The 57671-nt window shown below is 70.6% G+C and carries 45 protein-coding genes and 1 pseudogene (1 of these 46 running past the window's edge); 24 read left to right on the forward strand and 22 right to left on the reverse strand.

Features of this window, described 5'->3' with window-relative positions:
• Positions 1-95: 95 nt before the first annotated feature.
• Positions 96-719, reverse strand: a complete 624-nt coding sequence (locus ACI79D_RS09695) for a hypothetical protein (protein ID WP_456918163.1) — start codon at positions 717-719, stop codon at positions 96-98.
• A 71-nt stretch (positions 720-790) separates the two neighbouring features.
• Positions 791-1840, reverse strand: coding sequence for a transglycosylase domain-containing protein (locus ACI79D_RS09700; RefSeq protein WP_456918164.1), 1050 nt, complete (start codon positions 1838-1840; stop codon positions 791-793).
• A 100-nt stretch (positions 1841-1940) separates the two neighbouring features.
• On the opposite strand from ACI79D_RS09700, the gene ACI79D_RS09705 reads away from it, so the two are divergent.
• The gene (locus ACI79D_RS09705; RefSeq protein ID WP_456918165.1) at positions 1941-2513 is read left to right on the forward strand and encodes a TIGR03086 family metal-binding protein; all 573 of its coding nucleotides are present in this window, start codon (positions 1941-1943) and stop codon (positions 2511-2513) included.
• 27 nt (positions 2514-2540) lie between these two features.
• Here the strand turns inward: ACI79D_RS09705 and ACI79D_RS09710 are convergent, their stop codons facing one another.
• Both ACI79D_RS09710 and ACI79D_RS09715 read right to left on the reverse strand, forming a co-directional pair.
• Positions 2541-4124 carry a Na+/H+ antiporter gene (locus ACI79D_RS09710; RefSeq protein WP_456918166.1) on the reverse strand — a complete coding sequence of 528 codons (1584 nt, stop codon included), beginning with the start codon at positions 4122-4124 and terminating at the stop codon, positions 2541-2543.
• 71 nt (positions 4125-4195) lie between these two features.
• Complete coding sequence (locus ACI79D_RS09715; protein ID WP_456918167.1) at positions 4196-4933, reverse strand: DUF7662 domain-containing protein; 738 nt, start codon at positions 4931-4933, stop codon at positions 4196-4198.
• A 91-nt stretch (positions 4934-5024) separates the two neighbouring features.
• On the opposite strand from ACI79D_RS09715, the gene ACI79D_RS09720 reads away from it, so the two are divergent.
• Both ACI79D_RS09720 and ACI79D_RS09725 read left to right on the forward strand, forming a co-directional pair.
• Positions 5025-6110, forward strand: a complete 1086-nt coding sequence (locus tag ACI79D_RS09720) for an endonuclease NucS domain-containing protein (RefSeq protein WP_456918168.1) — start codon at positions 5025-5027, stop codon at positions 6108-6110.
• Between the two features lie 974 nt (positions 6111-7084).
• Complete coding sequence (locus ACI79D_RS09725) at positions 7085-7402, forward strand: DUF3303 domain-containing protein (RefSeq protein WP_456918169.1); 318 nt, start codon at positions 7085-7087, stop codon at positions 7400-7402.
• Between the two features lie 6 nt (positions 7403-7408).
• On the opposite strand, the gene ACI79D_RS09730 is transcribed toward ACI79D_RS09725, so the two are convergent.
• Positions 7409-8452 carry a hypothetical protein gene (locus ACI79D_RS09730; RefSeq protein WP_456918170.1) on the reverse strand — a complete coding sequence of 348 codons (1044 nt, stop codon included), beginning with the start codon at positions 8450-8452 and terminating at the stop codon, positions 7409-7411.
• A 180-nt stretch (positions 8453-8632) separates the two neighbouring features.
• Here ACI79D_RS09730 and ACI79D_RS09735 point away from each other — a divergent pair, with 180 nt between their 5' ends.
• Together ACI79D_RS09735 and ACI79D_RS09740 are read left to right on the forward strand one after the other, a co-directional pair.
• Positions 8633-10030 (forward strand): DUF4407 domain-containing protein, encoded by a 1398-nt coding sequence (locus ACI79D_RS09735; RefSeq protein ID WP_456918171.1) that lies wholly within the window; start codon positions 8633-8635, stop codon positions 10028-10030.
• Positions 10031-10123: 93 nt separating this feature from the next.
• Positions 10124-10882 carry an enoyl-CoA hydratase/isomerase family protein gene (locus ACI79D_RS09740; protein ID WP_456918172.1) on the forward strand — a complete coding sequence of 253 codons (759 nt, stop codon included), beginning with the start codon at positions 10124-10126 and terminating at the stop codon, positions 10880-10882.
• Between the two features lie 9 nt (positions 10883-10891).
• Here the strand turns inward: ACI79D_RS09740 and ACI79D_RS09745 are convergent, their stop codons facing one another.
• The 5 genes from ACI79D_RS09745 to ACI79D_RS09765 form a co-directional block, all read right to left on the reverse strand.
• Positions 10892-11377, reverse strand: a complete 486-nt coding sequence (locus ACI79D_RS09745) for a hypothetical protein (protein WP_456918173.1) — start codon at positions 11375-11377, stop codon at positions 10892-10894.
• A 124-nt stretch (positions 11378-11501) separates the two neighbouring features.
• Positions 11502-12635, reverse strand: coding sequence for a DUF2332 domain-containing protein (locus ACI79D_RS09750; protein WP_456918174.1), 1134 nt, complete (start codon positions 12633-12635; stop codon positions 11502-11504).
• A 28-nt stretch (positions 12636-12663) separates the two neighbouring features.
• Positions 12664-13293 (reverse strand): antibiotic biosynthesis monooxygenase, encoded by a 630-nt coding sequence (locus ACI79D_RS09755; RefSeq protein WP_456918175.1) that lies wholly within the window; start codon positions 13291-13293, stop codon positions 12664-12666.
• 210 nt (positions 13294-13503) lie between these two features.
• Positions 13504-13875, reverse strand: a complete 372-nt coding sequence (locus ACI79D_RS09760; RefSeq protein ID WP_456918176.1) for a cupin domain-containing protein — start codon at positions 13873-13875, stop codon at positions 13504-13506.
• Positions 13876-13971: 96 nt separating this feature from the next.
• On the reverse strand, positions 13972-15309 hold the full coding sequence (locus tag ACI79D_RS09765) for an ABC1 kinase family protein (RefSeq protein WP_456918177.1): 1338 nt from the start codon (positions 15307-15309) through the stop codon (positions 13972-13974).
• Between the two features lie 356 nt (positions 15310-15665).
• Here ACI79D_RS09765 and ACI79D_RS09770 point away from each other — a divergent pair, with 356 nt between their 5' ends.
• Entirely contained in the window at positions 15666-16292 is a 627-nt protein-coding gene (locus ACI79D_RS09770; RefSeq protein ID WP_456918178.1) for a hypothetical protein, read from the forward strand.
• 76 nt (positions 16293-16368) lie between these two features.
• Here ACI79D_RS09770 and ACI79D_RS09775 read toward each other — a convergent pair whose 3' ends face one another.
• Positions 16369-16929: a hypothetical protein gene (locus ACI79D_RS09775; RefSeq protein WP_456918179.1), complete on the reverse strand. Its 561-nt coding sequence runs from the start codon at positions 16927-16929 to the stop codon at positions 16369-16371.
• Between the two features lie 165 nt (positions 16930-17094).
• On the opposite strand from ACI79D_RS09775, the gene ACI79D_RS09780 reads away from it, so the two are divergent.
• From ACI79D_RS09780 to ACI79D_RS09810, 7 genes are all read left to right on the forward strand, one after another.
• A complete protein-coding gene (locus tag ACI79D_RS09780) occupies positions 17095-17322 on the forward strand; it encodes a hypothetical protein (RefSeq protein ID WP_456918180.1) in 228 nt (75 codons plus the stop codon).
• Positions 17323-17595: 273 nt separating this feature from the next.
• Positions 17596-20364 (forward strand): SNF2-related protein, encoded by a 2769-nt coding sequence (locus tag ACI79D_RS09785; RefSeq protein WP_456918181.1) that lies wholly within the window; start codon positions 17596-17598, stop codon positions 20362-20364.
• Between the two features lie 290 nt (positions 20365-20654).
• The gene (locus ACI79D_RS09790; RefSeq protein WP_456918182.1) at positions 20655-21920 is read left to right on the forward strand and encodes a hypothetical protein; all 1266 of its coding nucleotides are present in this window, start codon (positions 20655-20657) and stop codon (positions 21918-21920) included.
• 151 nt (positions 21921-22071) lie between these two features.
• Entirely contained in the window at positions 22072-22296 is a 225-nt protein-coding gene (locus ACI79D_RS09795; protein WP_456918183.1) for a hypothetical protein, read from the forward strand.
• A 118-nt stretch (positions 22297-22414) separates the two neighbouring features.
• On the forward strand, positions 22415-23485 hold the full coding sequence (locus ACI79D_RS09800; RefSeq protein WP_456918184.1) for a hypothetical protein: 1071 nt from the start codon (positions 22415-22417) through the stop codon (positions 23483-23485).
• A complete protein-coding gene (locus ACI79D_RS09805; protein ID WP_456918185.1) occupies positions 23485-25053 on the forward strand; it encodes a hypothetical protein in 1569 nt (522 codons plus the stop codon). Before ACI79D_RS09800 ends, ACI79D_RS09805 begins: the two co-directional genes overlap by 1 nt.
• Entirely contained in the window at positions 25050-26354 is a 1305-nt protein-coding gene (locus ACI79D_RS09810; protein WP_456918186.1) for an AAA domain-containing protein, read from the forward strand. The genes ACI79D_RS09805 and ACI79D_RS09810 overlap by 4 nt, the downstream gene beginning before the upstream one ends.
• On the opposite strand, the gene ACI79D_RS09815 is transcribed toward ACI79D_RS09810, so the two are convergent.
• A complete protein-coding gene (locus ACI79D_RS09815; RefSeq protein ID WP_456918187.1) occupies positions 26347-29103 on the reverse strand; it encodes an ATP-dependent helicase in 2757 nt (918 codons plus the stop codon). The two genes, ACI79D_RS09810 and ACI79D_RS09815, sit on opposite strands and share 8 nt — an antisense overlap.
• A 96-nt stretch (positions 29104-29199) precedes the next feature.
• On the opposite strand from ACI79D_RS09815, the gene ACI79D_RS09820 reads away from it, so the two are divergent.
• Positions 29200-30900, forward strand: a complete 1701-nt coding sequence (locus tag ACI79D_RS09820) for a site-specific DNA-methyltransferase (RefSeq protein ID WP_456918188.1) — start codon at positions 29200-29202, stop codon at positions 30898-30900.
• On the forward strand, positions 30900-33665 hold the full coding sequence (locus tag ACI79D_RS09825; protein WP_456918189.1) for a restriction endonuclease: 2766 nt from the start codon (positions 30900-30902) through the stop codon (positions 33663-33665). The genes ACI79D_RS09820 and ACI79D_RS09825 overlap by 1 nt, the downstream gene beginning before the upstream one ends.
• 232 nt (positions 33666-33897) lie before the next feature.
• On the opposite strand, the pseudogene ACI79D_RS09830 reads toward ACI79D_RS09825, so the two are convergent.
• Both ACI79D_RS09830 and ACI79D_RS09835 read right to left on the reverse strand, forming a co-directional pair.
• A pseudogene (locus ACI79D_RS09830) lies at positions 33898-34802 on the reverse strand (IS5 family transposase).
• A 113-nt stretch (positions 34803-34915) separates the two neighbouring features.
• Entirely contained in the window at positions 34916-38056 is a 3141-nt protein-coding gene (locus tag ACI79D_RS09835; protein WP_456918190.1) for a DUF3427 domain-containing protein, read from the reverse strand.
• Positions 38057-38163: 107 nt separating this feature from the next.
• Between ACI79D_RS09835 and ACI79D_RS09840 the strand changes: the two genes are divergently transcribed.
• The 3 genes from ACI79D_RS09840 (at position 38164) to ACI79D_RS09850 (ending at position 43173) form a co-directional block, all read left to right on the forward strand.
• Positions 38164-39054 carry a GIY-YIG nuclease family protein gene (locus ACI79D_RS09840; RefSeq protein WP_456918191.1) on the forward strand — a complete coding sequence of 297 codons (891 nt, stop codon included), beginning with the start codon at positions 38164-38166 and terminating at the stop codon, positions 39052-39054.
• A gap of 262 nt (positions 39055-39316) precedes the next feature.
• On the forward strand, positions 39317-39667 hold the full coding sequence (locus tag ACI79D_RS09845; RefSeq protein ID WP_456918192.1) for a hypothetical protein: 351 nt from the start codon (positions 39317-39319) through the stop codon (positions 39665-39667).
• 257 nt (positions 39668-39924) lie between these two features.
• Positions 39925-43173, forward strand: a complete 3249-nt coding sequence (locus ACI79D_RS09850; RefSeq protein WP_456918193.1) for a TM0106 family RecB-like putative nuclease — start codon at positions 39925-39927, stop codon at positions 43171-43173.
• 152 nt (positions 43174-43325) lie between these two features.
• On the opposite strand, the gene ACI79D_RS09855 is transcribed toward ACI79D_RS09850, so the two are convergent.
• The 6 genes from ACI79D_RS09855 to ACI79D_RS09880 all read right to left on the reverse strand — a co-directional run bounded on the left by ACI79D_RS09855 (position 43326) and on the right by ACI79D_RS09880 (position 50237).
• Positions 43326-45224, reverse strand: a complete 1899-nt coding sequence (locus ACI79D_RS09855; protein ID WP_456918194.1) for a hypothetical protein — start codon at positions 45222-45224, stop codon at positions 43326-43328.
• A 259-nt stretch (positions 45225-45483) separates the two neighbouring features.
• Positions 45484-46146 carry an HD domain-containing protein gene (locus tag ACI79D_RS09860; protein ID WP_456918195.1) on the reverse strand — a complete coding sequence of 221 codons (663 nt, stop codon included), beginning with the start codon at positions 46144-46146 and terminating at the stop codon, positions 45484-45486.
• Entirely contained in the window at positions 46143-47393 is a 1251-nt protein-coding gene (locus ACI79D_RS09865; protein ID WP_456918196.1) for a hypothetical protein, read from the reverse strand. Before ACI79D_RS09865 ends, ACI79D_RS09860 begins: the two co-directional genes overlap by 4 nt.
• Before the next feature lie 56 nt (positions 47394-47449).
• Positions 47450-47869, reverse strand: coding sequence for a DUF898 family protein (locus ACI79D_RS09870; protein ID WP_456918197.1), 420 nt, complete (start codon positions 47867-47869; stop codon positions 47450-47452).
• A gap of 94 nt (positions 47870-47963) precedes the next feature.
• Positions 47964-49370: an ADP-ribosylglycohydrolase family protein gene (locus ACI79D_RS09875; protein WP_456918198.1), complete on the reverse strand. Its 1407-nt coding sequence runs from the start codon at positions 49368-49370 to the stop codon at positions 47964-47966.
• A gap of 3 nt (positions 49371-49373) precedes the next feature.
• A complete protein-coding gene (locus ACI79D_RS09880) occupies positions 49374-50237 on the reverse strand; it encodes an ARPP-1 family domain-containing protein (RefSeq protein WP_456918199.1) in 864 nt (287 codons plus the stop codon).
• Positions 50238-50307: 70 nt separating this feature from the next.
• On the opposite strand from ACI79D_RS09880, the gene ACI79D_RS09885 reads away from it, so the two are divergent.
• The gene (locus tag ACI79D_RS09885) at positions 50308-50979 is read left to right on the forward strand and encodes an NUDIX hydrolase (RefSeq protein ID WP_456918200.1); all 672 of its coding nucleotides are present in this window, start codon (positions 50308-50310) and stop codon (positions 50977-50979) included.
• Between the two features lie 12 nt (positions 50980-50991).
• Here the strand turns inward: ACI79D_RS09885 and ACI79D_RS09890 are convergent, their stop codons facing one another.
• Entirely contained in the window at positions 50992-51570 is a 579-nt protein-coding gene (locus ACI79D_RS09890) for a DUF6642 family protein (protein WP_456918201.1), read from the reverse strand.
• A gap of 174 nt (positions 51571-51744) precedes the next feature.
• Here ACI79D_RS09890 and ACI79D_RS09895 point away from each other — a divergent pair, with 174 nt between their 5' ends.
• Entirely contained in the window at positions 51745-53049 is a 1305-nt protein-coding gene (locus ACI79D_RS09895) for an endonuclease/exonuclease/phosphatase family protein (protein WP_456918202.1), read from the forward strand.
• A gap of 157 nt (positions 53050-53206) precedes the next feature.
• Positions 53207-53866, forward strand: coding sequence for a hypothetical protein (locus ACI79D_RS09900; RefSeq protein ID WP_456918203.1), 660 nt, complete (start codon positions 53207-53209; stop codon positions 53864-53866).
• A gap of 48 nt (positions 53867-53914) precedes the next feature.
• On the opposite strand, the gene ACI79D_RS09905 is transcribed toward ACI79D_RS09900, so the two are convergent.
• Positions 53915-54127 carry a hypothetical protein gene (locus ACI79D_RS09905; protein ID WP_456918204.1) on the reverse strand — a complete coding sequence of 71 codons (213 nt, stop codon included), beginning with the start codon at positions 54125-54127 and terminating at the stop codon, positions 53915-53917.
• A gap of 384 nt (positions 54128-54511) precedes the next feature.
• On the opposite strand from ACI79D_RS09905, the gene ACI79D_RS09910 reads away from it, so the two are divergent.
• The 3 genes in view from ACI79D_RS09910 to ACI79D_RS09920 are tightly spaced (each overlapping or abutting the next) and all read left to right on the forward strand, a layout consistent with a single transcriptional unit that may run on beyond the window.
• Complete coding sequence (locus ACI79D_RS09910; protein WP_456918205.1) at positions 54512-56173, forward strand: NERD domain-containing protein; 1662 nt, start codon at positions 54512-54514, stop codon at positions 56171-56173.
• Positions 56170-57465 (forward strand): DUF6884 domain-containing protein, encoded by a 1296-nt coding sequence (locus ACI79D_RS09915; RefSeq protein WP_456918206.1) that lies wholly within the window; start codon positions 56170-56172, stop codon positions 57463-57465. Before ACI79D_RS09910 ends, ACI79D_RS09915 begins: the two co-directional genes overlap by 4 nt.
• On the forward strand, positions 57462-57671 hold the 5' end (the start) of the coding sequence (locus ACI79D_RS09920) for a PGN_0703 family putative restriction endonuclease (RefSeq protein ID WP_456918207.1). Its footprint extends 717 nt past the window's final position; the window shows 210 of its 927 coding nt (coding positions 1-210); its start codon is at positions 57462-57464; its stop codon lies off the right edge, out of view. Before ACI79D_RS09915 ends, ACI79D_RS09920 begins: the two co-directional genes overlap by 4 nt.

The raw sequence follows: 57671 nt of genomic DNA on the forward strand, positions 1-57671 counted from the left end.
GGTGGGGGTCGGCCCCGGGGGGGGGGGGAGCCCCCCCCCAGGGGGGCCACCCCACGACCATCCGCGGAGAAGGTCCTCCCGGCCCGGCGGTGCGGTCAGACGGTCTCGGGCGCCCGCAGGTGGGCGATGGCGAGGTCCATCTCGGCGACGTCGACGATCTTGGCGCCCATCGCGCGGGCGAACTGCTCGCGCAGCGACCGCGCGTGCCGGCGCACCAGGTCGAGGGCCTCGCGGGTCTCGAAGCTCGTGACGCTCACAGTCCGGCCCTGCTTCCGGTCGACCAGCATGCTCAGGCTGCAGAAGCCGGGCAGCTCCTGGAGCTTGGGCATCAGGTTGCTGCGATAGGCGGCGAGCAGGTCGTCGAGGTGGTTGTTCGGGATGCGGGCCCAGGAGACCTGCGCGCCGGCGCCGTCCCCGGCCGGGCGCTCACGGTGCAGGATGGCGATCTCCCACTGCGCGACGTCGGCGTGCGTGCCGCCCACGGTCTGCACGAGCCGCTCCTGGATCGAGCGGTCCTCCTCGGCGGTGGCGCGCAGCGCCCGTTCGTCGGCCCAGGACGTCGTCATGATGCAGCGGCCGCCGTCGTGGTCGGCGAGCACGGACATGCCGACGCAGCCCTCCGCCTGCGAGACCTTCGGGAGCACCTCCTCACGCAGGTACCGGACGCCGTCCCCGATGCTGTCTGGATTGCCTCGGACGTTGGTGGATCGCGCGTACAAGCGGCCGCTCCTCCCGGTCGGGCAGTGTGATCGCGCTCACCATGCCGTCCGGCGGTCGGAGGGGCAATGGGTCAGGCGGTGCCCTCCGCGGCGATCAGGTCGGCCACCTCCTGCGGACGTGTCGAGCAGTCGTCGTCCGACGCCGGCTGGTCGGCGGCCAGGCCGGTCACGCCGAGGGCCTCGACCGGCTTGAACCCCAGGCGCTCGATGTGCCGGGGCACCCGGTTCTGCGCGTTGACGACGTGCGAGCGGGACAGCCAGCCCAGGCCGTCCGCGACGTCGAAGTCCAGGCCGCCGCCGGGCGCGCGGCGGACGTGGCCGGGGGAGGGGAGCAGGCCGACGATCTGCACGGCCTGCTCGACCGGGAGCTCCTGCGGCGGGGTGTCGAAGTAGTACCAGCTGGCCGCGCAGACGCCGTAGAGCGCCGGCCCGAACTGGGCGTAGTTGACGTAGAGCTCGAGGATCCGGCGGGTGTCGAGCGCGTAGGCGACCTCCATGGACAGGCCCGCCTCGACCGCCTTGCGCCAGGCACTCATCTCCTGGTTCAAGAACAGGTTCTTGGCGACCTGCTGCGGGATCGTCGAGCCCGTCGGGTCCTCCTCGCCGGAGAGGTGGGCCGTGGCGCGGTCCATGAGCTCGCCCCACTCGAAGGCGCCGGAGCGGTAGGGCAGCTCGGCGTCCTCGTGGGCGATGACCGCGGCCAGGAAGTTGCGCGAGACGTGCTCGATCGGCACCGACTGCTGGATCACGTCGCCCGGGTTGGCGGCCATGAAGGCGGTGGTCGGCGGGTCGATCCAGCGCAGGGAGAGGATCACCAGCGCCTGGACGACGGCGACGACGGCGAGCACCTTGCCGACGCGGCGGGCGAGCCGGCGGCGGGACCGGGACGTCCCCTCGGGGCGCTCCGGGCGGTCGCGGGGCGCGGGCACGTCCCGCTGCCACGGCCGGCGCCGCGGGCGCTCGGTCTCGGGCGCGGATGCGTACGGGCCGGTCGTGCCGGCGTCGTCCGCGGCGTACCGCGGGTCGGGGATCCAGGGGTCGTCCGGCGACCAGCTGGGTTGCGCGCGCCCGATGCGGCGGAAGCGGGCAGTGGGCCGGCGGTCCGGCGGCACGTGGGCCATGGGGCGAGGGATCTCCCTGGTCGACGAACCGTCATCGTACGACTACCGACGGTCGGGACCGCTGAGTTCCGAGGCGCGCGCCGGTCACTCCTGCATGCGAATGACGCAGCTGGACCTCGGTCCTCAGGCGGAGGTCGTGAAGCGGGTCGTGGCCGGCGTCCGGGACGACCAGCTCGACGCCCCGACGCCGTCCGACATCCCGGTGGCCGGCCTGCTGGACCACCTGGCGGGGTTGACCCTCGCGTTCCGGATGGCGGCGGAGAAGACGCCGCTGCCCGGCGCCCCGGTGCCCTCGGCGGAGAACCTGGCGCCGGACTGGCGCACCCGTATCCCGGCGCAGCTCGACGCCCTGGTGGCCGCGTGGCGGCGTCCGCAGGCGTGGGAGGGCACCGCCGACGCCGGTGGCGTGACCATGCCGGCGGCGGTCGCGGCGGCCGTGGCGCTGGACGAGGTGCTGGTGCACGGCTGGGACCTCGCCGTCGCCACCGGCCAGGACTACGCGGCCGACGAGTCGTCGATCGAGGCGTGCACGGGATTCGCCGAGCAGGTCGCCGCGGGGCCGGTGCAGCCGGGCTTGTTCGGGCCGCCGGTGCCGGTGCCGGACGACGCCCCACCGCTGCACCGGCTACTGGGCCTCACCGGCCGCGACCCCGCCTGGCGACCGCCGCGCTGATCTCCGGCTCCCGCCCCCGGCGGCTGGTCAGTCGGCGGCAGCGGGACCGAGCAGCCGGACCTCCTCGATGTCCAGCGAGGCCTGGACCTCCCGCAGCACGATGTCGTCGATCTCGCCCGCGTCGCGCAGCGCGATGACCGCCTGCCGCTTGTGCTGGAGCAGGCCGAGCCGCAGCCGCCGATCGAGCTCCCGCTCGTCGGCGCCGCCGTCGCCGTCGGGGGAGAACTCGACCTCCAGGTCGCGGGCGTGCTGCTGGTGCTCGGTTCGGACCCGGTCGAGCAGGTCGCCGTCCACCCCGAGCCGCTCGGCGACGCGGGGGAGGGCGTCGAGGGCGGCCTCGGTGGCCCGGGTGCGGGCCAGGCGGAGCTCCTCGCCGCGGGCGGTGTCCTCGGGCAGCCGGGCCCAGCGGACGACGGCCGGCAGCGTCGTCCCCTGCACGACGATGGTCAGCAGGATGACGATCGCCGTGGTGAAGACGATGAGGTCGCGGTCGGGGAACGGCTCGTCCGCGCCGACGGCGGCGGGCACGGCCAGCGCGGCGGCGAGGGAGACCGCGCCGCGGAAGCCGGCCCAGCCCGACGCCACCCGCGCCCGCCACGGGACCCGGCGCAGCCGCTGCGCCGGGCGGCGGTCGAGGGCGCGGATGACGTAGGGGACGGCGAGCACCCAGACCAGCCGGGTGAGCACCACGACGGCGGTCACGGCCAGCGCGAAGAGCACGGCGCGAGCGCGCTGGCCGTCCTCGAGGTCGCGGACGACCCCGGGGATCTGCACACCGACCAGCACGAAGAGCGAGCCGTTGACCAGGAAGGTGGAGAGGTCCCAGAAGGCGTAGGCCTGCACGCGGGAGCGGGCGCGGATGATCCGCGGGCCGGCGTGGGTGAGCAGCAGGCCGGCCGTCACCACGGCGACGACCCCGCTGGCGTGGACGAGCTCGGCGAGCAGGAACGCGGCGAACGGCGTGACGACGCTGAGCGCCCCCTCGCGCAGCGGGTCGTCGAGCCGGCGGCGGACCACGATGACGGCCGCGCCGACGAGCAGCCCGGCGGCGATGCCTCCGGCGTAGGAGCCGAGGAACCGGGCGCCGACGTCGACCAGCCCGGGCTCGGCGGCGCCGGTGGCCACCGCGACCGCGACGGCGAAGAGGACCAGCGCGGTGCCGTCGTTGATGAGGCTCTCCGCGCGCAGCGTGGTGAGGGTGCGCCGGGGCATGCGCTTGGCCAGCCCGGCGACGGCCGCCGCGTCGGTGGGGGCCAGGACGGCGCCGAGCACCCACGCGGCGCGGGCGTCCATGCCGAGGGCCTGGGCGGCGTAGGAGACGGCCGCCATCGACGCGATGACCAGCGCGACGGCGGACAGCACGATCACCCGCAGGTTGGCCCGGATCTCGCGCAGGCTGGTGTTCAGGCTCTCCCAGTAGAGGATCGCGGGGAGGAACAGCAGCAGGACGACGTCCGGCTCGAGCTCGACCTCGCCGAGGAGCGGAACCAGGCCCAGCAGCGTGCCGAAGACGATGAGCAGCACGGGCGGGGCGACGCTGTACCGACCGCCGAGCGTGGTGCCGACCAGGACCGTGATGCTGAAGACGACCGTCACGACCAGCGCGAGCACGGCGACCAGCGTAGGCAGCCCGCAACCGCGACCCGCTCAGCCGACGACGAAGGCCCGTTCGCCGGTCTCCGTCAGCCCAGGTTCTCGATGTCGACGGCTCCTGAGTCGTGAAGGGCCAGGAGTGCGGCGTTCTCGGCCAGCAGTCGGTTGGCCTTGCGGGTGAGATCGAGCGGTCGATCCGGCCCCTGGCCAACGCGCGCCACGGCCTCCGTCGCGATCGAGAGCTCCACCGCGTCACCACTGCCGATGTGGTCGCGGAGGAGTGCATTGACCCGCAGGTTCGTCTGTTGCGCATGGCCGGGAGTCCGGTAGCCGTTCGCCCGGCGTCGGAGGTCCGCGGCCTCGCCCACGTAGATCCGGGGTCGTTCCGGCCCGGTCCGGGTGAAGTCCAGCCGGTACAGCCCTGGCGTCTCAGGCAGGGACGGGAAGGCGGGGGTTCCACTCTCGTCGAGCAGGACGCGGCCGGCGGCGCACCATGCGAAGTGCACGGAGGCTGTCACCAAGTCCACGACGGGGCCCGGTGCGAACGGTTGCGTCGCACGTGTACGGCGGCGGAGGGCGGTTGCGCCCGGCGATGACCGGGTGAAGACGACCCGCTGCCCGCGCAGGTCCACCTCGGAGACCCGCCAGCCCGCCCCCGTCCAGGCTGTCGAGTGGCTGTGGCTGCCGTTCGACCACCACTCGCGGTGCCGCGAGGCACTCGGTGGGAGGCCGCCGACGATCCCCCCGACGTCATCGAAGGTCATCGCCAGCGACGAGTTCTCCTCGTTGGTCAAGTGCTCCTTCAGAGCGTCGTAGCGGCTCGCCATCGTGTCCCCCTCGTGCGTTCGGTCCCCGGGCTCCCGCGGGTACCGCACCTCGACGTTGACAGACCGTGATGGCGGAGAGAGGGAGGCGCGCGTGCCCCTGGAAGTCGGCCTGTGGCGAGTGGACGGCGGCAAGCCGGTGAAGGTCACCGCCACGGGGGTTCCGCTCGAATCCCAGCTCGAGACCATGATCGAGGCCGATCCCACGATCCTCGGGACCCCGCTCCTGCTCGTCGGGAGGCAGGTGCCGACTGACTACGGGACCTTCATCGACCTCCTCGCAGTGGACGACGAGGGTGCCCTCCACGTCCTGGAGCTCAAGCGCGACCGCACTCCGCGCGAGGTCGTCGCCCAGGTGCTCGACTACGGCTCGTGGGTGCGCACGCTCAGCCACGCCCAGGTGTTGGAGATCTTCACGGCCTACAAGCCCGGCGTCGCCTTCGAGCAGGAGTGGACCGCGACCTTCGGCGGGGACGCCCCGGAGGAGCTCAACGGAGGGCACCGGCTGACCATCGTGGCCGGGGACGTGGACCCGGCGACAGAGCGGATCATCGGTTATCTGACCGATCTCGGGGTTCCCGTCAACGTCGTCTTCTTCCGCTACTTCGACGACGGTGATCGCGCCTATCTGGCGCGGACCTGGCTGATCGACGAAGCGCGGACGCCTCCGCGCACGGGTAGCACCTCTCGTGGCGGAACGCGTGAACCCTGGAACGAGCTCGACTGGTACGTCAGTTTCGGCGAGGAGAGCGGCAACCGGGACTGGGACGACGCTCGGCGCTACGGGTTCGTCTCGGCCGGCGGTGGGGAGTGGTTCTCCCGGACCCTGCGCAAGCTCCCGGTCGGTGGCCGCGTGTTCGCGTGCATCCCCGGAGTCGGCTATGTCGGCGTCGGGACGGTGACCGGGGAGGCGCAGCCGTTCGAAGAGGCGGTCGTCGAGGTCGACGGTCAGTCCGTACGGCTCGCTGATCAGCCGCTCCGGGCGGCCTACCAGCACGGACCGCTTCCGACCGGCGAAGACCACCGTGAGTACATCGTCCCGGTGACCTGGCAGCAGACGCGTCCGCGGTCGGAGCCGTACTGGGTGAAGGGCATGTTCGCCAATCAGAACAGCGCCTGCAAACTGCGCAACCGCTTCACGCTGGAGCAACTCGCCACTGCCTTCGACCTGGGGGACTGAATCAGTGCAGGCGGGCGATGTCGAGCGGATGCGCACATATGTGGTGTCGCACCTGCTGGACAACTGGACTCAGTGGCCGGGTGGTCGACGCGGCGAGATCGAGGTGGCTCTGATCGACGCGGTCATGTCGATCCGAGCGCGGTACGGCAGACCGGCCCGCGAGTGGCGTGGCCGCGAGTTGCCCGCGACCGGCGTCCACCGGGCGGTGGCCAGGTACCGCGAGCTCCGCGGCGAGGGTTCTCTGGACGACCTGCCCGCCCTGGCCGGCATGGACGTGCAGCAGATGCAACGGGCGGTCGGTAATCAGCAGACGGCTGGGATCCTGAAGGCAGCGGCGATCATCCGCGCGGCGGGACGACTCGTGGACGTTGGAGTCACCTCCTCGGCGCACCTCTGTCCCGCCGATGAGGGCCAGAAGCGCGCGTACACCGGAGTGACCGGCCTGGGCTGGGTGACGTGGTCCTATCTCGGGATGTTGCTCGGCCACGAGGGCGTCAAGCCCGACCGGTGGGTGATCCAGGCCGTTCACAACGCCCTGGATCGACAGTCACGGCCGAGGAGACCCGAGACATCGTCACCGCCACGGCCGTTGAGCTCGGTAAGGGCTCAACGGAGCTCGAGCATGCCCTGTGGGCCTACGAGCGACAGCGGGATCAAGAGCTACGGAGTTCACGGCGTCGCACGTCCGGACAGGTGCGTGCCACGCACGTGGCCGGGCGCCGACGTACCGGGCGAGGTCGACCCGATGATCGCGACTCGGAGTCCCCGGGTTCGCCGACGAGGGAGGCGGTGACCTGCGGGCCGTCGGCGCCGATGCATCCGCCGGTGACGTCCCCGCCGTGATCTCTCGCCATCGAGGCGGGAGCGCGGGACGTCGTCCCCTACAGGTGTGCCCGACCCGGTGAGAGCCTGCTCGCACCGTGACCACGGCAGGGTCACGTGAGTGGCCCTCCCCGGGACGGAGGAGGCACCCGATGGCCCAGATGTACCTGCACCGCTTCGCCTACCGCGACGGCGTCAGCAAGGCCGAGCTCGACGCGGCCTGGGCCGAGGCGTTCCGGTCGTTCGCGAAGTCCGGCAACTGGGGTGGGGTGGAGAGCGGGGTGACCCACCACAAGACGTGGGGGACCAGCTGGGGCGGCTACATCCTCGTGGAGGTGGACGACCCCGAGGCGTTCACGCGGTACCAGACCCACCACCTGCAGGAGTACGGGCACGTCGTCCACATCACGTACGAGCCGCTCTACGACATGGACGAAGCGTTCGCCAGCACCGTCGCCGCCCTGCGCTGACCCGGCTCAGCCGACGACGAAGGCGGTGACCTGCGGACCGTCGGCGTCGATGCACACGCCGGTGACCGCGACCGCCCGGCCGTCGGCGGCGGGGGCGGTCGCCCCGAGGACGGCGGTGCCGTCGCAGAGCTTCACCTCGCCGACCCGCTCGCCGGAGTCGAGGTCGACCGTGACCAGCTCGGCGGGGTACTGCAGGTCGGCGGCCGGCACCGAGGCGGTGCGGCCGTCCGGGGCGACGGCGAGGTCGAGGGCGGAGTCGCCGGCGCCGTCCAGGTCGGTGGAGGTGCGCAGCTCGCCGTCCACGACGGTGACCACCCGCCCGACGGCGCGGGCCGCGCCGAGGTGCACGGTGGCGACGGCGGTGCCGTCCGCGGTGACCTGCAGCGCGGCGGGGGAGCTGGGGCGCTCGGGCACGAGCTCGACCGGTGCGCCGTCGGGCCGCAGGTCGGGGCCGTAGAAGGCGAGCGCCGCGCCGGTGCCGCCGGCCGGGCGGTCGACGGTGAGCAGCGCGGCGAGGCCGTGCGGCGTGAGGGCGAGGCGGGTGGCGGGCGCCTTGCCCGTGCGGACGACGGCGCCGGTACTGACGTCGACCGCGGCGAGGCGCCCGTCGACCGCCAGGTAGAGCGTCGAGCCGTCGAGGACGGCGGCGTCGGGCGGTCCGCCGTCGAGGGGCGTGACGGTCGGCGAGCCGTGCACCGGGACGGTCACAAGGTCCTCTCCGGCGATCACCGCCGTGCCGTCGGGGGCGACGGCGAGCCGGGACCGCGGCGGGACGGCGGGGACGGGTGTCGCCGTGGCTGCGGCCGGGCCGTCCTCGCCGGGGGCGATCCGCACCAGCCAGCTCGAGTCCGCGTCACCGACGAGGGCGACCGGGGCGCCGTCCGGACCGGGCGCGAGGTCGTACAGGCGGACGTCGGCACCGACGGCGTCGGCTAGGTCCAGCGTGGCGAGGACGGCGGGCGCGGGGGCCGGGGGTGCCTCGGCGCCCGTGCAGCCGGCGGTGAGCAGGGCGAGCGTCAGCGCCGCGGCGGTGCGGCGGCGGGCGGGCATGTCGGCTCCGGGCGACGGGGAGCCCGAGCCTGCGCCGGGCGTGGAACCGGCGCAACTGGCGCTCGTGACGCTGGTGGGGCGCGTGTGACGACGCCGTCCGTCCGGGTGACGGGACTGCCGATGAGCCACCTGAGGCGACGGCAGATCCTCGACCCCCCGTCGCCGCGGAGGTGACGCCGGATGGCTCGACTCGAGCGGTTCGGGAACGGCCTGGCGGTGCTGGGCGGCGCACGCCCCGACGTGCTGGAGGCGGCGCCCGGTGCGCGGCCGAAGTTCGTCGCGCTGGGCGGTGTCCTGCTGAGCACGGGCGGGCTCGCGGTGCTGTCGGCGGCGTTCGCCGTCCACATGGCACTGGGCGTGTGGTGGCCGTTCGCGCTGCTCGTCGGCCTGGGCTGGGGCGCGGTCATCGTCAACCTCGACCGGATGCTGCTGGTCGGGATGGCGCACGACGCGTCGCTCAAGCGCAACCTGGTGATGGCGGTGCCGCGGGTCGGGCTCGCGCTGGTGCTCGGCGTCGTCGTCGCGACGCCGCTGACGCTGCAGGTCTTCCACAAGGAGATCGACACCGAGATCGTCACGATGCAGGCCGAGGCGGCCGACGCCTACCGGACCTCGCTCGAGACCGACGCGCGGTTCGCCGGCCTGCCGGCGCTGCAGCAGAGGATCGCCACCCAGGAGCAGATCGTCGCGACCGGGGGCGAGAGCGACCCGGCGCTGGCCGCGGTGCACGACGACGTGACCGCCAAGCAGGCCGCTTATGACGCGGCGCTGGCCACCCAGCAGGAGCTCGAGGCCAAGGCGCAGTGCGAGCTCGACGGCACCTGTGGCACCGGCGACGCGGGCACCGGGACGGCGTACGAGCAGGCCCGCGCCGCCGCGGACGCGCAGGCCGCGGTGGTGGCCTCGGCGAAGTCCGAGCTGGACGCGGCGGTGGCTGCGGCGTCGTCCGCCGAGGGGCGGTCGGCCGCGCAGGCCGCGACGTCGCTGGAGACCGACCGGGCCGAGTACGAGCGGCTGACCGCCGAGCAGACGCGGCTGCAGTCGTCGTTCGACGGGACCAACGAGGGGTCCGGCGGGATCCTCGCGCGGCTGGAGGCGCTGGACCGGCTCAGCGAGTCCAACGGCACGCTCTGGGCGGCCAAGACGATGCTGTCGCTGCTGTTCATGTGCATCGAGCTGCTGCCGGTGCTGATGAAGCTGCTGCTCAACTTCGGCCCGCCGTCGGCCTACGACAAGCTCGCGGCGCTCCGCGACTCCGGTGACCTGGAGGTCGCCGAGCTCGAGGAGGACTCGCGGCGCACGGTGGCCCGCGAGAAGGAGGAGCTGCTCCTCATGGCCGAGCGGGAGCGGATCGATCGGCAGAAGGAGACGATCCGGGCGCGCCAGCGGGCGGCCGAGGCGGCGTTCCTCGCCGAGCGGCTGGCCGCCGTGACGCCCCCTGCCGCCGCCGCTGCCCCCGCGCCCGCTGCGGCTCCCGAGCCGCGGCAGCCGTGGGACACCGGACCGATCCGCCTGGCCCGCAGCGCCGCGCGGATTGCGCGCCGCCGGCCCACTGATCGGGTGCCTGCCGGGGTCTGACCTCGCGCACGTCCGTCCGGCCCCTCCGTGGTCTGATGCCCTCTCGGGGATCGGCCGGCGGAGGGGCCGGTCGCGTTGGCGAGGGGGTTCGTCGTGGCTGCTGGCTCCGGTTCCGGTGAGGTGCTGCTCGAGGTGGACGGCGGCGTCGCGGTGGTGACGCTGAACGCGCCGGACCGCCGCAACGCGCTGACGCCGGAGATGGCCCGCGAGTTGATCGGGCTGTTCGACGAGGTGGACGCGCGGCCGGAGGTCGGGGCGCTGGTGGTGAAGGCCGTCGGGAAGTCGTTCTGCGCCGGCGGGGACGTCGCGACGCTGACCGCCGCCGGCCGTGACCCGGCCGAGCCCGCCACCTACGACGGCATGTCGGCGATCTACGACTCCTTCTACCGGCTGGGCCAGGTTCGCGTGCCCACGGTGGCCGCCGTGCGCGGGTCGGCGGTGGGGGCCGGGATGAACATGCTGCTGGCCACCGACCTGCGGATCGTGGCGACCGACGCCCGCCTGCTGTGCGGCTTCCTCAAGCGCGGGATGCACCCGGGCGGCGGGCACTTCGTGATCCTGTCCCGGCTGATCGGCCGCGAGGCCGCGGCGGCGATGGCGCTGTTCGGCGAGGAGATCAACGGTGCCCGGGCTGCCGAGCTCGGGCTGGCGTGGGAGGCCGTGGACGACGGTGCGGTGGAGTCCCGCGCGCTGGAGCTTGCCGCCCGGGTCGCGGCGGACCCGGAGCTGGCGCGGGTGGCGGTCGGCAACTTCCGCCGCGAGGTGGTCAACGGCGCGGTGAGCTGGGAGGTCGCGACCCAGTTCGAGCGGCCGGCGCAGATGTGGTCGATGCGCCGGTCCGCTGCCGACTGAGGTACGCCGTCAGGCGCTCGATCCGGCTTCTGCGGGCGCGGGGAGCGTGAGGGTCTCGCTGGCCGTGGCGGTGAGGCAGACCACGTCGCTGAGGCAGTACTGCGCGCTGACGATGAAGGTCGTCGGCAGAGGCAGGAACACCCGGAGCGCCCCGAAGGAGGTCGCCGTCCACTCCGTGGGCGTGCCGGCGCACTGCACGGCCGGGTCCACGAAGAAGAAGTCGCGCGCGATGTCGTAGCCCTGCACCTGGGCGACGTCCCCGAAGACGAACACATCGACGGGCTCGGTGCAGGTGACCGTGCCGGTGACTACGACGGTCCCGGGGGCGCTGCCGATCTCGGCCGAGTCGAGCGTCACCTCGACGGTCGGCTGCTGGACGGGGACGGGAGCGGGGACGGGTGGCGCGGCGAGCGCGGGCGGTGCGGCGAGGACGGTCACTGCGGTGAGGGCGACGCCCGGGAGCAGGGCACGGCGGATGTAGCGGTTCGCGGACATGGCTGCGCTCCGAGCTGAGGGGAAGGGAGGGGCGGGTGCGGGCGACAGGGTCCTCGCGGCCGTCTCACGACGTCAATCGGGCCGCTCGCCGACCGTCAGTGTTCGTTTGCGCCGTGACCGACGGTCAGCGGCTGCTGCACGGTGTGGCGGTCCACTCCAGCCAGGCGGCGCCGGGGTGCGCCCGGCCGAGCACGGCTTGGTGGCGCTTTCCATCCCGGACGCTCACCCGCCCGATCACGCCGAAGACGCCGCCGTCCCGGTTGTCGCGCAGCCACTCGGGCGGGACGTCGAGTCCCTGCACGGTCCCGGTCGCGGCCGGCCCCAGGGGAATCAGCGGGTCGACGGAGATCCACTCGACGTCGCGGCCGAGGTTGGTACTCGCCTCGCGAAACGAGGCGAGGCGCTCCGGCGGCAGGAACACGTGGACGTAGGTGTCGACCAGGCAGAGCAGGGCGTCGCTCGGGACCTGGTCGACCACGGTGGGGAGGACGTCGACGAGGTCGCCGCGCAGGGTCGGCGCGGGGTGCTCTCTCGCCACGTCGACGGCGGCGGCGAACCGCGTGACGGCGTCGGCCTCGGGCGGCACGCAGGCGGCCAGCCACCGCGCGGTGCCGGGGTCGGTGAGGTCGAGCGGCTCGACGTCGACACCGAGCCGGTGCGCGACGGCGGGGAGCTCGGCCGGCGGCTTGCTCGCACCGCGGACCGTGCAGGACAGGTGCACGGGGGAGTGGGAGTCGCCGGCGTCGATCGTGGCGCCGTCGGGCAGACGGTAGGTGTACCGGTAGCGGTCCAGGTTCAGGGTGAGGCCGGCGCCGGTGCCGAGGTCGACCAGGGCGAGGGGCCGCGGGTCGTCGGCGGCGATCGTGGCCAGGGCCGGGAGCAGGTCGAGGCAGCGGCCGACCTCGTTCATCTGGTACCGGTGCCGGCGGCAGAGCTCATCCAGCGCGGGGGCGTGAGCCCGCGCGAAGGCTCGGAGCGCAGGGCGGAAGCCGTCGTCCTCCGGTGGCTGGGTGCCGCCGGGGCGCGGGTAGTAGGCGGCCAGGGGCTCGTCAGCGAGCAGGTACCGCATCGCGGCGCTCAGCAGCAGCGGCGGGAGTCGGTCGAGGGGGATGGCCGCAGCCAGGTCGAGCAGCTCGTCGTCCTCGGCGATGGCGGTGAACGTCGCGGCGGTCAGCCACCAGCTGGGCGGGGCGTCCGGCGGGGACCAGGCCGCCGCGATCGAGCGGGCCTGCTCGGCGACCGTCGCGCGCGGGTCCACGCCGGCGGGGCGCTCTGGGGCCTGGAGCTCAGACGGTCTCGGGCACCCGGAGGTGTGCGAAGACGAGTTCCATCTCCGCGACGTCGAGGATGTCGACGCCCATGGTGTTGACGCTCTCCTCCCGCAGCATGCGGGCCTGCTCCCGGGACCCCTCGAGGGCGGAGCGGTTGGCGAACACGGTCGTGCCGACGGCGCGGCCGCTGTCGCGGTCGACCAGCATGCTGAGGCTGCAGAAGCCGGACATCTCCTGGAGCCGCGGCATCAGGTTGGCGCGGTACATGTCGAGCAGCTGGTCGGCCCGGCTGGGGTCGGTGCGGATCCAGGTGATCCGGCAACAGGCGCCGTCGGGGGCCTGGTGGTCGCGGTGCAGGACGGCGATCTCCCACTCGCGGACCTCCGGCTCGCCGACGCCGGCCCCGAAGCGCTCGACCATCGCCTCGCGCATGGGGTGGACGTGCTGGTCGCTGGCCTGCATGGCTTGGCGGTCCTCCCAGGCGGAGGTGGCGATGTACTTGCCGCTCTCGCGGTCGCACATCATGGACAGCCCGATGCAGCCGTCCATGTCGCGCATCGCCGGCCAGACCTCGTCGCCCATGTAGGCGATGGCCTCGTCCATCGACGCGGGATAGACCATCAGGATGGTGGAACGGGCGTACATCTCCCGGCTCCTCTCGTGCCTCGCGGCCGTGGTGTCGCCGCACGGGCCGAGCGTCCTCGCCCCGGGGCGGCGGACGACCGTGCCGGAAGTCCCGAACTCTGTGTCCGAGCGTGACTCCCGGCCCGGTGCGGGAAACGGCCGGGCCGTGGACATCACGCTGGCGTGCTGCCGGCGGCGGTGAGGATGCAGACGCCGGATCCGGCGGCCCCCTCAGGAGCGGGGAGCGTAGAAGTCGTTGCCTCGGGAGAACTCGACGAAGGTGCAGGGCTCGTCGCCGACGGCCCAGGCGTCGTGCCCGGGCGGGAGGAGCATCACGTCGCCGGCCGAGAAGTCCGCTTCGCTGCCGTCGTCCATGACGACGTGCAGCGTCCCGGCCTGCACGACGGCGACGTGCGGCAGTTCGCAGCTGTCCGTACCGGCGTGGGCCTTGAGATCGGCGGACCAGCGGGCGCCGACGTCGAAGGTCACGCGGGTCACGTCCACGCCGTCGAGGTGCGCCGTGCGCTTGCTGATCCTGCCGTGCACGTCCGGCGGGACGGCGTCCAACGAGGCCTTCTGCATGGTGGCGTTCTGAACCGGCATCGTGTTCCCCCTTCGGATCCGGTCCCCGTGCGAGGACGCTAGCGAGACCGGCGCCGGCGCACAGCCCTCCCGCGAACCGTCCGGTCGTGCCCGCCGTCAGGGGCGGTTGCCGGTGACGCCGTCGTAGCCGGGCAGCCACCGTCGGACCTCGGCATCCACGGCGACGGTGGCGCCGAGCGAGCACAGGACGCCGGTCAGCTCGGCGGCGACCCGCTGCAGCAGCAGGTAGTGCGGGGGAATCGTGAGCCGGCGCTGGGTGCGGGCGGCCGTGCTGAGCGGATCGGAGGCGCGGCGGGTCTGCTCCTGCATCCAGCGGCGGGTGAACCGGTACTCCGGGGTGCGCAGCGGCTGGAGGTAGGGGTCGAGCAGGTCGAGCAGGGCCTGCGGCGTCACGCTGCCGGGCTGCAGGAGGTGCCCGGCGGCGATGCGGTGCAGGGTGGCGGCGTCGCCGTCCCGACCGGCGGCGAGCAGGGGGCCGAGCCGGTCGGGCCAGCCGTGCGGCATGGCCTGGGTGGAGCCGAAGTCGAGGACGGCGAGCCTCCGGTCGGGCAGGAGGCGGAAGTTGCCGGGGTGTGGGTCGCCGTGCACGCGGTGGGCTCTGGCGGGGCCGGAGGCGAGCAGCCGGACGAGCAGCTGGCCGGCGCGGTTGCGGTCGTCCTGACTACCGTCGGCGATGACCCGCGAAAGGGGGGTGCCCCCGACCCACTCGGAGACCAGTACCAGGCGCTGGACCCTGAGCACGTTCGGGACGTAGATGTCCGGGTCGCCGCGGTACCCGTCGGCGAAGTCTCGCTGTGCCTGGGCTTCCTTCTGATAGTCGGCTTCCTCGGTGAGCCGTTCCCGCAGCTCGGCGAACAGCTGCCGGGCGTCGAGACCGGGCACGGCCGCCTTCATGATGGGCGTGAGGACCTGCAGGTTGCCGAGGTCGGCGACCAGCGCCTCGGCAGCGCCGGGGTACTGGACCTTCACGGCGACCGGCGTGCCGTCGCGCCAGGTGGCGCGGTGCACCTGCCCGATGCTGGCCGCGGCGACCGGTCGGTCGTCGAAGTCGCGGAGGACATGGCGCCAGTCCCGGCCGAGCGAGCGTTCCAGCTGCTCGTGGACCCGTGCGGTCGGCATGGCCGGCGCCGCCTCCTGCAGCCGGACGAGCGTGTCGCGGTAGGGGCCCGCGAGCTGCTCGGGCAGCGCGGACTCCATGGCCGACAGCGCTTGGCCGACCTTCATCGCGCCGCCCTTGAGGTGGCCGAGGGTGGCGAACAGCTGCTCGGCGGTGCGCTGCTGCACCTGCGCGGCGACGGCCTCCGCGGGGCGCCCGCCGATCCGCTTGCCGACCCCGAGCGCGGTCCGCCCGGCGAACGCGGCCGGCAGCGCGGCGAGCCGCGCCGTCCGCGCCAGGCGCCCCCGTGTCGGGCTGCTGTCGTCCGCGGAACCCACCATCGGACGGTAGTCCCGCGAGGCCGGGGCACGACACCTCGCGGACCGTACGACTGGCTAGCGCAGCTTGGACCGCTCGTAGTCGGTCGAGAGGCCTTCTTTGATCTCGATCGGCGACTGCAACTGGATGTGCCCCCTGCACAGGGCTCACGCGCGTGCGCCGTCTTTCCCGGGGCTTCTGCGACGCACCGGGATTCAGCTTCACGGTGATCAACTTGCCCAGCCGCTCAACTGGACATCGACGACGAGGCGCACGTCCTGTTGCGTCGTGTGACTTTACCGTTACCGCGCGTGTGTACCGTTCCGCCGCCACCCCGCACGGGGAGTCGATGAACGAGCGCACAGGAGCACGTCCCATGAACCGCACACTGCGCACCCTGACCGCGGGTGCCGCGGTCGCCGTGGCCCTGGCCGGCTGCGGCGGCAAGGTGACCGAGGATGCCGAGGCCGGCCCGACTCTGCCCCCGAAGGGGATCGAGTCGACGTCCGCCGAGCCGACCCCGACCGGGCCGCAGACCAACGCCCGCGGCCACATCGAGAAGGCCATCGGCGAAGAGGGCGGCATCACCGACGAAGCGACGGATACTCCGGTCATCACCTTCGCCGTGGACGCGATCGCTCCGGCCCAGTGCACCGACGACTGGGAGCAGTACGGCTCGCCGGCGGAGAACGGCAACCTCATCGCCGTCTCGCTGCGCTTCGCCACCGCGCCGGAACTGGCCAACAGCGACATGGCCAGCTACTTCTCCGTCAGCTCCTACGACTTCGCCTTCATCGGACCCGACGGCATCACCGTGGACAACGTCGACACGATGGCCACCTACGGCTGCCTGCCTGACGGTCAGGAGTTCACCCAGAACTCGTTGGGTCCCGGCCAGCAGTACACCGGTCAGATCGTGCTCGACGTGCCTGCACCCAATGGCACGCTCGTCTACCGTCCGTCGGTGCTCGGCGGCTCGGGTGGCTGGGAGTGGACGTTCTGACCGCGAGGCCCGGCGAGGGCCCCGCAGCGACGGTCACCGGCTGAGAGCGCGGCCGCCCTCGTCCCCCAGCAGGTCATCAGGCTGGTGGACAGTAGACCGGACGATCCCCGCGGCTGACGGCGGCCGCCGGCAGCGGTGGGTCGTCCAGGAGCTCGCGCCGGCAAGCGGCCGCTGGGAGTCGTTGCTGGAGGACTCTCGGCTGTCGCTGTGCCCGCTGACCACAGGCGAGGCCGGTGAATGCCGGTTGTCCGCCATGGCAGGAATGCTCAGCCCGGACGCTGCACGGGCGCGCCGCGGACGGCGGATCGTCGGCGTCCCGGAACACCGTGCTGACCTCGACCGCCCGGTCGACGGGCTCGGTGCGGTCGAGCTCGACGAGCCAGCGGGGGTTCACGTGCCCGCGGTCGGCGGTCCCGCGGCGCACCCGCCGGCGCAGCTCGGCGTCGACGGTGAGGGTGGCGATCGCCAGCAGGGCGGCCGACGTCTCGACCCGGTCGACGCCGGCCGGGCTCCGGACGTGGTCCTCGAGCGTGGCGCCGGGGTCGTCGGCCCCGGCGGCCACGGACGGCAGCAGGCCGACGGCGCCGAGCAGGGGACCGGGAGTGGGGGAGGCGACGCCGTCGCGCAGGGCGTCCATCAGCGCCGTCTCCGGCGGCCGTCTTTGCATCGGACGGCGGGGCTTCGCTCGCTTCTTGCTCTACGGCATCGCCGACGGACGCTACTGCGGCCCGCCGGCCCGACGGGCCTCGGCGACTGGCGACGAGCGGTCCTCGTGTCCCCAGGCCGCCGTAGCCTCGGCCGCGTGCTGGAGGAGCTGAGACCGGCGCTCACCGACGCGGTCGTCCGCCGCTCGGTCGGTGACCAGGCCTGGCTTCGCGGAGCCGCGTACGCGCGCGAGGGCCGGGTCTCGGAGGTCTCCTTCTCCCGCGCGACCGGCCAGGTCGGGGGCGCGGTGGCCGGCAGCCAGGGGCGGGTCTACCGCACGGTGGCCGAGTACGACGGCGCCGAGCGCCGGTGGTGGGGGGAGTGAAGCTGCCCGGTCGGCCTCGACTGCAAGCACGTCGCCGCGCTGCTCGTTGCGGCCCGGCGGACCCTGACGCCGACCGCGGCGCCCCGCACGCCGGACTGGGAGCTCGCGCTGGCCGACCTGCAGCCCGCGCCGCCCGCCGGTTCGGGCGCGGGCACGCCGATCGCGCTGCAGTTCGACGTCGAGAAGGGGAACCGGCGCACCGGCGCGGCTGAGGTGTCGGTGCGGCTGCGCCCGGTCGTGCCCGGCCGGAACGGCCGCTGGATCCGCACGGGCGTGTCGTGGCGGACCCTGCCCTACGACTGGGCGGGGCAGCGCAACCCGGCGCACGTCGACGCGCTGCAGGGGCTGCACCGGGCGCACCGGGCGGCCGACGAGGGTTCCGGCTCCGGCTGGTCCTACGGCTCCGCCGACGTGCCGGTGCGGCTCGAGGAGTTCGGCCCGGAGCTCTGGCCCGCGCTCCAGCGCGCCGTCGACGCGGGCGTGCCCCTCCTGACCACCCGCGGCGGCGCCGTCTCGGTGGTCCCCGAGCCGGGCGCGCTCGCCGTGGACGTGCGCCGCGACGGCGAGGCCGGCCTGCGGGTCGAACCGGTCGTCGACCTGGGCGCCGACGTCAGCGTCCCGGCGCCGGCGGGGATGCTGCTCGGCAGCCCGCCGCACGGCGTCGCGCTCCTCCCCGGCACCGACGGGCTGCCGGAGGAGCTCGTCCCGCCCGACGGCCTGGCCCTCGTCCCGGTGCAGCGGGTGCCGCGGCAGGTGGAGCGGCTGGTCACCGGCGGTCCCGTGCGGGTGCCCGCGGCCGACCGCGCCCGCTTCCTCACCTCCTTCTACCCGGCGCTGCGCCGTGCCCTGCCAGTGCGCTCGTCCGACGGCTCGGTGGACCTGCCCGAGGTGCTGCCGCCGCAGCTGTGCCTGTCCGTCGAGCACGCGCCCGGCCACCGGGCCCGGCTCACCTGGTCGGTGCTCTACCGCACGGGCGACGAATTCCGGCGGGTGCCCCTGGCTCCGGGCGGCCCGGACGCCGGCCGCGACGGCGCCGCGGAGGACCGGCTGCTGCGCGCCCTGCCCGCGCCCCCGGACCGGCTGCTGCGGATCTGGCACGTCGGTGCGCACCCGCGGCCGGTGCCGGTCGCCGAGCTGTCGGGGGTGGATGCCGCCGTCCTGACCACCGAGTTCCTGCCCCGGCTGGCCGACGCCGGCGTGCTCGTCGAGATGACCGGGCAGCCGCCGGACTACCGGCGGGCCGAGGCGGCCCCGGTCGTGTCCGTGTCGGCCACCGACGGCGGGAGCACGGACGGCGACTGGTTCGACCTCGGCGTCACGGTCACCGTGGACGGCGAGGACATCCCGTTCGCCCCGCTGTTCGCGGCGCTGGCGGCGGGGGAGGAGTTCCTGCTGCTGCCCAGCGGCACCCTGTTCGACGTCCGCCGCCCGGAGCTGGACCGGCTGCGGACGCTGATCGACGAGGCGAAGGCGCTGCAGGAGGCCGACGGTCCGGGGCTGCGGATCAGCCGGTACCAGGCCGGGCTGTGGGACGAGCTGGTCGAGCTCGGGGTCGTTGCCGAGCAGAGCGAGCGGTGGGCGCGCGACGTCCGGACGCTGCTCGACGTCGACGACGCGGCGCTCCCCGCGGCGCCCGCGGGGCTGGCCGCGCAACTGCGCCCGTACCAGCTGCAGGGCTACCAGTGGCTGTCGGTGCTCTGGGACGCCGGGCTCGGTGGTGTGCTCGCCGACGACATGGGCCTGGGCAAGACCCTGCAGACCCTGGCGCTGGTGTGCCGGGCGCGGGAGGCCGGGGAGCTGACCGCGCCGGTGCTGGTCGTGGCACCCACCAGCGTGGTGTCGAACTGGGCGCGGGAGGCGGCCCGGTTCGCGCCCGGCCTCGTCGTCCGGACCGTCGAGGCCACCGGCCGCAAGCGCGGCACGCCCCTGGCCGAGGCGGTCGAGGGCGCCGACCTGGTCGTCACCTCGTACACGCTGCTGCGGCTGGGCGAGGACGAGTACCGCGCGCTGCCGTGGAGCGGGCTGGTGCTCGACGAGGCGCAGTTCGTGAAGAACCACCAGGCCAAGACCTACGCCGCCGCGCGACGGCTGCCCGCGCGGTTCAAGCTGGCGATCACCGGCACCCCGGTGGAGAACAACCTGATGGACCTGTGGTCCATGCTCTCGATCGTCGCGCCCGGGCTGTTCCCCAGCCCGAAGCGGTTCACCGAGCACTACCGGACGCCGATCGAGCGGGGCGGCGACGCCGAGGTGCTGGCCGCGCTGCGCCGGCGGATCCGGCCGCTGATGCGCCGCCGCACCAAGGAGCAGGTGGCCGCCGAGCTGCCGCCCAAGCAGGAGCAGGTGCTCGAGGTGGCTCTGACCCCGAGGCACCGCAAGGTCTACGACACCCACCTGCAGCGGGAGCGCCGCAAGGTGCTCGGCCTGGTCGACGACCTTCAGTCCAACCGGTTCACCATGTTCCGGTCGCTCACGCACCTGCGGCAGCTCGCGCTCGACCCGGCGCTGGTGGACGACACCTACGCGGGCATCGGGTCGAGCAAGGCCGAGGCGTTTCTCGAGCACCTGCAGGAGGTGGTCGCCGAGGGGCACCGCGCGCTGGTCTTCAGCTCGTTCACCGGCTTCCTGGGCACCGTGCGCGGGCGGCTGGACGCCGCGGGGCTGACCTACGCCTACCTCGACGGGCAGACGCGGGACCGGCAGGGGATGATCGACTCGTTTCGTGCCGGCCAGGCTCCGGTGTTCCTGATCAGCCTCAAGGCCGGCGGGTTCGGACTGAACCTGACCGAGGCCGACTACGTGTTCGTGCTCGACCCGTGGTGGAACCCGGCGGCGGAGGCGCAGGCGGTCGACCGCACCCACCGGATCGGCCAGGACAAGACGGTGATGGTCTACCGGCTGGTCGCCGCGGACACCATCGAACAGAAGGTGCTGGCGCTGCAGGAGCGCAAGCGCGACCTGTTCGCCCGGGTGCTGGACGACGACGGCGGCGCGCTGTCCGGGGCGCTGACCGCTGAGGACATCCGCGGCCTGTTCGCCTGACGCCGACGCCGGCGCGGCCGGCGAGGTGGACCCGGCGCGCTCGAGCGTGGGTGTCGACGCCATCTCCCCGTGCGGGTCGACACAGCAGCGACGCTCGGGACCCGTGAGGCACGTGCGCCCGGTCCGGAGGACTGCCCCGCGAAGGTTGCGCCACAGGGGCGTTCCGCTCGGTCAGGATGCATCGCAACGCGCGCAAGCCGCCAGTGAGTGCCTGGCCGGCGCCTGTGAAGAGCCCGACTCGTCTGCCTCCTCGCAGGGCGTTCCCCCTACCCGCGTTCGAGGAGCCCACGGTGGATGCCGACGTTCAGCTGATCAGTGACGGCGATGGCCTGGCGGTCATCGGGAATCCGACTGCCGTCGACCTCTTCCTCGCCGCCGAGCGACTGGCGTCGAAGGATCTCGGACTGCCTCGGCTCGGAGCCGTGTTCAAGGTCGGCGCCCAGGTCGCCCAGGCGTACCCCGAGATCGCGGACATGGCGGGTCGTTGGGTGGAGCTGACAAAGGAGTCCAAGCACCTGCTCGACAAGCACGGGCTGAAGAAGAGCTCGGCGTCCGGTGTCAGCACCGCCGTGGTGAAGGCCGGCAAGGGCAACGGGCAGGTCGGCGGACTCGTCGGTTTTGCGAAGGACTCCGTGTCGCAGCTGTCCACGAACCCGGCTGTTCTCTCCGGTGCGGCGGGGCTCATGGCGCAGCTCGCGATGCAGCAGACCATGGACGAGATCACCGACTATCTCGCCACGATCGACGCCAAGCTCGACGACGTTCTCCGCGCCCAGGAGGACGCCGTCCTGGCGGACATGATCGGTGTCGGCTTCGACGTCGACGAGGCCATGACCCTGCGCGAGCACGGGGGCCGGGTCAACGAGGTCACGTGGTCGAAGGTGCAGGGGTCGTCGGCGACCATCGCGCGCACCCAGGCGTACGCGCTGCGTCAGCTCGACGCGCTCGCCGAGAAGCTGGAGCGCACCACCAAGGTCGGTGACCTCGCCGAGACGGCGAAGAAGGCCGAGGCCAAGACTCAGGACTGGCTCGCCGTCCTGGCCCGGTGCTTCCAGCTGCAGGACGCGATCGCCGTGCTCGAACTCGACCGGGTGCTGGAGGTGGCCCCCGACGATCTCGACGGACATCGCCTGGGGCTCAAGGCCGTCCGGCAGAAGCGTCTCGAGACCATCACGAAGTCCACCCAGGAATTGCTGACCCGCATGGATGCGGCAGCGGGCACGGCCAACGCCAAGGTGCTGCTGAACCCCCTCCAGTCGCCGGCCATCGTGCGGGCGAGGGAGCAGGTCGTGCTCGCCGTCACCGACTTCCACGGTCGGCTCGGGATCGACACGGATCGGCAGTCGGTGGAGGCGCGGGCCTGGACGTCGGCCGCCACGGAGTTCCGGGACAAAGTGCTGGAGACCGGAGCGGAGGGCGTCGACGCGTCCTGGCGCCTCGGGAACGAGACCTTCGGCCGGGCCAAGTCGGTCACGGGCAAGCTTGGCAGCGGGATCGCCGGGCGCACGCTCCGCCGGCGCGGGAACGACGAAGAGCCCGCGCTGGACGCTGAGTAAGCAACGTCGCCCGTCCGAGTGACGCTCCTGCTACGGCGGCCCGAGGTCGCCGATTCGTGTCGGAGGCGTCCGCTATCCCTGGGGTCGGCAGGGGCGGACAGCAGGCTGCCGGACGACGGCGATCGAAGGCACGGCGATCGGAGGCACGGCGATGCAGCGATTCGACGGGCGGCGGGTGCTCAGTCCGACCGACCTCACGCACCACCAGGAGTGCGCCCACCTGACCCGGCTTGACCTCGGCGTCGCGGCGGGGGAGTGGGCGGCGCCGAATGAGGTCGTGTCGGCGGAGATGCAGCTCGTCGTCGACCGCGGCCTCGAGCACGAGCGGAAGTACCTGGACTCGCTAAGGGCTGAAGGCTGCGAGCAAGACTGTTGACCGGATCAAGACCGCCTTCGACGCCGAAGGACGACGTCGCGCGGAGCCGCCTAACTCGGCGGAGCTTCGTTATGTCGACCTCCCGTCGATCGGGCCAACGGCACGGAAAGATGGAGGCATGGCCGAGGTAGACGAGGTGCGTCAGGAGGCGCGCCGCAATACGCGAGGGCGATTCGAGCAGTGGGCCAAAAACCCTACTTGCGACGCCAACACGCTGTCGGCGGTCCATAACATTCGCCTGGACAACGCGGCGAAGGCCGCAGGTCTCAATGTCAGTTTCGGTCAATCGCCGTTCGCCATCGCTCGGGGCAACCGGTTCGAGACAGGCCTCTTCTTCGGCAACGCGGAGAAGCTGCGCGCCGCGCTGGAGCGCAAGGGATGCCTGCCCGAGGGCTCGACAGGATTCCTCGACCTACGGCTCATGCTCAACAGCGGCACCCGGGTCACCTCGGTCGACCAGGCCCTCCGGGAGACCGATGAGTGGCTCCGGAGGATCGCTGCCGATCCGGCGGCTGCCGAGTCGATCGTCGCAGCACCGATGATCAAGATCCCTAAAGGTGTGATCCTTCCGGAGGCCCTGCTCATCATCGACGCGGTCACCGTGACCACCACCGTCGACGGGCGTGCGCGCGTCACCGTTGGCGAAGTCAAGGCGTTCCCAGACCGCGGTGGGCACACCGACCCCCGGCAGCTCGCCTCGGCCCGAGCCCAGGCCGGCGTCTACGAGCACGCCTTGCGTCTCGCCGTTGACGCACACGGGCTCGCCGACGCCATCGACATTGCGACTCACGGGTTTCTCGTCTTCACATGGCCCGGCTCCAACTCACCCTCGATTCGCGCCAACGAAGATCTGACTTACCAGGCCATCCGCGCTGAGAGGGGCTTCGACCGATTGGAACAAGTCGCTCTCGGTGTCGTCCGTGACGACGACTTCTCCGCCGACAACCCGACCATGATCCAGCGCGTGCTTGCCGCGCCCACCGACTACGCCGAAGCGTGCTTGTCCTTCTGCGATCTCGCTCCGCGGTGTCACGCCCGGGCGCTCGCCGAAGAGGCCCCCATCGTCCTCGGCGACGAGGTCGCCCGATTTCTCGGTGAGACCACCATCTCGCGCGCGCTCGAACTCTTGGCAGGCGTGGAGCCAGCGAACGACCGTGAGGCCGACCTCCAGAGGCAGTTGGTCGGCTGATGGCATCCGTACGTGCAATCGCGCGCAAACTGGAGGCGTGGCAGGCCGGACGCCCACTGCCGCGTTACGACACGATCCACCACGCGATCATGCCGCCCGATCAGGCGATGATCGTTGCGTTCGTGCGCATGGCGGGCGAATCCCGCCCCTGGGGCATCGCCTGGGGCACGGTCGGCTCGGAGCCACACATCAAATCCGTGCCGGACGGACGTGTCCGCGACGACGTCGCTGTCCTGTGTGTGACGTTCGCCGAGGACCTGCTGGAGCATCTTCGCGTCCACAACTGGACGTTCGACCCAGTTCCACAGAAACCGGAGTTGGGTGACCTGCGTCAGGTGTGGCTGCCGAACGGCCAGCACATCGCGATGCTCCACCAACTGAGCTACACCTACTCCCAGACCAAGTTCGGCGGGGCCAACCAGGACATCCTGCGTGCGCTCGGTCGGGTGTCGGGCTGGATGTTCCGCGACACCTCACGTGTCGGCAACCAGCACGTCGTCAGCGCAAGCCAACTCCTCAACGAGTCCTATGTCTTCCCGGCCCAGGGCGCCCGCACCGCGCACCTCGGCTTTGAACTTGCATGGCTGACGCCCAAGGGCGACCGCGACGCCCGACTTGCTGCCGCAGCTGAGGCTGAGAGATTCACGATCTCCCCGACGATGGACCCCTCGCTTGAGCGCGATGACCTCAGCGATCTCGTGGGCAAGTGGCAGGAGGAGCGGCGCGACGGAAACGACGTGAGTGAGCACGCCGACGCGATTGCGTCCATCCTCCACGAGGAGCTGCTCCGCCGTTGGGAGCTGACGGAGCAGGCGTACGAGCTGATGGCGAACAACGACCGCCCGGTCAACGGAGGAATCGGTGAACTGGTAACCCAGGCCCACTCGGAGTTCTGGTTCCAGCACCAGCGCATCGAACTGCGTCTCAACGACCCGAGCCAGGGGCCGGCGTTCGTTGCTCACCCGGAGACCGATTTCCACGGCTCCGCCGCTGCCTCTCGGTATCTGATCCACGCTGCCGCTGACGAGGCATACATCGGCTACCTCATTCACGATGACCCGGCGCTGTTCCGCGAGGCGTTGGAGGACGGCCGCGCGTTCGAGTCTCGTGTGGTTCGGGTGTACGACGTCGGCGTCGGGCGCTCGACCGTCCCGCGTTGGGTGGTCCGGCTTGACCCGTCGCTGCCGCACCGGCTGCGCGAGAACGCCCGAGTTGCGCCCTACGGCTCACGGGGACACGAGGCCACCATCGTCGAGATCGATACAACAGACAGCGACCTGTTCGTCACGGTGGAGTGGACCGGGCGGAAGACCAAGCCACTTCTCGGACCGATCATGGCCAAGCCCGTCGATGACGCCTGGGTCGGTGTCGATGTCGCCTTTGTCCAGTCCGACGCCGCTAGTCTCACGCAGCGCCGCAGTCAGCGCGTCTGGTCGGCTGTGAACGGCCCGGGTGCATGGCTGACCCACGGCAAGGCATCGGCACCCATCGAGATCAGTGGTGACGACGGTGCCACCGACCTCGTCTTTGACGACATCGCACAGATCGCCGGGGAAGTGACGGTGTGAGCCTCGACGCCATCGACGCGGAGTACGCCGCGCTCCGCAAGGACCTCGCCACCTACTTCGCCGACAGCGGGAAACTCGCTGTCGTCAAGGCACCGCCCGGTTCAGGCAAGACCCACACGCTCATAGAAGTCCTTTCCTCGCTCGTAGCCAACGGGATGCAGATCGCCGTGGCCGCACAGACCAACAGCCAGGCCGACGACATCTGCCGGCGGTGGGCGAGGGATCACCCGGACGTGCGAGTGGCACGGTTCTCCAGCCGCGGTCTCGCTGCCCCCTCTGACTTCCCGCTCAGCGTCCAGTGGGTGGCGGACAAGAAGGAACTGCCCCACGGGGCAGGCATCACTGTTGCCACGACGGCCAAGTGGTCACTCACGGACCTCGCAGCGCCGTACGACCTCCTCGCCATCGATGAAGCGTGGCAGATGAGTTGGGCCGACCTCATGCAGTGTGCGGGGGTCAGCGAGAAGTTCCTCATGATCGGTGACCCCGGGCAGATTCCGCCCGTCGTCCCGATCGACGCACGCCGTTGGGAGACGTCGCCGCGCGCCCCACACGAGGCCGCGCCGGAGGTCGTTCTCGCCGAACCGACCTTGGCCTCAGTGCGGTTCGTCGGCTCGCTGCCTGCGTGCCGGCGGCTCCCGAACGAGTCCGTCGATTTCGTGAAGCCGTTCTATGACTTTGACTTCGAGGCATACCTCCCCGTCGGGGCGCGCGGGCTCGAGGTCTCCAACGGTTGGGGAGACGCGCTTGGCTCCGGCCGACCGCTCGCACTCACCATCCCCACGCCTGAGCACGGTCCGCCGATCGAGGTGGACCACGAGGTCGCGGATGCAACTGCAAAGGTCGTGAGCGAACTCCTCGGCGGCGAAACCACGATCCGATTCGGGGATGAGAAGCGGCCCCTCACACCTGCCGATATCGGCGTCACCAGCAGCCACCGCGTCATGAACTCCGCTCTCTCTGCCGTGCTCGCCTCGTGGGCGAACCAGATTCGAGTTGACACACCTGAGCGGTGGCAGGGGCTGGAGCGCCCAGTGATGATCGCCCTCCACCCACTGTCAGGCGTCGCGGAACCGTCAGCGTTCGACCTGGAGACCGGCCGACTCTGCGTGATGGCATCCCGCCATCAGGTCGGGTTCATCATGCTGACGCGCAACCATGTCGGAGAAACCCTTCGCAACTACGTCCCGAGCGCCGAGCAAGCGCCGGGCCGTCCCGACACTGTGGGGCGGGGCCACGACGCCCACCTGAAGTTCTGGACCCAGTTGGAGAACGTCGGCAGCGTCGTTTCGCTCACTTGAGCTTCGCGGCCCCGCAAACGGTCTTCACGTCACACGCCAGGCACTTCGACCTCTCCGGCTTCGGGGTGAAGTCGCGCTTCTTCAGCAGAGCCGCGGCCTCGACAACCGTCTCCTCGGCCTTCATCACCGACTCGTCGGTGATGTCGACCGTGTGGCGGGTCGTTGTGCTCATGTCGTGGATAAACGCGGCTCCAACGGTGAGGCCTTCGCGGCGGCCGGCGTCGGCGTACACCTGCAGCTGGAGGGGGTGGATCTCTCCTCCGGTGGACGTCTTGTAGTCGACGATGGCGAGGTTGCTGATCACGCCGTCGTGCTCGTCGTAGATGACGTCGGCGCGTCCGCTTACGACGACGCCGTCGAGATAGAGCTCGAAGGGTCGCTCAGTGGCCCAGGTCCGCTTGATGTCGTTCTGGTTCTCGTTGACGTACTTGAAGATCAGACGTCGGGCCTTCTCCCGCATCTCCTTGTGCGCCGCCTTGTTTGCGAACGGCAGGAAGAAGTCGGAGGTGAGAAGGTCGTTGATCTGCCGTGGCGACGGCAGCTTCCCCGTTGTGCGGGCGTGCTCGGCGATCACCCGCATGATGTGGTGCACCGCGTTGCCATACCCGATCTCGGACTTGGCCGGCGGCATGAAGCCCAGGTCGTTACGCAGCAGGTAGGACTGCGGGCAGGCGAGGTATGCCTCTAGCTCGGAGTAGGTCACCGCGAGGTCAGGCGTTTCGATTCCACGAGGCTCTGCGTCCGTCGGTAAGCCTGCACTCGTCGCGAGCGCCTGGGCCTCCAAGATGTACGGCGACGCCTTCGCCGCGTTCTTCGTCACCTTCGAGTGCGAGGACAGTGAGACCCAATCACGCGCTCGGGTGAGAGCCACGTAGAAGAGTCGCCGCTCCTCGGCGTCCGAGCCTTCGTAGCGTGCCGCATCGAAGAGATGCCGAGGGAGGAGCCAGTCCCTGCTACGACCGGAGCGGCTTGATGGGAACCGGCCGTCGGTTAGTGACGGCAGAAACACCACGGGCCACTCCAGGCCTTTGGCGCCGTGGACTGTTAAGAGGGCGACGCCGGCACCGAGGAGGTCCTCCTCGCCGTCGAACCCGTCGTAGTTTCCGGTCGCGTAGTTGACGAGCAGCAGTGCGAAGTTGCGGTAGAACCATTCGTTGCCGACGGCACCGCCGACCTGCTCCGATGGATTGTCCGGGTCGCGTCGCGAGCGTCGCGTCACGGATTCGTAGTCGGCGAGCACATTGGTGAACCGGGCCACCGTGCCCAGTCGGTTGCGTTGCACGGCGTCGCTAAGGTCCCACTCGGAGATCCGCAGCAGAGCCGTGAGGTCGTAGAACTCACCGACAAGGCTGGGGTCGAAGTCCGGCGGGTCCTGGATGGTCTTCGACTTCCATTTGATCAGGTGGCCTTGGACCTTCTGGATGTCATCGTCGGCGAGGTCGAACGCCGTTCGGTAGTCGGCCAGCAGGTCAGGGAGCGTAGTCGTCGTGCGCTGGATGAAGCGGCCGGGCGCCCAGTCGATGTCCGACAGCCAGGCGAAGGTGGCGCCGAAGACGGCTGCCTCGGGCTGCTCGAACAGGCCGGTGCGACCGCCCGGCTGGACAGGGATTTTGGAGATGTCGAGGGCGTCGAGGATCCTTGGGTAGGCGTTCCGTCCACGCACGAGGATGGCGATGTCCTGATAGCGGACGCCCTGCGCATGGAGTGACTCTATGTCGAGTGCGATCGCATCGGCTTCGTCCTGCTCGGTGTCGTGGCCGATGGCGATGGAGACCGCCGGCCCCGACTCGGCACGAAAGAACCCCATCTCCTTCGCCAACCGCGCTGGGATCGACCGCGCGAACCCGTTGGCGAGTTGCACGATGCCGGGTCGCGAGCGGCGGTTGACCAGCAGGTTGAACTGCGTGACGCCGGGATAGCGGTCCTTGAAGGACACGATGTTGTCGACGCTGGAGCCGCGCCACTGGTAGATGGCCTGGTCGTCGTCGCCAACCACCACGACGTCGGCGGTGCCGTGTGGCTTCGACAGCAGCCTGATGAGCTGCTCCTGCGCGGGGTTGACGTCCTGATACTCATCTACGATCAGGTGCTTCAGGCTGGCCGTGACGGCTGTGCGGATCGCGGCATCCTCCAGCGCGCGTACCGCCTCGACGATCTGTGTGCCGAAGGACATGAAGCGGTAGCCGTCGAGCATCGCGTAGTACAGCTCGGCGGACTCGCGGAACGGGATGTCCGGCAGGTCCTCGACGCGCATCAGCTCGTTCTCGACGATGTCGATGCTCTCCTGGAACGCGGTGATGCTCCGGAACAGCTTCTCGTCGGCGTCGAGCCGACGAAGCTTCAGCCGGTTGGCCTCGCGGTAGAGCAGGTTGGTGAGCTGGTTCGGGTCGAGGGGGGTGTAAGTCTCGTACTTGGCGACGTAGGTCTGGAGCAGCCGGAAGCAGTAGCCGTGGATGGTGCCGACGTAGAGCCGTCCGAGCTGATCGGTGGCGGCGTCGCCCATCTTCGCGATTGCCCGCTGACGGATGCGCTCCTTCAGCTCGGCCGCGGCCTTCTCGGTGAACGTGAACGCCACGATCGATTCGGCGGCCTCACCGTCCGCCAGGAGGGACGCCACCCGCTGGGAGACAACCTCGGTCTTGCCCGACCCAGCAGCGGCGATGATCTGGACATGCCCACCCCGATGGGCGACCGCAGCCGCCGCCTCGCCTTTGAGGACGGGGATCCTGTCGGAGGCATGTGCTGACATGCTGCCCAGGCTATGGGAGAGACGCGCCCTGGAACCTCCAAGAGGCTGGGCGCGTCCCCGATTACCTTCTGAGCACTATGAGTGGATTGGAGCAGCATGACTGACGAGCCTGAGAAGGTCGACCTGGAGACGCCGGACCTGGCCGCGGAGAACCGTGCTGCGCTTGCGGCCTTGTTCCCAGGGGTGCTGGCCGACGGCCTCCTCGACGCGGCCAAGCTCGGCGAGCTGCTGGACATCCCTGTGGCTCAGGCGCCGGACGGCCGAGAGAGGTACGGCCTCCAGTGGGCGAGCAAGCAGGCGGCAGTGCGCTCCCTTCTCACGCCGAGCCGGGGGACCCTCGTGCCCGAGGTCGACAAGTCAATCGGCTTCGACGACGCTAAGAACGTCTTCATCGAGGGCGACAATCTCGAAGTATTGAAGCTGATCCAGAAGGCGTACAACAATAAGATCAAACTAATCTACATCGACCCTCCGTACAACACTGGCACCGATTTCATTTATAGGGACGATTACTCGGATGGCTTACGCGGCTATCTTGGCTACACCGGTCAACTTGACCAAGATGGGAATCGCGTCGCCGCGAACACTGAGATCGGAGGGCGTCGGCACAGCAGGTGGCTTTCCATGATGTACTCACGAATGCTTCTAGCGCGAAACCTCCTGGCCGAGGACGGCGGGATCTTCGTATCCATCGATTTCAACGAGGTCCATAATCTGAGACTTCTTATGGACGAAGTCTTCGGCGAGGACAGTTTTCAGCGCGAGGTAATCTGGCGCATTGGCTGGCTGTCAGGGTATAAGACCATGGCAAACAACTTCATTCGCAATCACGACACGATGCTGTTCTATTCGCGCAGTCCCGAAAAGCTCGGATTCGTAAAGAAGTACATCGAAAACGCCTCCTTCAAGCCGCTCGTAAAGCGTGATAAGAATATGAACGCCAAGCTGGATGAACTCGGGCTATCGAAGACGCAGCAAAACGAGCTCATCGAGTTCATCAATCATGGGAACCGACCGGATCGGTACCCTATCGAGGACACGTGGAACAGTAACGAGTACGACGACCTCAACAGCATTGCGATCGTGTCCTTTTCGGGCGAGAAGATCTCGAAACTCCTCGACGTGGATGAGGAGTACAAGGGTCAAAAGTCAGTCAAGATGCTCCAGCGTGTGATCGAGTCGATGACTACCGGTGACGACATTGTGCTCGATTTCTTCGCCGGCTCGGGCAGCACGGCACATGCTGTCATGCAGCTGAACAGTGAGGACGGCGGGCGAAGGCGCTGCATCAGTGTGAATATTCAGGAGCCGCTTTCGGTTGACTCCGGCGCCCGGGACGCCGGATACGAAACGGTGACCGATCTCGCTGTGGCGCGGATAAAGAAGGTGATGTCCCTAATTCCAGGCGCCAGCAACATGGGCCTGCGAGTGCTCCGGCTAGCGCCAAGCAACTTCCGCGTCGCGACCGAGGGTGACGAGCTGGACTTGGCGGACTCGACGTTGGCCCTGAATGGAACTGACTGGCAATCCATCGCGGCCGAGGTACTTCTCAAGGAGGGAGTGTCGCTCGACCAGCCGTGGGCGCGTCACAAGGCAGCGGGCGCGGAGGTGGTCGTCGCAGACGGTGTCGCCGTTGTGCTCTCGGACGCGGTCGACAGCGCCATGGTGGAAGCGGCACTCAAGCTCGCGCCTCGCGTCGTTGTCTTCATGGAGAATGGATTCGCGGGAGCGGATGCGGTCAAGGCGAATGCGTTCACAAATGCCAAGAACGCTGGCATCACGATGAAGACGGTCTGATGGCAGTGGAGATCAAATTCGAAGCCAACCAGCAGTACCAGCTCGACGCCATCAACAGCGTCGTCGATATCTTCGCTGGACAGGAGGGGTTGTCCCAGGGATTCACGACGACGACCGACTTCGGCGGGTCCAACGGTGGCGCTCTGTTCGAGGAGGTCGTGTTCGGTAACTCGTTGGCACTCCAGGACTCGACCCTCGAGATCAACCTTCGTCGGGTGCAGGACCGTCCGGTTCTGCAAGAGGATGGGTCTGACGTGCCGGCGATCGCGGAAGATCTCCGGACCGAACTAGCGGCCGGATACGGCGCGCTTGACTTCAGTGTCGAGATGGAGACGGGAACGGGTAAGACCTACGTCTACCTACGCACCATCGCGGAGCTGAACAGGAAGTACGGCTACACGAAGTTCGTGATCGTCGTGCCGAGCATCGCGATCCGCGAGGGCGTGCTGTCAAGCCTTCGGCTGCTGAAGGAGCACATCCGCGAGCTCTACGACGGACTCCAGTTCGACTCCTACGTCTGGGACTCGCGCTTTCCGACTCGGGTGCACCAGTTTGCGACCGCATCGCATTTGCAGATCATGGTGATCAACATCGACTCCTTCACCAAGGAGACGAACATCATCAACAAGGTCGATCCCGACCGGCTGAACGGCTATGCCCCGATCGAGTATCTGCGCGCCTGTCACCCAATTGTGATCATGGACGAGCCGCAGAACATGGAGACGCCTGTCCGACAGGAGGCAATCCGCTCTCTGTCACCGCTGTTCAGGCTGCGCTACTCGGCCACACATCGCGACCTCAAGCACCTCGTCTACCGACTGACCCCGGTCGACGCCTATGACTTGCGGCTCGTGAAGCGGATCGGCGTCCTCTCCATCACGAAGGACGAAGACCTCAATGATGCCCACGTCGAGGTCACCAAGATCAACGCCACGCCGGGCAACGTCACGGCGACCGCCAAGATCCACAAGACAAGCCGGCAGGGCACGAAACTAACTCAGGTCACGCTCCGCAAGGACATGGACCTCTACGAGGCGAGCGGCCAGCGCTCGATCTACCAGGGCTGGATGATTGAGGACATTCACACTGGCCAGGACGGGCGGCCTGGCCACGTCGAGTTCAGCAACGGCCGTCGCGTCCGGGAAGGCATCGGCACCGGCAGCGAGACCGAGCAGCACCAGCGTCTCATGATCCGTCAGGCAGTCGAGAGCCACTTCGAAAAGGAGCTGCAACTCAAGCTCCAGCAGCGCCGGGGCATCGTTCCCGCGGCGATCAAGCCTCTGACCCTTTTCTTCATCGACAAGGTCGCCAATTACGCCCCCGAGGAGGGCAAGTTCCGCCAGTGGTTCGAGCAAGAATACGAGTTCATCCGCAGTGATGCGCGGTTCCGCTCGCTCACCATGCCTGACGTCGAAGACGTCCACGACGGCTACTTCGCTACCACGCCTAAGGGCGTGCCGAAGGACATCACGTTCGGTCGCGACACCAAGGACGCCGAGGGCGCGTTCGAGCGGATCATGCAGAACAAGGAGAAGCTGCTCAGCTTCGAGGAGCCGCTGCGCTTCATCTTCAGCCACTCAGCGCTCGTCGAGGGTTGGGATAATCCCAACGTCTTCACGATCTGCAACCTCCAAGACGGCAGGTCGGAGATGCGCAAGCGGCAACAAATCGGCCGAGGTCTTCGGTTGCCGGTCATGGACAACGGAGAGCGGTGCCGTGTGGACGACATCAACATGGTCACTGTCATCGCCTACGAAGAGTTCTCCAAGTTCGCTGGTGACCTCCAAAAGGAGATTGAGGAGGAGACCGGCGTCAGCTTCGCCGGCCGCATCTCCGACCTGAAGAAAGACAAGATCAAGCTGAAGCTCAAGGAGCAGGTCCTCAATGACCCGCTCTTCCAGCAGCTTTGGGACAAGATCTCTCGCAAGACGACGTATCAACTGGAGTTCGAGACCGACGACGTCGTCGCCGAGGCAGTCGAACGCATCAACGCTATGGAGAAACTGGAGCCGATTAAGTTCCGCATCTCCAAGACCGAGGTGGAGATCAAGGTCGACGGCGTTGGTGCCGGCGACTCCCGCGACCGGGGCACCGTTGAGGTGGAGGGTGCCCGCAAGTTGCCTGACGTTGTCGGTGAGCTGAGCCGCCGCGTGCCGTTGTCGCGAGCCACGATCGTGCGCATCCTCACCAAGATCGACAACCTCGACCAGGTGAAGCTCAACCCGGCGGTCTTCATCGACAATGTCGAGGCTGCGATCAACCAGGCGCTCTACAAGGAGGTCGCCAAGGGCATCGTCTACACACCAACGGGCAACGAGCGTTGGTCGGCCGAGTTGTTCAAGACGGCACATCAGGACGAGACGGTCGCAAAGGCCGAGTTCGTCGTGCCGGTCAGCAAGAGCCTGACCGAGCAGGTGGTTTGTGACTCGAAGGTCGAGGTCGCCTTCGCGCAGTACTTGGAGCAGCGCGATGACGTGCCGTTTTTCCTGAAGCTGCCACGCTGGTTCAAGATCGACACTCCGTTGGGCAACTACAACCCGGACTGGGCGTTCATTCGCAAGGGCACCGGAGGCCAGTACTTCTATCTCGTCCGCGAGACCAAAGGCACCGACGTCATCGAGGACCTCCAGTGGGAGACCGAGGGCTGGAAGATCAAGTTCGGTGAGGCGCACTTCAATGCGCTGAAGGTTGACTACTTCTTCCATAAGGACCCGAAGGTCCTCATCGAGGTATCACCCGATTACACAGCGCACGGAGGCGTCTGATCCATGTCCGCTGAAGTCTTGGACCTCAAGGCTCCGCCCCTGACGCCCCGTGAACTCTTTGAGGGGAACGTCCACTACGAGATCCCGCCGTACCAACGCCCGTACGTGTGGGACGCGGATCGGCAATGGCACCGCTGTGGGCGGATGTCTCGCGCGTCGCCGAGAATGTCGCGCTCGCGATCGAGACCGGTCGCGAACCGAAGATTCCGCACCACTCCCTTGGCGGAGTCGTCTAGGGCCTGTTTGATAAGTCGCGGAGATAGATGTTGATGTTGGTGATCTCGACGGTCGCGTCGTAGCGGACGGCGAGCTTGTCGTACCGGGTGGCGAAGGCGCGGTTCTGCTTGTGCCGGTTGATGCCGCACTCCACGGCGTGCCGCTGCTTGTAGCGGTCCCGGTCGAACGCCGGTGGTCGGCCGCCGGCCGAGCCCTTCGCCCGGCGGTGGGCCAGCTGGTCGGTCTTGTTCGGGATGGTCGCCGGGATGCCGCGTCGGCGCAGGTAGGCGCGGTTGCCGCGGCTGGAGTAGGCCCGATCGGCCAGTACTCGGTCCGGCCGGGTCCGGGGCCGTCCCCGCCCGGCAGGTCGGGGTACCCGGATCCGGCCGAGGACCACGGTGAACTGCAGGCTGTCGGCGGCCTGCCCGGGCGTGAGCACCGTGGCCAGCGGCCGGCCTCGACGGCCAGGTGCACCTTGGTCGTCAGGCCACCACGGGACCGGCCCAGCGCATGGTCGGCCGGCTCACCGACCGGCGGCTGGGCCTGCTCCTCGGAGTGACGGCGGGCACCGGCGGCGTGCTGATGGGCCCGGTTGACCGTGGAGTCCACCGACACCGTCCAGTCGATCAACCCGACCGCGTCGGCCAGCGCCTGCAGCGCGGTCTCAATCGCTGCCCACCGGCCGGCCAGCTGCCAGGCGCGGAACAGGCCGTAGACGCACTGCCAGGTGCCGTAACGCTCGGGCACGTCCCGCCACGGGCACCCGGTGCGGGTGCGGAAGCGGATGCCGTTGATCAGCTGCCGCAAGGTCCAACGACGAGGTCGGCCCGTCCCTGACTTGCCCGGGAGCAGTGCCGCCAGGATCAGCCACTGCTCGTCGGTCAGGTCGTGGCGGGCACCGGCCGGTAGGGTGCCGTCCACGAGGTCTCCGTGGTGAGGGTCTTCTTGGTCGTTGATCCCTCTACCGGAGACCTCGCCTACTTCCCGGCACCAACACGCCCTATCGGCGCGCCGAGCTACTTCTCAAACACGGCCTAGGCGACCTTGGCGGCGTGGAAGACGTCGGCTGGCAGCGCGTGCTCTAGTCGCCAGAGGATCCGCATGGGGCGCTCGCCGGAGTGGGAGACGTAGGACATCGGCCCGGCGTAGAGGTACGGCGGCGTCCCGAGGGTTCCGTCCGCCGTCTTCGTCTCGCGGACGAAGAGATGCACGGACGTGCCGATCTCCCTGTGCTGGATGTACCGCTGGCCGGTCGGTGACTTCTCCGCCGTGGAGTTTTGCGACTCCCACTGGAAGAGCGTGGGAGAGATCGCGTGGTCGGCGTACATCGTGGTGGGGGAGAAGTGTGCCTCGGTCTTCACCAGCGTCACGAAGAAGACGTCGGCCTGGTCGCCGGGCACCCAGCGCACGCCCGACCCCCATGTCCCGTTGAGGTCCTTCAAGCCGAACGCGGCCAACGCCTCGTCGCGGCTGTACCGGGCGTGCACGTGCAGCGGACGGTCTCCGGTGACCTCGAGTGCCGGGGTGACCCGATGGATACGTTCGTGCAGAACACCGCTCAACTCGACGAGCTCCTCAGCCCGGCCGCGGTTCGCCAGCAACCGCCGAAGGCTGTCCTCCACGCTGCTGAACGGCGTCCGTGAGCCCCAGAGGGAGAAGTGCAGCATCGCGGCCAGGCGATGGGTCCGCTCGGAACCGTTGATCCGGGCATCGGCGGTGGCTGCACCCAGCAGCTCGCGCACCGCTCGCAGCCGCTCCAGGTCGTCAATGTGCAGCATGCGGCCGAAGGCCCCGCGTAGCGTCGCGTCGTCCGGACCCGGAGCCGGAGCCGGAGCCGAAGCCGGAGCCGAATCATCCCAGCCGGCGGCTCGCTTGAGGTCCAGCCAGCTTCGGCCATTGCCCCGGTAGAGGTCCTCGAGTTCGACCCCGGTCTCTTCCAGGAAGTCGGCGAGCGCAGGCGTCTGCGCGCCAGCGGCCTCGGCGACCAGTCCCTTCCACGAGACATTGAGCGACTGCTTGATGTTGTCGAGGACGATCCGCTGCGCCACTCGGTCCAGTTCGATGTGGCAGCCGGCCGGCAGCGTGGGGAAGCCCTGCTCTACGACGCGCTGCAGGCCGCGCCGTGAGGTGCCGGTCAGTGCACGGAAGCGGAGGTCGAAGCGGAACTCCTTGCGCTGCGCGCCGATGAAGTCGAGGACGGTTAAGCAGGCCTTGTCCTCCGACAAGCGCAGCCCGCGGCCCAGTTGCTGCAGGAAGACGGTCGCGCTCTCGGTCGGCCGCAGGAAGAGCACGGTGTCGACTGCCGGGACGTCGAGGCCCTCGTTGAACAGGTCGACCGCGAAGAGGACGTTCACCATGCGATCCCGGAGGGCGGTCAGCGCCGCCGCCCGTTCCTCACGGGACGTCGTCGAGGTGACCGCCAAGCTCGGGATGCCCGCAGCGCTGAAGCGCTCAGCCATGTACTGGGCGTGCTGGATGCTCACGCAGAAGCCCAGTGCGCGCATCTGCCGTGGGTCCGCCACCTTGTCGTGGACCGCCTGCAGGACCAGCCGGACGCGCTTGTCGTTGCCGGTGTAGACGTTGGTCAGCTCGCCGACGTCATACCCTCGGCCGCGCCGCCACCGCAGCTGGTCGAGCGCCACGTCGTCGTGGATGCCGAAGTACTGGAACGGCGCGAGCAGCCCCTGCTCCAGCGCCTCCCACAGCCGCAGTTCGACCGCCGTCCGGCCGCCGAACCAGCGCCGGACGTCGGCACCGTCGGTGCGCTCCGGCGTCGCCGTCAGGCCCAGCAGGACCTTCGGCTGCAGGTGCTCCAACAGTCGGCGGTAGGTGGCCGCCTCGGCGTGGTGGAACTCGTCGACGATCACCATGTCGAAGTGGCTCGGGTCGAGCTGAGCCAGGTCGAGTTGGGTCAGCGACTGCACCGACCCGAAGACGTGCCGCCACTCGCGAGGCCGCTGCCCGCCGACGAAGAGCTCGCCGAAGTCCCCCTGGCGGAGCACGTGCCGGAACGTCGACAGGCTCTGGACCAGCAGCTCCTCGCGGTGGGCGATGAACAGCACCCGCTCGACGGTTCCCGCCGTGCGCAGCCGCCGGTAGTCGAGGGCGGAGACGACGGTCTTCCCGGTGCCGGTCGCCATCACGACGAGGTTGCGCCAGCGGTGGTGGACCTCACGCTCGGCGTGGAGCTCGTCGAGGATCTCCTGCTGGTACCCGAACGGGCGGACGTCTAGCGTCGCAATTTCGATGGGCAGGTCGCTCGGGCCGCCGCGCTCCGCAGCGATGGCCTGGCGCAGCCGTTCGCCGTCCCGGCTCGGCTCGTAGGTCTCGAACGACGGGTCCGCCCAGTAGCTGTCGAACGTCTCGGCGAACGTCGCCAGGAGGTGGGACTGCTCGACGTTGGACAGCCGCACGTTCCACTCGAGGCCGTCGATGAGCGCCGTGCGGGAGAGGTTCGAGCTGCCGACGTAGGCCGTCGACATGCCGGTGTCCCGGTGGAACAGCCACGCCTTGGCGTGCAGCCGCGTCGTCCGCGTCTCGTAGGAGACCCTGACCTCGGCGCCGAGTTCGACGAGCCGGTCGAGGGCGCGCTGGTCGGTCGCGCCCATGTAGGTGGTGGTGATGACGCGCAGCCGGACACCACGCTCCAGGAGGTCGGTGAGAGCGTCTTCCAGGACGCGCAGCCCGTGCCATTTGATGAAGGCGCACAGCAGGTCGACCCGGTCGGCGGACGCCAGTTCCCGGGTGACCTCGTAGCCGATCCGCGGCTGACCCCGACCGTTGACCAGCAGTGCGCTCGTGGAGAGTGGAACCGCCGGTCGCTCAGGGAACGACGTGGGACCGAAGACGCCGCTCGGCGGGGCGATCGCGAGGAGGGTGCGGGCCGGATCCGCGACGGCGTCGTCCATGTCGGCCACGTCCGGGGCCAAGTCGCCGATGGCCGCGACGATGCGATTCGCCAACTCGACCTGTCGGCTGATGGCTGATGCGTCGCTTCCGCCGGCGGCCCGCAGTGCCCGGCTAGCGAGCTCGGTGATGTGGCGGGTCAGGGAGTCGTGCGCATCCGCCGGGTCGAGCGTGCCGAGCTCGATCAGGTCGGGAGCCGTCGCAGCCAGGTCCCTATCCAGCCGACCAGTGAGCACGCGCTCGTAGACACCGGGGGGCAGCCGTTCCACTCAGATGACGGTAGACACGTCCTTCGCGACGCGTGGTAGCGACAGGCCGAACTGAGCGATGGTCGTGTGCTTCCATCCAGGACGTGCCACTCGAGACGCCGCGAGGTGTGTCCATCCGCATCTACCTCGTCGACGGCAAACCACAGGGGCTTCGTGTGGTCGATCGTGCGGGCTGGACCGGGACCTGCCTTGCCTTCGCCCGAGCCGACTACGGGGAGGCTCGTCTGCGGGAAGAGATGCGGCGCTCTGGCGCCTACGTGCTGACCGGCCCGGAGGAGAACGGCAAGCGCCCCACCCGCGTCTACGTGGGTGAGGGAGATGAAGTCCGCAGTCGACTTGACAGCCACCACCGCGAGAAGGACTTCTGGACTCACGGGTACGTGCTGACCACCAAGGACGACTCCCTGAACAAGGCACATGTGCGATACCTCGAGGCGCGCCTGCTGCACCTCGCGGCCGAGGCGGATGCGGCGGTCCGCGAGAACGGCACCTTGCCCCCCGTTCCGCGCCTTGGAGAGTCTGAGGAAGCGGACCTGGAGTGGTACCTCGACACTGCGCTGACGCTGCTGCCACTCGTTGGCGTCACGCTGTTCGACGTCGTCAAGGACCGGCCCGTGCCTGTTGGCGGGGTGACTGACGGGAACGACGAGTCCCCGCTCGAAGGGACTGAGTACTTCCTCAGAGCCGATCTGACTGAAGCCACCGGACGGGATGACTCACGTGGGTTCGCTGTACTGACCGGGGCCTTGGGTCGAGCGGAGACCAAGGTCATGACGTCGAGCTACAAGGACAAGCGGAACCGCCTGATCATGGAGGGGGTACTGGCCTCTCACGGAGACCGACAGTTGCGGCTCACCAAGACGTATGTCTTCGACAGCCCCTCTCAGGCTGCCAGCGTGCTGTCCGGTGGAAGCAAGAACGGGCGCGACGCCTGGCGAGACGCGCAGGGGCGATCGCTGAAGCAGAACCAGGAGCGTGTGACTGGCAGTCCAGGTTGAGGTGGCTTCTCTGCCGCGCGCCATCGTGGCCTGGCCTCGTCGGTGGTAGCGGCGACGCGTAGAGCGTGTCCCGCGTCTTAGGCGAGCGCATCGTTTCTAGGGTGTTGCGGTGCGCCGACTCGTTCTCCCGCTGGCAGTCGTCGTAACGCTCGTGGCTGGTTGTTCTTCGTCGGTCACCGGGACTGCGGCTCCGAGGGGCAGTAGCTGGCCGGGATCAGTCGAGTTGCATCGAGTTGAGGTCGGGCATGCGCCCCAGTTCCCCATGACTCTGCGGGGTTGGGCGATCCGTGACGCCTGGTCTGACACGCCTCGGGCCTTTACGGAACAGGTCACCGCAGTCTCGGGATCCGACTATGAGTCATTCCCGGCCACGATGAGCGGCTGTGATCAGCAGCGCTTCCTCGTGCGCTGGCGTGTGGTCTCAACCGGCGTGGACGTGCACGCCTACTCCCTTGATGTCCTGGGCGACGTGACGGTGGAAGCGACCGGTCGCAGCGGCTGGATGGACCTCGACGGTTGTTCGACGCCAGGATTCGAATTTGCAGCTTCGGACTCGGGTAGCAATCTCACGGATGTCGCGGTGGAGGTCCAGCAGTGGTGGGCGACGCCCTGAGAAATTCGCGATGAACCGATCCTCCCTCACCTCTCCACAGTCAGGGCTCTCCCACTTGCAATAGGTGGCCGAGTGGCAGTCGGGGCAACTGTCGTGTCGAGCCGCGCAGGTCTCTATTTGGTCGCCCGGTCGGCGCGGGAAGTTCCGGGACGGGGCCGTCCGTGACAGCCTCCCCGAGGTTCAAGAAGCTCCACCACGGGGGAACGTTGCCGCACTCATCCCTGCCCGCCGTCATCCGTCCGACGGACGGCTGAGCCGTGTACCGCCTCGACGGACGGCTGGTCCTCAGCCCCAGTGACCTGACCCGGCACCAGGAGTGCCACCACCTCACCGCGCTCAACCTCGCGGTGGCCGGCGGCACTCTGCAGCCGCTCGCCGAGGGCGTCAGTGACCAGACGGTGCTCGTCGCCGACCTCGGCATCGCCCACGAGCTCCGCTACCTGGAGTCGCTGGAGGAGCAGGGCCTCGAGGTCGTCCGCCTCCATCAGAGCCGCAGCGAGGCAGCCACGTGGGAGGCGATGCGTGCCGGCGCCGACGTCATCCACCAGGCGACGCTGTTCGACGGGACCTGGGGCGGCCAGGCCGACTTCCTCCTGAAGACGACCACGCCGTCCGACCTCGGCGATTGGTCCTACGAGGTCGCCGACGCCAAGCTCGCCCGCCGCATCAAGGTGCCGGCGCTGCTGCAGATGGCCACATATGCCGACCGGCTGGCCACCCTCCAGGGCCGCACGCCCGAGCGCATCTGCGTGGTCACCGGAGACGGCGAGTCCCGGCCGTGGCGGCTGGTCGACGTCGCCGCCTACGCCCGCCGGGCCCGCACCCGGCTCGAGGGCTTCGTCGCCGACGTCCCGGCCACCGGGCCCGTGCCCATCGCGTACTGCGGCCAGTGCACGTGGAAGGCGCGGTGCGAGGACGAGCTGCGCACCGGCGACGACCTCAGCCTCGTCGCCGGCATGCGCCGCGACCAGCGCGCCGCCCTCATCGGCGTCGGCGTCACCACGCTCGAGCAGCTCGCGAACGCCACAGACGACGTCCTCAAGGCCACCGGCATCACCGGAGGCACCCGCGACCGGCTGCGCGACCAGGCCCGGGAACAGCTCCGCGGCCGCGAGGCCGGAGCCCCGACCCGCACCCTGCTCACACCGCAACAGGCCCAGGGGCTGCTGAGGCTCCCCGCGCCCAGGCCCGGCGACCTCTACCTCGACTTCGAGGGCGACCCGCTCTCCGGCGACGGCAAGGGGCTGGAGTACCTCGCCGGCCTCGGCGACCGGCAGGGCCGCTTCACCGCCCTCTGGGCGCACGACGCCGCCGAGGAACGCCGCATGGTCGAGGAGCTGATCGACCGGGTCATCGAGAGCTGGCAACAAGACCCCGGCATGCACGTCTACCACTACGCCGCCTACGAGGTCAGCGCGCTCAAGCGGCTCACCGGCCGGTACGGCGTCCGCGAGGCCGAGCTCGACCAGCTGCTGCGCGCCGAGCGGTTCGTCGACCTCTATCCCGTCGTCCGCCAGTCGATGCGGATCAGCAAGGAGTCCTACTCGATCAAGAAGGTCGAGGCCTTCTACGGGCGCGAGCACACCGGCGACGTCGCCGACGCGATGTCCAGCGTCGTCGAGTACGAGAAGTGGCTGATCGACCGCGACCCGGCCCGCCTGCAGGCCATCCACGACTACAACCGGGACGACGTCGACTCCACCCGCGAGCTGCACGACTGGCTGGAGACCCAGCGGGCCGAGCTGGAGGCGGAGCACGGCGAGCTGCCGCGTCCGCTCCTGCCGGAGGTCGTCGCGCCGGCGCCGCGGTCGGACGCCGAGGTCGCGGAGCTGGCGCTGGTCGAGCAGCTGCAGGACCGTGGCCACGACCTGCTCGGCGACCTGGTGCAGTGGCACCGCCGCGAGGCCCGGCCCGGCTGGTGGGAGTTCTTCAGCCGCGGCGACCTGGAGGACGAGCAGCTCGTCGAGGACCGCACCGCGCTGGGCGGTCTCTCCGGCGGGGTCGAGATCGGCACCGAGAAGCGCAGCAAGCTCTACGCGTTCACGTTCCCGCCGCAGGACGCCAAGCTCGCCGTCGGCAAGCCGGCCTTCGACGTCGACACCCGCGCGCGCATCGGCGAGGTGCGCGAGCTCGACGCCGTCGGCGGACGCGTCGTGGTCAAGAGCGCCAAGCCGCCGGCGCCGTCCCGCGGGCTCGGCCCGGAGGGGCCGCTCGACGACAAGGCCATGCGGGCGGCCATCGTCGCCACCGCGGACGACGTCCTCGCCGGCCAGCCGTGCCTCGGACAGGCGCTGCTCGACCGCGTCGTCCCGGCCGACTGCCGGCGGCTGCCGGGGGAGGAGGCCGGGGACGCCGTCGTCCGGCTCGGGCTGGCGCTGGACGGGCAGGTGCTCGCCGTGCAGGGGCCGCCCGGGAGCGGGAAGACGCGGGCGGCGTCGCGGCTGATCCGCGCCCTGCTCGACGCCGGCAAGAAGGTCGGCGTCACGGCGCAGTCCCACGCGGTGATCGGCAACGTGCTCTCCGCCGTGGGCCGGCCGGCGCTGCAGAAGTGCGAGGAGCACCAGGCCTGCGGGGCGGACGGTGTCGAGTGGTCGAAGGACGCCGCCGACGTGGCCTCCCGGCTGCTCGACGGGTCGGCATCGCTGGTCGGCGGGACGTCGTGGTTCTGGACCCGGCCGGAGCTGGCCGAGGCGGTCGACGTGCTGGTGATCGACGAGGCGGGGCAGTTCTCGCTGGCCAACGCGGTCGCCGTCGCGCGTGCCGGGAAGTCGCTGGTGCTGCTCGGCGACCCGCAGCAGCTGGCGCAGCCGACGCAGGCGGTGCACCCGGGGGAGTCGGGGCTCTCGGTGCTGGAGCACCTGCTCGACGGGCACCCGACCGTGCCGGAGGACCGCGGTGTCTTCCTCGACCGGACCTACCGGATGCACCCGGCGCTGACCGCGTTCGTCTCCGACCTGGCGTACGAGGGGCGGCTGGAGTCGGCGGCCGACCGAGAGCGGATCGCGGTGGACGGCTGGACCAGCGGCCTGGCCGTCCGGTTCGTCGAGCACTCCCGGGCGGCCGCGGCGGCTTCGGACGACGAGGCCCGTGCGGTGGCCGAGTTGTGGCGCTCGCTGCAGGGGGTCGGCTGGGTCGACGCGGCGGGGGAGCGGTCGGTCATCGGCGCGGACGACGTGCTGGTGGTCGCGCCGTACAACAACCAGGTCGCCCGCATCCGCGGCCTGCTGCCCGACGGCGCGCGGGTCGGCACCGTGGACAAGTTCCAGGGCCAGGAGGCGCCGGTCGTCGTCTACTCGATGACGTCGACGTCGGCCGAGGACGCCCCGCGCGGGGTCTCGTTCCTCTACGACCTGCACCGGCTCAACGTGGCGGTCTCGCGCGCCAAGGCGCTGGCCGTCGTCGTGATGAGCGAGCAACTGCTGGACGCCGCCGTCCGGACGCCGGAGCAGCTGCGCCAGGTCAACGCCCTCTGCCGGCTCGTCGAGATGGCGACCGCGGTCCACTGAGCGGAGGGCTCAAGTCGCCGTCGTCGAGACCTCCGACCCACCTGCTCGGGTGCTCGGCGCTCGAGGCGACGTGATGCGGCCCTCGACAGCTTCGGCTCAGGTGGCCGACCGTTGGTCGAAGTTGGTGAGCCCGCGCCGGACGGGTGCGGACCTCAGGTCGCGGCACCGGCTCTAGCCAGCTCGTCCTTGGTTCGGTCGTGCGCTTCGGTGACCTCGGTCTTGTACTGCGCCAGGGCCTCATGTGCCCGGGCGAGCTCCGCGGTCCTGGCCTGCTCCAGAGTGGCGACAGTCCCGGCGCGCGCTGTGAGGATGGCGTCGACCATGCGGCGGTTTCCCTCCACCGCGGTGACGCGGAGGCGGTTGCTCGCCGCGATCACCGTGGAGAGGTGGGCCTCCGCCAACGCGACACCGTTGGGGGCGGCGAGGATGACGTCGAAGAAGTCGCTCGTGCGGTCTTCGGACAGTAGACAGGCGCGCGCAGCCTCGTCCGCTTGCCGTTGCCAGTTCGCCGCTGCGTCCTGACTGGCGCGCAAGCGCCGTCGGCTGGAGCGTCGCTCGAGACTGCCACGGAGCTCGAGTCTCCGAGTGAGGTCCTCGACAGCGCGGCGTACGGCGACCTCTGCCTCGGCCAGGATCGACCGCAACTCAGCAGCGTTCAGTGAGGTGACGTCGCGATGTTCGGCCGCAAGTCGGGTCAACAGGTCGTCGTAGGCGACTCGTGCGGCCGCGCGCTGACACTGAAACCGCGCTGACATCTGCTGCTCCTCTCGGTGCAATCGGTCGGCGGAGGCGGCTCGTTCGTCCGCGACTGCCTGCTCGAGTCGTCCGAGGGCTGTCTTCAGCCGGTCCTGCGCGTCCCGCAGCGGCTGCAGCTTGACGTTGGTCGTTATCTGACTGCCGACCATGGCACCGCCCAAGGCTCCGATAGCCATGCCGATCAGCGTCCCGAGCCCCATGGTGGCACCGAGAGTGGCGGCGTCCACTGCCGCCCCGACCTTGGCTCCAGCTGCACCGCCCAGCATGCCGCCGCCGCCCTTGCCTGCCGCGTCGAGGGCGACGTTCTTCAGGGCGCGCTGGATGTCGGTCTTGCCGCCGAAGAACAGCGCCCCTTCCTTGTAGCCGCTCCGAACCGCAGCCGCGAGGAAGCTAAGGCCCGGAACGTGGTCGGTTGCGTCCACCCAGGAAGGGTCCGCAGCGTTCTCCGCCAGCGCCTGAGCGTGCTCGATCCCGGACAGAGTCAGTGACTGGTCAACGATCACGACGTGGTCGCCCACCAGCTCCGCCGCGTCGAAGGTAGTGCTGCCGTCGAAAACCAGCGCGTCCGCAGGGAGGTTCCCGGCATCCCCATTGAGGACGAGCGGGACGTCGGGGTACTGGGCGAAGTGCTGATCGATCGCACTCGCCGCGTCCTGAGTGACCTTGACGTTGACAGGGTGGCCGTCAACGCTCAGATCCCAGCCGGGATTGTTGCTGGGGCCGAACTCCGTTTTCCCGCCAGAGGGCCACGTCACGTCGTAGCCGGCTTCGCTGAAGTGGCGGTGGACCTCGTGCTCGCCGACCGTCCCCCGCAACTTGATGCTCATGAGTTGGTACTGGCGTGCGTCCTGCAGGCTGCGGAAGTCGGCCAGCCCGTCCACCTGCTGACCCGAGAGCTGCCGTAGGGCACCGAGGACCGAGTCGTCGAGGCGCAGGACGTCAACGAGAGTCTCACCGCTGCCGTACAGGAGCGCCATGGCCTCCGGGGTGGCGGCGAAGGCGGCGTCGTGGGTGCTGGTCCTTCTCCGGCGGCTGCTGCGACCACCGAAGAGCCCCCTCCTTCGCCTGGCGGATGTGGCCTCGGCGTCCGCCACAGGGTTGAGAACGTGGCCGTCCGCGAAGCTCAGCTCCATCGGCGCTAGTTCTCGCACTAGTCGCTCACGCGCCATCTCGGAGAAGCGGCCCCGGACGACGCGGAAGGTCGGCACGCCGAACGCCGCCTCCCGGCGACGTAGCGCGAAGAGGGAGACCGTTAGGGCGACCAGGACACAGCTGGCGACGGCGAGCCAGAGCACAACAGTCCCTCCAAGGGCACGAGTTCGTCCCGGGACTTGTCGGCCGCGGCCGTTCTGACCTTGAGCCGATCAATCACTTTGGGTGGCTGGCGTGGGCGGCGTTCCGACCGGCGACCTGCGGCTGCCCGCGTCCCGTTCGGGGTCGTCGTGCCCGGAGCTGCAGGACGGTCGATGAGTCCCCGGAACGTGTGCGGCATAGCCGGCTCCCTCATTGAGGAGTGGGCTTTGTGCGCTCCTGTACGGACCCGGCTCAGCCGGTTCAGCCCGGCATCTCGACAGGGACGTCCGCGCGCTCAGCTCCGGCGGCGGTCAGCAGTTCGTCGACCGCTCGGTGCAGGGCCTCGGCGATCGAACTGCCCGTCAGCCGCTCGGCCACGACGCGCTCGACGCTCGTGTAGTACCAGAGCAGTTCGTCGTGGCTCGCATTGAATGTGGACCAGAAGTCCTGCCCGTACCGGCGGACGTCGGCGGCGATGCAGAGCCCGTTGTGCGTCTTGTCGGCCGCGGTCACGAGCAGGGCATCGAGCGGCTTGTCGGCGAGGCCGGCCACGTAGGGGCGCTTCCGCTCGGCCCACGTCCCGCTGCGGTTGCCGTCGGCGTCCAGGCCGTCCGAGCAGGCCCGCACGATGTCGGCGACAGCTTCGCCGAACTTCGCCCCGATCTCGGCCAGCACTGCGCCGCCGGTTCCGGGCGGCGCGTCCTCGACCGCGTCGTGCAGCAGCGCGGCGATCGCCTGGTCCTCGCTGCCGCCGTGCTCCATCACCAGCGCGCTGACGCTCATCAGGTGCGTCATGTACGGCACCCGCGAGCCCTTGCGCAGCTGCTCGCGGTGGTGCCGCGCGGCGTACACCAGCGCGTTGTCGAAGCGCTCGCTCAGCGGTCCGGACCCCATCGAGCGGCGGTCCTCCAGGGTCGTGGTCACGCGTTCTCCTCTCCTCTCAGGACGGCGGCGACGATCGAGTCGACGTCCGCCGGCACGGTCGTCGTCCGGGACGCCGCCCGCATCGCGGCCCACTGGCTCCACTCGGAGTCGTCCTTGGCGGCCCAGCCGGGGTCGGGCGCCCAGCAGCGGTCGACCTCGACCGCGGCCGAGTCGGCCGTGCGGGTCACGGTCGCCGAGTCCTCGCCGCCCAGGCGCAGCTCGAGCACCTCGCGGCCGGTCGACCGAGTGAGCGAGCTGTGCACGACGCCGGGGACGGCACCCAGGACCGAGAGCAGCAGCTCGTCCGACCCGACCCGGTCGCCGCTCGCGCCGATCCAACGCAGCCGCACGTGGGTCGTCCCGCCGCGTTGCTCCTGCGACACGACTTTGTACTGGCCGCCGGTCACCAGCTCCCGCTCCTCGGCCTTGACGCCAGACACGACCCACGCCGGCACGGCCGGGAACGGCCCGACCAGCTCGAACAGGAACCGGGTGCCGAAACTGTCGGCCACCTCGCGGTTCAGCGACACGCCCCAGAGCGGCATCTCGATCCGACCGGTGCGCAGCTGCCGCTCGATCTGCGGGTCCTCGTCCGGCTTAGACGTGATGCCCCGTCCGGCGAACCCGCGGAGCGGCAGCCCGACCTCGGTGTTCCAGCCGTCGGCGTCCCTGTGTGGTGCCGCGTTGACTGCCCGCAGCAGGCGGACGCCGGCTTCGAGGAGCTCGCGGGACGCCCGAGCCTCCTTCTCGTACCCGGTGATGAACCCGGCGCGGAAGTAGTGGCGGACGCCGGTCAGCACGCGCGCCGCACCGCGGATCGGCGAGGACCCGACGTTCTGACCGCCCTGCCAGAGGGCGCATGCCGCAGCGAGGTCCTCGGCCGGGACGGCCGGTTGCCGGGCCGGACGGGCCCACTCGGCCGACCGTGCCTGGTCCTTCCGCAGCACGGCCACGGCCTCCTCGACCTCGCGGACGACGAGCTCGACGGCCTCGTTCGTCGACGTCGCCGTCGCGACCGTCGTGCCCTTCGCCCCGACCGACGTGAAGCCGTCGTCCGGTGCGGGCAGGTGCACTGTGCCGTCGGCGCGCAGGTCGACCCACTGCGTGAAGTAGGTCAGCGGGTGGCGGCTGCTGACGGTCACGTGCACGGCGCCGTCACCGGCGACCTCTACCCGGACGGCGACGTCCTCGTCGTGGTGCTGCATGACGCGCGCGGTCACCCGCTGCCGGACGTCCTCGAGGTCCACGGATCTCCTTCCTGACGCCGGGTGGGGAGGTGCTGCCTCCCCACCCGGCGGGTGACTCAGTGCTGGCCGTACGGGGCCGGCGCGTAGCCGGGCATCGGCAGGCCGCCGGCCTGCTGCGCGGGGATGGCCTGGCGGACGTCGGTCAGCGGCAGCGGGGTGCGGCTGCGGTCGAAGTCGGTGTGCTCCCACTTCCACTGCGTGATCCGCGGACCGACCCAGAGCAGGTAGATGCCGAGCGTGATGACGCTGAGCAAGAACCACTTGATCCAGTTGCCGAACAGTCCGACGGCCGAGCCGGTGAAGACCAGCGGGAAGCCGTCGATGTAGCTGTGCTTGGCCCGCCAGCGCTGCGTCAGGACCAGCGCGAACGGGTAGCAGATGCCGACCGTGCACACGGTGATGAGGACGCCGAGGAGGGCGGTCCCCACGTAGGTGGCCGCACCGCCGTCGAAGCGGAACCTGCCGGACTTGGACATGACGTACCCCCGTGGAGAGACGGTGATGGACCCCACGTCCATCGGCAGGACGACGCCTCAACGGAACGGGCTCGTCCCGGTCGCCCCGCTGACCTCAGCGGGCTCGTTCGAGCCGCTCGAGCGCGGCGGTGAAGCTGTCGTTCCACAGACCGAGGTGCTCCCACCGGCCGGCGACGTAGCCGGTCGCCTCGGCGACGGACATCCCGCTCTGGCGCACCAGCCAGCCGCGCAGCACCAGGCCGGTGCGGGAGGCGCCGCCGTGGCAGTGCACGAGCAGCCGGTGCCCCTCGGCGCGCAGCGCGGCCATGTCGTCGAGGACGTCGGCCAGGACGGCGTCCAGGTCGTGGTTGTGGTCGTTGTCGGCGATGTAGGCCATCCGGTGCGTCCGGTGGGGGAACGGCTCGCCGAGCCGGCACAGCGAGATGACGGCGAAGTCCTCCTCGCTGTACCGGGCGCCGTCGAGGTTGCCGGCCCAGATGCCGGGGCCCTCCTCGTCGGCCGGGATGACCTCGCGCGGACCGATCCGCGGGATGACACCGGGGTCGTACGGTCCGCCGTCCTTGCCGTCGAGCGCGGCCGCCAGCTCCTGCAGGGCGGCCAACCGCCACACCCTCTCGCCGTGACCGGGCACAGTCCCGTGCACCACCGAGGACCACCGCGCCGGTATCCCGCCCATGCCGTACACCGCCCCGGCCAGTCCGCCGGCGACCGCGGCCACTGTGTCGGTGTCGCCGCCCAGGTCGATGACCAGCCGCATGACCTCGGCGAAGTCCCGCCCGTGCCGGAGCGCCCACACCGCCTGGCCGAGCGTCGGCCACACCGCGCCGTTGGACTCGGTGGCGTCGTCGGGCGTCCAGTCCGGCGCGAGCACGGTGGCCCACCGGTCGCGGTGCTCGGCGGCCACCGCCTCCAGCGCCGAGGGGATCGCGGCCAGCGGGTCGCCACCGTCGAGCGCCACTCGGATGAGCTCGTGGAAGACCGCGCAGCCCTCGCCGGCGGACGGGTCGCCGTGGGTCAGCGCGGAGATCCGGCGGGCGGCGTCCATCGTCGCTTCGCGGTCCTCGCGGGCGAACCGGATCGCCGCCGGCGTCGTCCGCATCAGCGACCCGTTGCCGGCGGCGCGCCACGAGCGGCGGTAGTGCTCGGCTGCGGCGACGTCCCACGGCCGCCCCGAGCCGAGCACCTCCCGCGTCTGGATGCCGACGTCCTTCGGGTCGGCCGCTGCCCAGGCACGGAACTGGTCGAACAGGTCGCCCTCGTCCAGGTCGCCGCGCTCGACGAGCGACGTCGCGACGAGCAGCGCCATCTGCGTGTCGTCGGTGAACTCGCCCGGTTCCCACGGACCGCCGCCGCACATCTCGGTCTGCGAGCCGCGGGCCGGCCCGGGGAATCGGGCGGTGAACCGGCCGGGCGGGCCGAACTCGAACGGGGCGCCGAGCGCGTCGCCGACGGCCGAGCCGACCAGCGCGCCGGCGACGCGGGAGGAGCGGTGGAGCGTCATGGATCAGGCCTCCTGCAGGGGGTGGGTCAGGTCGACGGCGGTCAGGTGGACGGTGCGGTCGTGCCAGGTGACGGCGTCCAGCCGCACCCGGCCGCCACCACGGGAGCGGCGACCGAGGCCGGCCGGTCCGTCGAGGGTGAGCCAGGTCTTCTCCACCCGCTCGGCGAAGCCGCGGGCGAGGGCGGCGGGCGTGCGGAGCTCCGGACGGCCGAGGGCGTCGAGCGCGGCGGCCTGCAGCAGCCCCGACCAGTGCGCCTTCAGCGTGCGGGCGGAGTCGAACAGCTCCAGCCACGCGGGCCGGCCGGCGACGCCGACGAGCAGTCCGCGCTGCCCGGCGAGCGGGCGCAGTCCGCGGGTGAGGTCCCGCGCCCTGGGAGCCGCTCGGTCGAGGCGCTCGGCCAGCGAGTCGGTGGCCGACGGGCCGGCGACGGCCTCGTAGCGGCTCACCCGCCGCCACACCTCGGCCTGCGCGTCGAGCCGGGGGAGGACGGCGAACGGCACGCGGCGGGCCTGCCGCCGGTGGACGACGTCCCCGTGCCAGCGGCCCTGCTCGACGCAGACGACCGGCAGCACGGTCGGCCGGTCCGGCGGGAGGAGGGTCGTCGCGGTGAGTGCGCGGTGCTGCCAGCCGCCCTCGAGCAGCTCCCCGGCCAGCAGGAGCACCGGCCGGTCGGCCCGGTTGATGACGACGAGCTGGTCGACGGCGGGGGAACCAGCCCGCTCCTGGACGTCGACGGGCGCCTGCGCCCCGGTCAGGTAGTCGGGCGCCACCGAGGGCGCGTCGGTCCAGACGGGGAAGACCGTGAGCGGTCCGCGGTGCGTGCCCTGTCCGACGTGCAGCCGGACGCCGATGTCCGCCACGGTCATCACCCTCTCCGGGTTTGCGCATCTTTGCGCCAACTCCAGGTTAGACGGGATCTGCGCTAATGTCCACCGGGTGTACTGCGACAGCTCGGGCAAGCGCCTCATCGACTACCCGCGGCCGTCGGTCGCCGTCGACACCGCCGTCATGACCGTGCCGGACGACGACCCGCGGCTGGCCGTCGTCCTGGTGCGTCGGGCGGGGGAGGGCCGGCGCGAGGAGTGGGCGCTGCCCGGGACCTTCCTGCACGAGGGAGAGACGCTCGCGGGGGCCGTGCAGCGGTCGCTGCGGGAGAAAGCGGGCTTGACGCCGGAGGTCGCGCCGCGTCAGCTGCACGTGTTCGACGACCCGGGCCGGGACGACCGGGGGTGGGTGCTCTCCGTCGCCCACGCCGCCGCGCTGCCGTGGCGCGCGGTCGAGCCGGTGCTCGCAGCGCGGCCGGTCGACGTCGTCGTGCGGCCCGTCGAGGAGGTCCGCGGACTGCTCTTCGACCACGACGAGATCGTGGAGCGGGCTGCTGCACGTCTGCGCACGGCATACCGAGAGCGGCCCGACCCCGAGGGGTTGCTCGACGAGCCCTTCACGATGCGCGAGCTGTTCCGGCTGCACGACGCCGTGGCCGGCGGTCTGCGTTTCTCGGCGGACACCTTCCGCCGCGCGATGCTGCCGATGCTCGACGAGACGCGCCGCAGGTCGGAGGGGACGGTCGGCAAGCCGGCGCAGCTCTACCTCCGTTGTCGCACCTGAGACGCGAATCCGTCAACAGGTGCGCGGAGACACCCAGGACGCGGTCGCCAGCCGCAGGCCGAGCCCGTCGACGAAGTGCGGATGCCGCTTGCAGAGGCGGGTGTGGAGCTTGCGGATGTCCACGCTGTCCAGCAGTTCGGGCAGGAGGGTGAAGTCGAAGGCGGCTGACTCCGCCCAGTCGACCGACTTGGTGTAGCCCGCGATCGCATGGGCGCCGGTGGTCCTCACGAACTCCTGCAGTTCGTCGTCCGAAGCGGCCAAGGTGCCGCACGACCCGAAGTAGACGACCCGGCCACCGAGCCGTCCCGGGGCAAGCTCGGCGATGTCCGTCAGCGTGAGGGGCTCGCCGGCGAGGTCCAGTAGTCCGGGGCGGCCGTGGTAGGCGAGGTAGGCGAGAGGGAAGGCGTCGTAACGACGCGTCGCCCACTTCGAGAAGAAGTACTCGAACTCGCCCCTGGTGACGGCGTTGCGGTGGACGAGCCGGGTACGCCGCATCGTCGTCAGCATGTCCAGTCCTGGGCGGACGCTCAGCTTGTCGGCGAGGTTGTCCTCCCACTCGCCTTCGAGACAGAAGATGCCATGGGTTGCCATGCGGTCAGGATGAGCAGTCCCTCCGGCATCTCCGTCGACGCGCGGCCGGAATGAGACGGTTGCGTCTCGTGAGGGCGACGAGGCGACCGGGGTCGGCTCGACGGCTCGCCTCCCCGGGGCGCCCGTGAGCGGTGCGAGGGTCTAGGAGCGACCGTCAGACCACCGAGGAGCACCGTGCGCATCGGCACCTGGAACCTGAAGCTCTGCCCCACCGCGACCTCGGAGAGGGGGCAGGCCATCGCCGCCTGGATGGATGCTCAGGACGTCGACATCTGGCTGCTCACCGAGGTGCGCGGGGATTGGGATCCGCGTGGCGGGCGCCTCGTCGTCGCTCCACCGCGCGGGATCGACAAGAAGGAGAAGCGCTGGGCCGGCATCGAGACCGCGACCCCGCTCCGCGAACTCCGCACGGTCGGCAGTGCGGAGCACGCGGGGGAGGAGGGACTCGTCCTGGCGCGCCTGGCGCTGGGGGCGTCGTCCGTTCTCGTGGCCTGCTCCGTCCTCCCGTGGCGGGGCGCCGGCGAGTACTGGCCCGGGCTGCCGTCCGGGCAGGCCGCGCAGTTCCGCTACGTCCTCGACCACCACGTCGCGCGGATCGCGGCCGAGCGGCTGCCAGGTGAGCCGCTGATCTGGGGTGGCGACTTCAACCAGCCGCTGACCCGACCGTTCTGGGGTGCCACCGCGGACGGCGCGACCGCGCTGCGCGCGGCATTCGATGGGCTCGGTCTCATCGCGCTGACCGAGCAGGCACAGCACCTCAACCCTGAGGCGTATGCGATCGACCACCTGGCAGTCAGCCCCGACCTGGCCGTGGAGCCGGTGGCCGAGGTCCACCGTCCCGGATGGGACGGCGGGCAGCTGAGCGACCACGCGGCGTACACCGCCGAGCTGCGGACGCCGGCACCGTCCTCGCCGGCCTCCGAGGTGTCGACGCCCGGGACCTGGCGGCGCAGCGACGGCCGACGCGTCGACTTCTCCGATGCCAAGGCGGCCTGGAGCGAAGCGGCGCGGGAGGTCCTGATCGAGGCGGCCCGCCGCTACGGCGCCTACGTGACCTACGGGGAGCTGGCCGAGCGGCTCTTCGACGAGACCGGCATCGAGACCCGCATGCAGCTCGGGAACTGGATCGGCAAGGTCCTCGGAGTCGTCGCCCAGGACTGCCACCGCCGTGGCGAGCCGCACCTGACGGCGCTCTGTGTCCGGACCACCGAGGAGGTGGGCCCGGGGTACGCCTACGTCATCGAGCTCGCTGGGGAACCGATGCCCGAAGACTTGGACGTGCATGCCGCCGAGGCCCGACTGGCGTGCTACCGCCACTTCGGGGCCGACCTCCCCGCCGATGGTGGTCGCCCGACGCTCACGCGCAGAGTGGCTGCGGAACGGGAGCGTCAGGCGCGCCGGCAGCCGCGACCCGTCGCTGTGTGCAGCACCTGCTTTCTCCAGCTGCCCAGCACCGGGCGCTGCGACAGCTGCGGGTGACGCGGGGAAAGGTGCCGCCAAGGACTCCTGACGCGAGTTCGTGCCAGCAATGGACCGAAACGACCGTCGGCGCCAGCGGGTCTCCGACTTCTGTCGGTGGCGCCTGCCAACATCCGCGCCCGGCCGTCACGGGGACGGCCGGCGAGACGGGAGCGGCATGGCTGAATCGGTCGGCGTCCAGGTGGGGCGGGTCTGCCCAAAGTGCGGGCGGGAGGACTCGGTCCCGCTGCTGTGGGGCCTGCCTGCCGTCGAGGACATGCGGCTCGCCGAGCGGGGGCTGGTCGCGCTCGGTGGCTGCATGTTGCCGGAGGACGAGCCCGCCTTCACCTGCCGATCGTGCGGGCTCGACTGGGGACGCGAGGAGGACCCGACCACCGACGAGCAGGCGTTGGCCGATCTGCTCGGCGTCCGCCACGCCGACGTGGTCCGCGCGCTCGGTCGGGGCTGGCGGCGGGAGACGGCCGACGGCGACCTGGTGCAGTGGTTCGTCAGCGGTGAGCCGGCGCAGGTCGCGGTCGGCGTCGAGGGCCCCTGGTTGGTACTGGCCCGTCCGCTGACCCGCTGGGGTGAGCGAACGGAGCTGCAGCCGGCCGACCGGCTCCAGTTGAGCCGCGACGACCTGCTCTGGACCCCGGAGGTCGTCGCCGAGGCGGCGGAGGCCATCGCCGCGCGCCGACGCCGCTCGTTCCGCTGGTGCCGTTCCTGCCGCCGGGCTCACGCCCCCGAGTGGTTCGTCGGCGCCGCAGGGACCTGCCGGGAGTGCGCGTCGGTCCTCGACGGCCTCGACGCGGAACACCGCCGGACCCCGATGCCGTAGCCGCAGCGGCGAGGCTTGGCTGTTCAGCGCCGGGCAGAGGTGACCTGCTCAGTCGGGCAGCCGTCGACGGCGCCGTCGGGCCGCCCAGGCGCTGACGATCGCGACGTTCACGCCGGCCACCACTGCGTACAGCCAGGGCAGGTGGAGGTCGAACCGGTTGCTGACCTTGACCGCGACGATTGCCAGAGCGAAGACGCCCAGGAGGACCCAGGCCAGTTCACCTCGACCGTGGGTCGCGGGTCGGTTCTCGCCAGTGCTCACAGGTCTGCCTCTTCCAAGCGGGGGTCGGCTGGAGCACTCCGGCCACCACGGTCGGAGGTGCTGGTGCCTGACCCAGCGTGGGGTCGAGCGCGAGCAGGAACGAGGGAGGCAGCCCGAACGCCGCCGAGGCGGACCCCCGTCCTGGGACGGGTGTGGCCCCTTCGCGCCCGGCGATGCCGGGGGAGCCGGTTCAGGACCGATGCGAGGAGAACCCGAGGGGGCTCTGGGACGAGTGAGGCGGTTGCGGACGGCGTCCGTCCGAAACGCCCGTGTTCCGTCCGACTCCGTGTCATCGTCCGTCGGACGCAGCGCCGGATGGAACACGGGCCGGCGCGGCCGAGAGCACGGAGGAGTCGTCGTGACCGTTGACGCGGAGGTGCGACCGTGACGGCGCGGGTCTTCCCCGACGAGCCCCAGTTCGCCTCGTCGTCCGAGCAGCTGTTCGTCCGGACGCTGCAGGAGCAGCTGCCCGACGACGCCGTCCTCTTCTGCAACGTGCGCTTCAGCGACCGCGGTGAGGACCGCGAGGCCGACCTGATCGTCGCCTGGCCGGGTGTGGGCGTTGCCGTCGTCGAGGTCAAGGGCGGCAGCGTGTCCCTGGATCGTGGGGTGTGGCGTCAGGTCGGGGACGGCGTCGACCGCGACATCCACCCGGTCGACCAGGCCACCGCCTGCAAGTACCTGCTCGGCGACTACCTCGCCGAGCACCCGCGCTGGACCGCGGGTCGGCCCCGCCTGACGCACCTCGTCGCCTTGCCGGCGACCACGCTGCCGGCCGCCTTTCGCGCACCGGGTCTCGCCCGGTGGATGGCAATCGACAAGACCGACGTGCCGCACGCGGCCGCCCGCATCCGCGCGGCGCTGCAGCAGGTGCGCGACGAGCCGGACGCGCCCACTGCCGAGGACGTCGAGGACCTCGTCGACTGCCTCGCCGGGACGGCGATCCCGCAGCAGCACCTGGTGGCCTGGCTCGTCGAGCGGGAGGCCGCCTGTGACCTGCTGACCCGTGACCAGGCGAAGGTCCTGGACATGCTGGCCGCGTTCTCGCGGGTCGAGATCCGGGGTGGCGCCGGCTCCGGCAAGACGTGGCTCGCGGTCGAGAAGGCCCGCCGGCTCGCCGCCGAGGGCAAGCGGGTGGCGCTCATGTGCTACTCGCGAGGGCTCGCGGAGTTCCTGAAGCGCCGGGTCGAGGGCCTGCCCAAGCGGCAGCGCCCGGACTACGTCGGGACCTTCCACAACCTCGGCATCGGGTGGGGCGTCCCGGCCGGTTCGGACGACGACAGCGGCTACTGGGAGCAGTTCCTGCCGGCGCGCATGGTCTCGCTGGCCGCCGACCTCCCGCTCGAGCGGCGCTTCGACGCGATCGTCATCGACGAGGGCCAGGACTTCGCCGACAGCTGGTGGGACGCCGTGCTGGCGGCCCTGCGGGATCCCGAGCGCGGGGCGCTGTACGTCTTCGCCGACGAGGGGCAGCGGGTCTTCGCCCGGCAGGGGCGACCCTCGGTCGACCTGATACCGATCCCGCTCACCGAGAACCTGCGCAACACCAAGCAGATCGCCGGCACCTTCTCCAGCCTGGCGCCCGAGCAGATGCGCATCCGGGGCCTGCCCGGCGTGCCGGTGCGCTTCGTCCCGTGCTCCTCCGACGACGCCGTCGACGTGGCCGACAGCGTGGCCAGCGCGCTGCTCGAGGAGGAGGACTGGCCGCCGGAGGCGGTCGCGTTGCTGACCACCCACCGGCGGCACCCGGTCCAGGTGGAGCGGCAGAGCGCGGGCCAGGACGCCTACTGGGCCACCTACTGGGAGGACGACGACCTCTTCTACGGGCACGTCCTCGGCTTCAAGGGCCTCGAGCGGCCGGCCGTCGTCCTCGCCGTCAACGGCTTTCGCGACGAGGCCCGCGCCCGGGAGATGCTCTACGTCGGCCTGTCCCGAGCCCGCGACCTGCTCGTCGTCTGCGGCGACCTGGAACTGATCCGTCGCGTGGGTGGGGAGGCCGTCGCCCGGCGGCTCACCGAGGCGGCTCCGGGGGATGGGCGAGGATGACCCGGGGATCGGACACGATCTGGGATCTGGTGCGGCAGGCATCGGAGGCGCTGCCCGAGCCGTTCAGCCGGGCGTCGCTCCTCAACTGGGTGGCCCGGCACCGGCCCGACGTCCAGGAGTCGTCCGTGGCCGCCCACATCCAGGCAGCCACGGCCAACGCGAGGAACACGCACAGTGTGTTCGCGAGCCGCACACCGCTGCTGACCCGCGTCGGCCACGGCGAGTACCGGCGTTACCGGCCGACCTCGGACACGCGCCCGACAGCACGGCCTCCCGCGCCGGCCGCGGCGGCTCCTCCCACCGCCTCCACGCGGACGGCTGACGTCGTCCTGGTGGGCTGCTCGAGCTCCAAGGCGCCGACGGCGCGACCGGCCGCCGAGCTCTTCACCGGCACCGCGTTCACCAAGGCACGCGACCTGGTCGACCCGAGCGGCGCACCCTGGTACCTGCTCAGCGCCAAGTACGGCCTGCTGGACCCGACCGAGGTCGTGGCGCCGTATGACGTCTACCTCGCGGACCAGTCATCCCAGTACCGGTCCGCGTGGGGGAGTTGGGTGGTCGCTCAGCTCGGCGCTCGACACGACCTCCGAGGTGCAGTCGTCGAGGTCCACGCAGGCCGGGCGTACACCGAACCCCTGACGGCGCGCCTCCACTCTGCGGGCGCCACGCTGGTCGAGCCACTGGCTGGACTACGACAGGGCGAGCGGCTCGCCTGGTACGGGGGCCGAGCGCACCGGCCGGGGACCACGCCTGCCCCGGCGGTCGTCGACGCCTCGGACCTGCTCGACGACCGGAACGCCCTGTCCCCGGCGGACTTCCTGGTCCGGGGACGCAGAGCCAGCGACCGGCCGGGGCTCTACAGCTGGTGGGTCGACACCGCGGGTGCGCACGAGCTGTCCGCCGGTCTGGCCCATCGGGTCGCGCCCGGGCTCGTCTACGCCGGTCGTGCCGGAGGCGTGCGCACGAACGGGTCGACCTCCACCAACACACTCTGGGGCCGCGTCGGCGAAATGCACCTCGGCGGCAACCGCTCCTTCTCCACCTTCCGGCTCACCCTCGCGGCCTGTCTCTCGGCGGCCGAGAGACGGGTCGTGTCCGAGGCCGAGCTGACCGACTGGATGCACGCCCACCTCCGCGTCGCCGTCCTGCCGCTGGCCGTCGATGCCGTGAGCGCGGCCGAGGAGCAGCTCCTGCAGCGGGCGGATCCGCCGCTGAACCTGAGCGGCGTGGAGCGCACGCCGTTGCGACAGACCCTCAGCCGGCTGCGGTCGGCGCTCAAGGAGACGGCATGACCACCGGCGACATCACTCGCGTCCCCTCGGACGACGCGGTCACCCGCCGCGAGCGACGCCGGCAGTCGGACTACCGCGAACACGTCCTCGGCCTGCCGGCGGGGCGGCGCGGCACCCGCGAGCTCGGCAACTACCTCCTGCGCGAGCACTGGCGGCACAACTTCCTGAGTCAGGAAGCCGCCGACTACGCCGAGAGGCGGGCGGTC

It is taken from the genome of Geodermatophilus sp. SYSU D00708 (assembly GCF_054050115.1).

What these genes read in the sequence shown, in the direction of transcription:
- ACI79D_RS09755 (WP_456918175.1), bottom strand. Translation starts at nt 13,293, where the DNA reads ATGTACGCCCGTTCCACCATCCTGATGGTCTATCCCGCGTCGATGGAC.
- ACI79D_RS09915 (WP_456918206.1), top strand. Translation starts at nt 56,170, where the DNA reads ATGACCCGGGGATCGGACACGATCTGGGATCTGGTGCGGCAGGCATCG.
- ACI79D_RS09700 (WP_456918164.1), bottom strand. Translation starts at nt 1,840, where the DNA reads ATGGCCCACGTGCCGCCGGACCGCCGGCCCACTGCCCGCTTCCGCCGC.
- ACI79D_RS09770 (WP_456918178.1), top strand. Translation starts at nt 15,666, where the DNA reads ATGAACCGCACACTGCGCACCCTGACCGCGGGTGCCGCGGTCGCCGTG.
- ACI79D_RS09825 (WP_456918189.1), top strand. Translation starts at nt 30,900, where the DNA reads ATGGCAGTGGAGATCAAATTCGAAGCCAACCAGCAGTACCAGCTCGAC.
- ACI79D_RS09845 (WP_456918192.1), top strand. Translation starts at nt 39,317, where the DNA reads ATGACTCTGCGGGGTTGGGCGATCCGTGACGCCTGGTCTGACACGCCT.
- ACI79D_RS09705 (WP_456918165.1), top strand. Translation starts at nt 1,941, where the DNA reads ATGACGCAGCTGGACCTCGGTCCTCAGGCGGAGGTCGTGAAGCGGGTC.
- ACI79D_RS09880 (WP_456918199.1), bottom strand. Translation starts at nt 50,237, where the DNA reads ATGACCGTGGCGGACATCGGCGTCCGGCTGCACGTCGGACAGGGCACG.
- ACI79D_RS09795 (WP_456918183.1), top strand. Translation starts at nt 22,072, where the DNA reads ATGCAGCGATTCGACGGGCGGCGGGTGCTCAGTCCGACCGACCTCACG.
- ACI79D_RS09725 (WP_456918169.1), top strand. Translation starts at nt 7,085, where the DNA reads ATGGCCCAGATGTACCTGCACCGCTTCGCCTACCGCGACGGCGTCAGC.
- ACI79D_RS09820 (WP_456918188.1), top strand. Translation starts at nt 29,200, where the DNA reads ATGACTGACGAGCCTGAGAAGGTCGACCTGGAGACGCCGGACCTGGCC.
- ACI79D_RS09875 (WP_456918198.1), bottom strand. Translation starts at nt 49,370, where the DNA reads ATGACGCTCCACCGCTCCTCCCGCGTCGCCGGCGCGCTGGTCGGCTCG.
- ACI79D_RS09890 (WP_456918201.1), bottom strand. Translation starts at nt 51,570, where the DNA reads ATGGCAACCCATGGCATCTTCTGTCTCGAAGGCGAGTGGGAGGACAAC.
- ACI79D_RS09745 (WP_456918173.1), bottom strand. Translation starts at nt 11,377, where the DNA reads ATGTCCGCGAACCGCTACATCCGCCGTGCCCTGCTCCCGGGCGTCGCC.
- ACI79D_RS09730 (WP_456918170.1), bottom strand. Translation starts at nt 8,452, where the DNA reads ATGCCCGCCCGCCGCCGCACCGCCGCGGCGCTGACGCTCGCCCTGCTC.
- ACI79D_RS09775 (WP_456918179.1), bottom strand. Translation starts at nt 16,929, where the DNA reads ATGGACGCCCTGCGCGACGGCGTCGCCTCCCCCACTCCCGGTCCCCTG.
- ACI79D_RS09800 (WP_456918184.1), top strand. Translation starts at nt 22,415, where the DNA reads ATGGCCGAGGTAGACGAGGTGCGTCAGGAGGCGCGCCGCAATACGCGA.
- ACI79D_RS09715 (WP_456918167.1), bottom strand. Translation starts at nt 4,933, where the DNA reads ATGGCGAGCCGCTACGACGCTCTGAAGGAGCACTTGACCAACGAGGAG.
- ACI79D_RS09805 (WP_456918185.1), top strand. Translation starts at nt 23,485, where the DNA reads ATGGCATCCGTACGTGCAATCGCGCGCAAACTGGAGGCGTGGCAGGCC.
- ACI79D_RS09815 (WP_456918187.1), bottom strand. Translation starts at nt 29,103, where the DNA reads ATGTCAGCACATGCCTCCGACAGGATCCCCGTCCTCAAAGGCGAGGCG.
- ACI79D_RS09870 (WP_456918197.1), bottom strand. Translation starts at nt 47,869, where the DNA reads ATGTCCAAGTCCGGCAGGTTCCGCTTCGACGGCGGTGCGGCCACCTAC.
- ACI79D_RS09900 (WP_456918203.1), top strand. Translation starts at nt 53,207, where the DNA reads ATGGCTGAATCGGTCGGCGTCCAGGTGGGGCGGGTCTGCCCAAAGTGC.
- ACI79D_RS09735 (WP_456918171.1), top strand. Translation starts at nt 8,633, where the DNA reads ATGGCTCGACTCGAGCGGTTCGGGAACGGCCTGGCGGTGCTGGGCGGC.
- ACI79D_RS09760 (WP_456918176.1), bottom strand. Translation starts at nt 13,875, where the DNA reads ATGCCGGTTCAGAACGCCACCATGCAGAAGGCCTCGTTGGACGCCGTC.